The sequence below is a fragment of the Pseudomonas sp. P2S-1 genome (assembly GCF_057197725.1).
This window is the reverse complement of the sequence record NZ_CM170068.1, coordinates 5813385-5871055: the sequence shown is the minus strand read 5'-3', so window position 1 is coordinate 5871055 and position 57671 is coordinate 5813385. Positions and strand designations below refer to the sequence as shown.

Here is a 57671-nt window from a genome sequence, read left to right as displayed (position 1 = left end):
GCGTGTAGACCACACCTTTCCGACTCCCCAAGTCAGAAAAATCCCTTGAACATCCCCTGCAACCGCCGATTCCCCGAATCCACCAGATGGTTGTCATCAAAGTACAACGCCTTGCCCTCCAACGACCCCATGCACTCCCCGTTCGGACATAACCACGGCGCCGGATCCAGCACCTGCACCTGACACCGCTGCGCCGCGAAATCGATCGCTTCATTGGCCCGACGGTTGCGCTCGCGATAAGCCTCCACCGGCACCGAAATATCCGACTTGCTCCCCAGAATCCGCGCCTGCAGGTTCAGCCCCTTGTAGACACTGAACGGCATCTCGGGAATCGGCCGCACGATATACACCGGCCGCTGTTCGGCCAGGGTGCACACGGTACGGGCATATTCGGCATCGAAGTCACGGGCGAACGCCGCGGACTCCTGATGACGCTGACCGTTGAAGTAGACGCGGAAGCGGTTTTCCCGGCGGTCATCGGAATACAGCGCCGCACGGCTGAGCAGGACCACCGGCACGCCGGGATACTCGTGCTCCAGCAGATCGAAACGGCGCTGGTTGAACACGTGGCATTTGCTCTCCAGTTCGCGATCCTGCATCTGGAAATCCAGCAAGGTCGGGCAGCCGCCCCGGGACCAGGACAGCGCCGCACTCGGGTTGACGCCCTGCACCGCCGCCGCCGTCGACTCGGCATGGCTGTCACCAAACAGGATCACCCGCACCTCGCCCTCGCCCAGCCGGCAATCCACCACATCGCGGTCATCGGCGTCCGGGTAGCACTCGCGCTCGTACAGCTTGCTGGCATAGACCGGCCGCTCATGTTCTTCGAAGGCAAAACGCAACTCCGGGTGCTTCTTCACCAGCGAGCCCCCGGCCGAGGCGACCACCACCAGCACCAGCGCCACCCCGCAATGCTTGAGCAGCGCCCGCGACGGCAGGCGGATTTTCCCGACGCTGGACTCGATCCAGCGATACGACAGGTAGCCGAGGGCAAAGGTGATCAGCAGCGCGACGAACACGTGGGGCGGGCTGTCGAGCAGCCCGCAGATGTACAGGAACACCACCAGCGGCCAGTGCCAGAGATAGACCGAGTAGGAGATCCGCCCAACGAACTGCATCGGCGCGACCCGGCTGAACAGCGAGTTGCTGTTGGCCAGGATCACCAGCGCGGCACCGACCGCAGGCACCAGCGCGAGGTAGCCGGGCCAAGGGTCACGGCCGGTGAACAGGGTCACCGCGAGCAGGATCATCATCAGGCCGGCGCCTTCGAACAGGCCGCGACCGATCCGCGAGAGCCCCAGGGGGAAGAGGAACACCAACCCGCCGAGGATCATCTCCCAGGCCCGGGTCGGCAGCAGGTAGAACGCCGCCACCGGATGGCTTTCGGTCAACACCACCGACGCCGCCAGCGAGGTCCCGCCCAGCAGCGCCAGCACCCAGACCATGCCGCGCTCGCCGAGCAAGCGCAACAGCAGCGGCAGCAACAGCGGATAGAAGAGGTAGAACTGCATTTCCACCGACAGCGACCAGGTGTGCAGCAGCCAGTTCTCGTGGAGCGGCGCCGAGAAGTAGTCGCCGTCACCGGCGAAACGCAGGTTGGAGGTGAACAGCAAGCTGTCCTTGGTCGTGCGCAGCAGCTCGCGGTAGTCATCCAGCGGCAGGTAGACGAAGCCGAAGATCATCAGCGCCAGGCACAGTACCGCCAGCGCGGGAATGATCCGCCGTGCCCGGGACGCATAGAAACCGAGCAGGGAAAAACCGTCCCGACGCAGGCCATCGACGATGATCCCGGTCATCAGGAAGCCGGAAATCACGAAGAACACATCGACGCCGACAAAGCCGCCCTCGAAGCCAGGCACATGGAAGTGGTAGAGCACCACGGCGATCACGGCGAGCGCGCGCAGGGCGTTGATGTTGTTGCGAAAAAGCATCGGGGAATATCCGTTTTCTTTTTTTTATGAGCCCGTCAGTGGGCCGCTGTCGGTGAAGCCAGTCCCCACCATAGCCGCTTGGGCAGCAGCGTGCAGCAATCGTTCTGCCCGCTTACCTATCGAAAAAAAAGATATAGACTGGCTGGCATCCATAAAAACCAATAAAAGCCCCGCCCCCATGATGACCCTCCGCCAGATCCGCCACTTCATCGCCGTCGCGGAAACCGGTTCCATCTCCGCCGCCGCCCAGGCCGTGTTCATTTCCCAATCGACCCTGACCCTGGCGATCCAGCAACTGGAGCAGGAGATCGGAGTCAGCCTGTTCAACCGCCACGCCAAGGGCATGACCCTGACCCACCAGGGTCATCAGTTCCTGCGTCAGGCGCACCTGATCCTGGCCACCGTGGACAACGCCAAGCGCAGCCTGCAGCAGAGCACCGACCAGGTCGCCGGGCAGCTCACCATCGGCGTGACCAGCCTGGTGGCCGGTTATTACCTGGCGGACCTGCTTACCCGTTTCCAGCGCGCCTACCCCAATGTGCAAATCCGCGTGACCGAGGACGAACGCCCCTATATCGAGCACCTGCTGGTGGCCGGCGAAATCGATGTGGGGGTGCTGATCCTGTCCAACCTGGAAGACCGCCTGGCCTTGCAAACCGAGGTGCTGACCCACTCGCCCCATCGCCTCTGGCTGCCCGCCCAGCATTCGTTGCTGGAACGCGACAGCATCAGCCTCGCCGATGTGGCCAACGAGCCGCTGATCCAGCTGAACGTCGATGAAATGGAGCACAACGCCCGGCGCATGTGGGCCGGCGCGGGGTTGCAGGCGCAGATCAGCCTGCGCACGGCATCCACCGAGGCGGTGCGTAGCCTGGTCGCGGCGGGCCTGGGCGTGTCGATCCAGCCGGACATGACCTACCGCCCCTGGTCCCTGGAAGGCGACATCATCGAGGCCCGCCCCCTGGCGGACCTGAGCCAGACCCTAGATATCGGCCTGGCCTGGCGCCGCGGCACGGCACGCCCGGCATTGGTCGATCCGTTCCTGACCGTGGCCCGGGAACCCGGCTCCGGACGCAAGCCTTCGATTTAATCGAACGGCCCCTTCAATATTTAGAATTTGTCGACCTGCGCGGTCCGCTCTAGGCTCTGTAAGAAATATCGCCCACCCACGTCGGGCGACAGTTCATAAAAACAGAACAACAGAGAACTTCCACGATGTCCGGCGCGCACCCGAGCTTCTCCACCGCATTGCTGATCGACGGCGAACTGGTCGCCGGCGAGGGGCTGGCCGAGCCGATCTTCAACCCGGCCACGGGCGAAGTCCTGACCCGTATCGCCGAGGCCAGCCACGAGCAGGCCGAAACCGCGATCCAGGCCGCGCACCGCGCCTTCTCAAGCTGGTCGCGGACTACCCCGCAACAGCGCTCCAACATCCTGCTGAACATTGCCGATGCCTTGCAGCGCCAGGCCGATGAACTGGCCCGCCTGGAAGCCCTGAACTGCGGCAAGCCGCTGCACCTGGCACGCCAGGACGACCTGCCGGCAGCCATCGACGTGTTCCGCTTCTTCGCCGGTGCCGTGCGTTGCCAGACCGGGCAACTGGCCGGCGAGTACGTGCCGGGCTACACCAGCATGGTCCGCCGCGACCCGCTGGGCGTGGTCGCCTCCATCGCACCGTGGAACTACCCGATCATGATGGCGGCCTGGAAGATCGCCCCGGCCCTGGCCGCCGGCAACACCCTGGTGTTCAAACCGTCGGAACATACCCCGCTGTCGATCCTGGCCCTGGCGCCCGCGCTGGCCGAGCTGTTGCCGCCCGGTGTGCTTAATATCGTCTGCGGCGGCGGCGAGAGCGTCGGCAGCCATCTGGTCAGCCATGCCCGGGTGCGCATGGTCTCGCTGACCGGCGATATCGTCACCGGACAGAAAATCCTCCAGGCTGCCTCCAGAACCGTCAAGCGCACCCACCTGGAGCTCGGCGGCAAGGCCCCGGTGATCGTCTGCAACGACGCCGACCTCAAGGCCGTGGTCGAGGGCGTGCGCACCTACGGCTACTACAACGCCGGCCAGGACTGCACCGCCGCCTGCCGCATCTACGCCCAGGCCGGTATCCACGACAAGCTGGTTGCCGAACTCGGCTGGGCGGTCAGCAGCCTGCGCTTCGCCAGCAAGCGCGATGCCGACAACGAGATCGGCCCGCTGATCAGCACCCGCCAGCGCGACCGCGTGGCGAGCTTCGTCGAGCGCGCCCTGAGCCAGCCGCATATCGAACGGGTCACCGGCGCCGCCGTGCATTCGGGCCCTGGCTACTATTACCAGCCGACCCTCCTGGCCGGGTGCCAGCAGCGCGACGAGATCGTCCAGCGCGAAGTGTTCGGCCCGGTGGTCACGGTGACGCGTTTCGACGAGCTGTCCCAGGCCGTGGACTGGGCCAACGACTCCGAGTACGGCCTGGCCTCCTCGGTATGGACCCGCGACCTGGACAAGGCCATGCAGATCGCCGCGCGCCTGCAGTACGGCTGCACCTGGATCAACAGCCATTTCATGCTGGTCAGCGAGATGCCCCACGGCGGGCTCAAGCGCTCCGGCTACGGCAAGGACCTGTCCAGCGATTCGCTGCAGGACTACAGCGTGGTCCGCCACATCATGGCGCGCCATGGCGAGCACCTGACCTGAACGACGTTCGCACTACCCTAATAAAACGCTGGATCGCTGCACCGTTTGCCAATCTGCCCCGACAACTATATGAACAAGAGGGAACACCATGTTCGCGCACAAGACCGCATTGCTCAGCGCCCTGAGCACCGCCCTGCTGGCCAGCGCCAGCCTGCAGGCCGCCGAACCGCTGAAGGCCGTGGGTGCCGGCGAAGGCCAGCTGGATATCGTCGCCTGGCCGGGCTATATCGAGCGCGGCGACAGCGACAAGGCCTATGACTGGGTCACCGGCTTCGAGAAGGAAACCGGCTGCAAGGTCAGCGTGAAGACCGCCGCCACCTCCGATGAAATGGTCAGCCTGATGGCCAAGGGCGGTTATGACCTGGTCACCGCGTCGGGCGACGCCTCGCTGCGCCTGATCGTCGGCAAGCGGGTGCAGCCGATCAATACGTCGCTGATCCCCAACTGGAAGAACATCGACCCGCGCCTGCAGGACGGGCCGTGGTACGTGGTCAACAAGCAGGTCTACGGCACGCCGTACCAGTGGGGGCCGAACGTGCTGATGTACAACACCAACGTGTTCCCGCAGGCGCCGGACAGCTGGAAGGTGGTGTTCGAGCCGCAGAACTTCCCCGATGGCAAGCCGAACAAGGGCCGGGTGCAGGCCTATGACGGCCCGATCTATATCGCCGATGCGGCGCTGTACCTGAAGACGGCCAAGCCGGAACTGGGGATCAAGAACCCCTACGAGCTGAATGAAGAGCAGTACAAGGCCGTGCTCGACCTGCTGCGCCAGCAACAGCCGCTGATCCACCGCTACTGGCATGACGCGACGGTGCAGATGAGCGACGTGAAGAACGAAGGCGTGGCTGCGTCCAGTTCCTGGGGCTACATGGTCAATGGCCTGAAGGCCGACAACCAGCCGGTGGCGTCGGTGATTCCGAAGGAAGGCGCGACCGGCTGGGCCGACACCACCATGCTGCATGCCGAGGCCAAGCACCCGAACTGTGCGTACAAGTGGATGGACTGGTCGCTGCAGCCGAAGGTCCAGGGCGATGTGGCGGCGTGGTTCGGATCGTTGCCGGCGGTCCCGGCGGCCTGCACCGGCAGCGAACTGCTTGGGGCTGAAGGCTGCAAGACCAACGGCTTCGACCAGTTCGACAAGATCGCCTTCTGGAAAACCCCGCAGGCTGAAGGCGGCAAGTTCGTGCCGTACAGCCGCTGGACCCAGGACTACATTGCGATCATGGGTGGGCGGTAAGCCTTAGCCCTGGGTTGCTTTCGAGGGCCTCATCGCTGGCAAGCCAGCTCCCACAGGTTCTGTGTGCGCCGCGATCCCTGTGGGAGCTGGCTTGCCAGCGATAGGGCCCGAGAGGGCAACCCAAAAACCCCCTGCAAAAACACGCACCACCGTCGTCAGTCGTCCAGGCCTGGGCCGCTGCACACACCCACGCCTATCCGGAGCACCGCACCATGACCCTTGCAGTCCAGTTCACCCAGGTTTCCCGCTTATTCGGCGAGGTGAAAGCCGTCGACCGGGTATCCATCGATATCCAGGACGGCGAGTTCTTTTCCATGCTCGGCCCCTCGGGCTCGGGCAAGACCACCTGCCTGCGCCTGATCGCCGGCTTCGAACAACCCAGCGCCGGCTCGATCCGCATCCACGGCGCCGAAGCCGCCGGCCTGCCGCCCTACCAGCGCGACGTCAATACGGTGTTCCAGGACTACGCCCTGTTCCCCCATATGAGCGTGCTGGACAACGTCGCCTACGGCCTCAAGGTCAAGGGCGTGAGCAAACAGGAACGCCATGCCCGCGCCGAAGAGGCCCTGGCGATGGTCGCCCTCGGCGGCTACGGCAGCCGCAAGCCGGTACAACTGTCCGGCGGCCAGCGCCAGCGCGTGGCCCTGGCCCGTGCCCTGGTCAACCGCCCCCGGGTGCTGCTGCTCGACGAACCCCTCGGCGCCCTCGACCTGAAGCTGCGCGAACAGATGCAGACCGAACTGAAGAAGCTCCAGCGCCAGCTGGGCATCACTTTCATCTTCGTCACCCACGACCAGACCGAGGCGCTGTCCATGTCCGACCGCGTCGCCGTGTTCAACCGCGGGCGCATCGAGCAGGTGGACACTCCGCGCAACCTCTACATGAAGCCGGCCACCACCTTCGTCGCCGAGTTCGTCGGCACCTCCAACGTGATCCGCGACGACCTCGCCAGCCAGTTGAACGGCAGCACCCAGCCCTTCTCGATCCGCCCGGAACATATCCGCCTGGGCGACTCCGCCGTGAGTGGCCAGGTCCAGGTCAGCGGCGTGCTCCACGATATCCAGTACCAGGGCAGCGCCACCCGCTTCGAGCTGAAACTGGACAACGGCCAGTTGCTCAATGTCAGCCAGGCCAACACCCAGTGGCAGGCCGACGCCGCCCAGTTGCAACCAGGTCAGCGCCTGGCCGCGCACTGGGCCCGCGAGGCGATGACGCCGCTGCAGGAAACCGTTCTGGGCGAGGGCCGCTGAGATGAGCCTGGCCCTGACCCAAGCCTCGGGATCGCCCATGCGGCGCTTCTCCAACCTGCTCTACCGCAAGCCCAACCTGTACCTGGCGCTGCTGCTGATCCCGCCGCTGATCTGGTTCGGCGCGATCTACCTCGGCTCGCTGCTGGGCTTGCTGTGGCAAGGCTTCTACACCTTCGACGACTTCACCATGGCGGTGACGCCGGACCTGACCCTGGCCAACTTCGCCGCGCTGTTCAACCCGGCGAACTTCGACATCATCGTGCGCACCCTGACCATGGCCATCGCCGTGTCCATCGCCAGTGCCGCCCTGGCCTTCCCCATCGCCTACTACATGGCGCGCTACACCACGGGCAAGACCAAGGCGTTCTTCTATATCGCGGTGATGATGCCGATGTGGGCCAGCTACATCGTCAAGGCCTACGCCTGGACCCTGCTGCTGGCCAAGGGCGGCGTGGCCCAGTGGTTCGTGCAGTTGCTGCACCTGGAACCGGTGCTGCAATTCCTCCTCGGCATCCCCGGGGTCGGCGGCAGCACCCTGTCGACCTCGCACCTGGGGCGCTTCCTGGTCTTCGTGTACATCTGGCTGCCGTTCATGATCCTGCCGATCCAGGCCTCCCTCGAACGCCTGCCGCCGTCGCTGCTGCACGCTTCGGCGGACCTTGGCGCGACGCCACGGCAGACCTTCATGCAGGTGATCCTGCCGCTGTCGGTGCCGGGCATCGCGGCCGGTTCGATCTTCACCTTCTCCCTGACCCTCGGCGACTTCATCGTTCCGCAACTGGTGGGCCCGCCCGGCTACTTCATCGGCGGCATGGTCTACGCCCAGCAGGGCGCGATCGGCAACATGCCGATGGCCGCCGCCTTCACCCTGGTGCCGATCGTGCTGATCGCCCTCTACCTGTCCATCGTCAAACGCCTGGGGGCCTTCGATGCACTCTGAAAAAGCTTCGCTGGGCCTGCGCATTGCGGCCTGGGGCGGGCTGGTGTTCCTGCACTTCCCGATCCTGATCATCTTCCTCTACGCCTTCAACACCGAAGACGCGGCGTTCAGCTTCCCGCCCCAGGGCTTTACCCTGAAGTGGTTCAGCGTGGCCTTCTCGCGGCCGGACGTGCTGGAGTCGATCAAGCTGTCGTTGCAGGTCGCCTGCCTGGCCACGCTGATCGCCCTGGTGCTCGGCACCCTGGCCTCGGCGGCGCTGTACCGGCGCAGTTTCTTCGGCAAGGAAGGCATCTCGCTGATGCTGATCCTGCCGATCGCCCTGCCCGGGATCATCACCGGTATCGCCCTGCTCTCGGCGTTCAAGGCCCTGGGCATCGAGCCGGGGATCTTCACCATCGTGGTCGGCCACGCGACCTTCTGCGTGGTGATCGTCTACAACAACGTGATCGCCCGCCTGCGCCGCACCTCGCAGAGCCTGATCGAGGCCTCCATGGACCTCGGCGCCGACGGCTGGCAGACCTTCCGCTACATCATCCTGCCGAACCTCGGCTCGGCGCTGCTGGCCGGCGGCATGCTGGCCTTCGCCCTGTCGTTCGACGAGATCATCGTCACCACCTTCACCGCCGGGCACGAACGCACCCTGCCGATCTGGCTGCTCAACCAGCTCAGCCGGCCGCGCGACGTACCGGTGACCAACGTGGTCGCCATGCTGGTGATGATGGTGACCATGCTGCCGATCCTTGGCGCCTACTACCTGACCCGCGGCGGCGAAAGCGTTGCCGGCAGCGGCAAATAACCCCGACATGCTGACGAGGACTGACTCATGCAAACCCAACTGCTGATCAACGGCCAACTGCTGGAAGGCGAAGGCCCGAGCCATGACGTACTCAACCCGTCGCTGGGGACCACCCTGGTGAGCATCAAGGAAGCCAGCGCGGCCCAGGTCGACGCCGCCGTGCGCGCTGCCGACAACGCCTTCGACGCCTGGTCGCAGACCGCGCCGAAAGACCGCTCCGGCCTGCTGCTGAAACTGGCCGATGCCATCGAGGCCCACGGCGAAGAGCTCGCCAGGCTGGAATCGGACAACTGCGGCAAGCCCTACAGCGCCGCGCTGAACGACGAGATCCCGGCCATCGCCGACGTGTTCCGCTTCTTCGCCGGCGCCAGCCGCTGCCTCAATGGCTCCGCTGCGGGCGAGTACCTGCCGGGCCATACTTCGATGATCCGCCGTGATCCGGTGGGCGTGATCGCCTCCATCGCGCCGTGGAACTACCCGCTGATGATGGTCGCCTGGAAGATCGCCCCGGCCCTTGCTGCCGGCAATACCGTGGTGCTCAAACCGTCCGAACAGACCCCGCTGACCGCCCTGCGCCTGGCCCAGCTGGCTAACGACATCTTCCCGGCCGGCGTGCTCAATATCGTCTTCGGCAAGGGCCCGAGCGTTGGCGCGCCACTGGTCACTCACCCCAAGGTGCGCATGGTCTCGCTGACCGGCTCCATCGCCACCGGCTCGAACATCATCTCCAGCACCGCCGACAGCGTGAAGCGCATGCACATGGAGCTGGGCGGCAAGGCGCCGGTGATCATCTTCGACGATGCCGATATCGATGCGGCGGTTGAAGGCATCCGTACCTTCGGCTTTTACAACGCCGGCCAGGACTGCACCGCCGCCTGCCGTATCTATGCGCAGAGCGGCATCTACGAGAAGTTCGTCGAGAAGCTCGGCGCCGCGGTATCGACCATCAAGTACGGCCTGCAGAACGACCCGGAAACCGAGCTCGGCCCGCTGATCACCGCCCAGCACCGCGACCGCGTGGCCGGCTTCGTCGAGCGCGCCATTGCCCAGCCGCATATCCGCCTGGTGACCGGTGGCAAAGCCGTGCCGGGTGATGGCTTCTTCTTCGAACCGACCGTGCTCGCCGACGCCCAGCAGGACGACGAGATCGTCCGTCGCGAGGTGTTCGGGCCGGTGGTCTCGGTGACCCGCTTCGACGATGAAGCGCAGGTGCTGGAATGGGCCAACGAGTCCGACTACGGCCTGGCCTCGTCGCTGTGGACTGCCGACGTCGGCCGTGCCCACCGGGTTTCGGCGCGTCTGCAATACGGCTGCACCTGGGTCAACACGCACTTCATGCTGGTCAGCGAAATGCCCCACGGCGGGCAGAAGCTCTCCGGCTATGGCAAGGACATGTCCATGTATGGCCTGGAAGACTACACCTGCATCCGCCATGTGATGTTCAAGCACTAAGGACCCTTCATGCAGATCACACGACGTGATTTCCTCAACGGCGTCGCTATCGGCATCGCGGCGGGGCTGACGCCGCTGCAGATCCTCCAGGCCGCACCGGACGGGCGCTACTACCCGCCGTCCCTGACCGGCCTGCGCGGCAGCCATCCAGGCGCCTTCGAAGTGGCGCACCAGATGGGCTGGGAGAAAAAGACCTTCGACACCGACGCCCTGCCGATCGCCGAGCACTACGACCTGGTGGTGGTCGGTGGCGGCATCAGTGGGCTGTCGGCGGCCTGGTTCTACCGGCAGAAACATCCGCAGGCGCGGATCCTGGTGATCGAGAACCATGACGACTTCGGCGGCCACGCCAAGCGCAACGAGTTCAGCGCCGACGGGCGGATGATCATCGGCTACGGCGGCAGCGAGGCGTTCCAGTCGCCGAACCACCTGTACAGCAAAGAGGTGAACGGGCTGCTCAGGGCGCTGGGGGTGGAGATCAAGCGCTTCGAAACGGCGTTCGAGCGCAACTTCTACCCGGACCTGAAGTTGTCCCGCGCGGTGTTCTTCGACAAGGAGACCTTTGGCGAGGACAAGCTGGTCACGGGCGATCCGACGCCGATGGTGGCCGACGATATCGCTCCGGACCGGCTCAACGCCCGCTCGGTCCGCGACTTCATCAACGACTTCCCGTTGCCGGAAGCGGATCGCACGGCGCTGATCGACCTGCACGAAGCGCCTCGGGATTACCTTGCCGGCAAGAGCCTCGAAGAGAAGACCCAACACCTGGAAACCACCAGCTACCGTGACTTCCTGCTCAAGGATGTCGGGCTGTCACCGGTCGCAGTGGCCTACTTCCAGGGCCGCACCAATGACTTCATGGCCTTGAGCATCGACGCGGTGGCGGCCTATGACGCCTACAACGTCGGCTTCCCCGGCTTTGCCGCGATGAACCTGGAGCCGATCAGCGAGGAAGCCCGGGCGGAGATGGAAGAGCCGTACATCTACCACTTCCCCGACGGCAACGCCTCGGTGGCGCGCCTGCTGGTGCGCGACCTGATTCCCCAGGTGGCGCCGGGCAAGGGCATGGAAGATATCGTCCTGGCGAAGTTCGACTACAGCCAGTTGGATCAGGCGGCGCACCCGGTGCGCATTCGCCTGAACAGCACGGCAGTGAGCGTGCGCAATGTGCAGGGCGGAGTGAATATCGGCTACAGCCGTGGCGGGCAACTGGCGCAGGTGCGCGCGAAGCACTGCGTGATGGCCTGCTACAACATGATGATCCCGTATTTGCTGCGTGATCTGCCGGAAGCGCAGGCCCATGCCCTGAGCCAGAACGTCAAGTTCCCGCTGGTGTACACCAAGGTGGTGGTGCGCAACTGGCAGGCGTTCCACAAACTCGGGGTGCATGAAATCTATGCCGCGACCCAGCCGTACAGCCGGATCAAGCTGGACTATCCGGTGAGCATGGGGGGTTATGAGCATCCACGGGATCCGGCCAGGGCTATCGGCTTGCATATGGTCTATGTGCCGACCACGCCGAATGTCGGGATGAATGCCCGGGACCAGGCGCGGACCGGGCGGGCGAAGCTGTATGCGCAGAGTTTCGATCAGCTTGAAGCGCAGTTGCGCGAGCAGTTGCAGCGGATGCTCGGGCCGGGTGGGTTCGATCACCAGAAGGACATCCTGGCGATCACGGTCAATCGTTGGTCACACGGCTATGCGTGCTTCACCAACAGCCTGTATGACGATGCCGCGCAGACCGAGCAATGGATGGAAACGGCGCGCAAGCCGCTGGGCAATGTGAGCATCGCCAACTCGGATGCGGGGTGGAGTGCTTATGCGCATGCGGCGATTGATGAGGCGTGGAGAGCGGTTGGGGAATTGACCTGACTCCAGAGGACAACATCAAACCCTGTGGGAGCTGGCTTGCCAGCGATTGGGCCCGGCCTGACAACATCACTGCCCAGGCCGGCCTCATCGCTGGCAAGCCAGCTCCCACAGGGTTATGTGTCGGGCACAAACCCCACGGCTGGCTCAGGACCTTCTGGGAGCTGGCTTGCCAGCGATTGGGCCCGACCTGGCAACATGATTGCTCAAGCCGGCCTCATCGCTGGCAAGCCAGCTCCCACAGGGATAGATGCATGCCTTCGAACAAGGCATCAATCCCTCAAATCAGACTCATGAATCGGCTGCTCCCGACTCGTAGCCCGCTGATACTGCGCCGGCCATGTCGCCTTGTTGCCGCCCAGGTCATCATCGGCATGCAGCGGCCAGTACGGATCGCGCAGCAGCTCCCGGGCAAGGAAGATCAGGTCGGCCTGCCCGGTCCGCAGAATATGCTCGGCCTGCGCCGGCTCGGTGATCATGCCGACAGTGCCCGTGGCAATCCCCGACTCCTTGCGCACCTTCTCCGCGAAGCGTGTCTGGTAGCCAGGGCCGGTAGGAATCTCGGCATGCATCGAAGTACCCCCGGACGACACATCGATCAGGTCAGCGCCCAACGTCTTCAAGCGCTTCGCCAACTCCACCGTCTCATCCGGATTCCAGCCATCCTCTACCCAGTCCGTCGCCGATACCCGCACGAACAGCGGCAGCGACTCCGGCCATACCTCCCGCACCGCCTCGGTCACCTGCAAGGTCAAACGGATACGGTTTTCAAAGCAGCTGCCATAACTGTCACGCCGCTGATTGCTCAACGGCGAAAGGAATTGATGCAGCAGATACCCATGCGCCGCATGAATCTCCACCACCTTGAACCCCGCCTCCAGCGCCCGTTTGGCCGCTGCGACGAAGTCGTCGATGATGTCGCGGATCTGCTCCTCATTCAGCTCGCTGGGCGGGGTGTGCTGCGGGTCGAAGGCGATTTTCGACGGGCCGACCGGGGTCCAGCCACCCTCCTCCGGCTTGACGCTGCCATGCTTGCCGATCCACGGCCGATGGGTGCTGGCCTTGCGCCCGGCATGGGCCAGCTGGATGCCCGGGACAGAGCCCTGGGCCACGATAAACCGGGTGATGCGTTGCAGTGGCGGGATCTGCGCGTCGTCCCACAGGCCCAGGTCCTGGGCGGTGATGCGACCGTCGGCGGTGACCGCCACGGCTTCGGTGATGACCAGCCCGGCACCGCCGACCGCACGGCTGCCGAGATGCACCAGGTGCCAGTCGTTGGCCAGGCCGTCGACACTGGAGTACTGGCACATGGGGGATACGGCGATGCGGTTCGGCAGGGTCAACTGACGCAGGGTGTAAGGCTCAAGTAACAGGCTCATGAGGGCACCTCTCCAGGACTCCGAATGGTGGACCGAACCGAGCGCTCGTTCTTCCCTTTGGCTCAGTGCCGGTCCTACAAAGCCTAGACCAGTTTCCTACCCCCAGATTCAGCGCGGCTCCATATGCGCGATCATCAGTTGCACCGTTTCCTGCCCGCGGAACTCGTTGACGTCGAGCTTGTAGGCCAGCTCGACCCAGCGCACCGTGGGGTTTGGCCAGACTTCGCGGTCAATGCCGAAGGCGATGCCGTCCAGCTTCACCGCGCCGCATTCGCTCTTGAGCACCACCTTCAGGTGGCGTTCGCCGACCACACGCTGCTCCACCAACTGGAACACACCGTGGAACAGCGGCTCGGGGAAGTGCTGGCCCCAGGGCCCAGCGTTGCGCAGGGCGCGGGCCAGTTCGAGGTGAAACTCCTGAACCTCCAGGGTGCCATCAGACAGCAGCCGACCGGTCAGATCTTCTTCGCGCAGTTGCCGGCGCACTTCTTCATCGAAGGCTTCGGCAAACGCAGGGAAGTTCTCCGCCGGGAGCGACAGGCCGGCCGCCATGGCATGGCCGCCGAATTTGCTGATCAGTTGCGGATGCCGCGCCGCCACCGCATCCAGGGCATCGCGGATATGGAAACCCGGCACCGAGCGGGCCGAGCCCTTGAGCATGCCCTCGCCGGCATCGGCAAAGGCGATGGTCGGCCGGTGATAGCGCTCTTTCAGGCGCGAGGCGAGGATACCGATTACGCCCTGGTGCCAATCGGCCTCGAACAGGCACAGGCCGAACGGCATCGATTCCACCGGCAGGTCCTTGAGCTGGGCCAGGGCCTCGCGCTGCATGCCCTGCTCGATGGACTTGCGGTCCTGGTTGAGTTCGTCCAGTTGCACCGCCATGTCCCGAGCCAGGGTCTCGTCGTCGCTGAGCAGGCATTCGATGCCCAGGCTCATGTCGTCGAGGCGACCGGCGGCGTTCAGGCGCGGGCCGAGGATGAAACCGAGGTCGGTGGAAGTGATACGGCGGTGATCACGGCGGGCGACTTCGAGGATCGCCTTGAGCCCAGGGCGGGCACGGCCGGCACGGATCCGCTCCAGGCCCTGATGCACGAGGATGCGGTTGTTGGCATCCAGCGGTACCACGTCGGCGACGCTGCCGAGGGCGACCAGGTCAAGCAGTTCACCCAGATTCGGCTGCGGTTTGCTGTCGTAATGCCCCAAACCACGCAAACGCGTGCGCAAGGCCATCAGCACATAGAAGATCACCCCGACCCCGGCCAGCGACTTGCTCGGGAATTCGCAGCCCGGCTGGTTGGGGTTGACGATGGCATCGGCCAGGGGCAGTTCATGGCCGGGCAGGTGGTGGTCGGTGACCAGCACCTTGAGCCCCGCCGCCTTCGCCGCCGCCACGCCATCGACGCTGGAGATGCCGTTGTCCACGGTGATCAGCAGGTCCGGCGAGCGCTGTAGGGCCACGGCGACGATTTCCGGGGTCAGGCCGTAGCCGTATTCGAAGCGGTTCGGCACCAGGTAGTCGACATGCGCCGCGCCCATCAGGCGCAGGCCCAGCAGGCCGACGCTGCTGGCGGTGGCACCGTCGGCGTCGAAGTCGCCGACGATGAGGATGCGCTGGCGCTTGGCCAGGGCGTCCACCAGCAGGTCCACCGCCGCGTCGATGCCCTTGAGCAGGGTGAACGGCAGCAGGCGCGCCAGGCTCTTGTCCAGCTCCTCCGCGCTTTGCACGCCGCGAGCGGCGTAGAGGCGGGTCAGCAGGGGCGGCAGGTCGCCGAGAAATGGCAGGGTCGGCGGCAGTGAACGGGGCTCGATACGCATGGGCTCAGCTCAACCACGCTCGCCTTGCAGCCATTCCAGCTGCACTTCGTGCTGGCCACGGTCGTCGGTGACGAAGACGCTGCCGTCGCTGATCATCACGTCCCATTTGATGGCCCGAGGCATATCGGTGGCGAGGACTTCCAGCACTTCCTGGGGAACTGCTGCGATATTCAGGTTTTTCAGGCCCTTCACCGCCGGCAGCACCTTGCTTTGCCAGACCCGCAGGCTGCCGTAGGCCAGCAGGCTGGTGCGCTCGGTGCGACGCGAGCACCAGGTCAGGCGGTCGGCGTCCGGCTGGCCGACTTCGATCCAGTGCAGGATGCGGTCATCCAGGCTCTTTTCCCACAGCGCGGCTTCATCGACATCCGACAGACCACGGCCGAACGACAGTTGCTCGTTGTACCAGAGGGCGTAGGCCAGCAGGCGCACAGCCATGCGTTCTTCGGTTTCCGAAGGATGGCGGGCGATGGTCTGCTTGACGCTCTGGTAGACGTTGCGGTCGAGGTCGGTGAGGTTCAGTTCGAACTTGTACGTGGTGGACGGCTGGGCCATGGGGGCGGGCTTCTGGTAACGGGGAAAGTCGACCAGTCTAACCGATGCGACGGCAATCGACGACGCGCTGCCACAATCCTGAGCTACAACAGTATCTGCGCCTGTCGCCCTGTGATAAAAACGAGCGCACTGCCCATTGCCACGGATGCCTTATGTCGTTGCCCAGCAAACCCCTCGCCGGTCTGAAAGTCGTCGAACTCGGCACCCTGATCGCCGGCCCCTTCGCCTCGCGCATCTGCGCCGAATTCGGTGCCCAGGTGGTCAAGGTCGAGTCGCCGGACGGCGGCGATCCGCTGCGCAAGTGGCGCAAGCTGTATGAGGGCACCTCGCTGTGGTGGTTCGTCCAGGCGCGCAACAAGCAGTCGCTGACCCTCAACCTCAAGCATCCCGAAGGCATGGCGATCCTCAAGCGCCTGCTGGCCGACGCCGACATCCTGATCGAGAACTTCCGCCCCGGCGTGCTGGAAAAGCTCGGCCTCGGTTGGGAGGTGCTCAAGGCGCTGAACCCGAAGCTGGTGATGGTCCGTCTGTCGGGTTTCGGCCAGACCGGACCGATGAAGGACCAGCCGGGCTTCGGCGCGGTGGGCGAATCCATGGGCGGGCTGCGCTATATCACCGGTTTCGACGACCGCCCGCCGGTACGCACGGGGATTTCCATCGGTGACTCCATCGCCGCCCTGTGGGGTGTGATCGGTGCGCTGATGGCCCTGCGGCACCGCGAAGTGAACGGCGGCGAGGGCCAGGTGGTGGATGTGGCGCTGTACGAAGCCATCTTCGCCATGATGGAGAGCATGGTCCCGGAGTTCGACGTGTTCGGCTTCATCCGCGAGCGCACCGGCAACATCATGCCCGGCATCACGCCCTCCTCCATTCATACCAGCGCCGACGGCAAGCATGTGCAGATCGGCGCCAACGGTGATGCCATCTTCAAGCGCTTCATGCTCGCCATCGGTCGCACCGACCTGGCCGAGGACCCGAGCCTGGCCAGCAACGATGGCCGCGATGCGCGGCGCGACGAGCTGTACGGGGTGATCGACCGCTGGGCCAATAGCGTACCGCTGGACCAACTCATGCTGACCCTCAATGACGCGCAAGTACCGGCCAGCCGCATCTATTCAGCCGAAGACATGTTCAGCGATCCGCAGTACCTGGCCCGGGAGATGTTCCTCCAGGCCAGGCTACCGGATGGCAAGCCGTTCAAGATGCCGGGCATCGTGCCCAAGCTTTCCGAAACCCCCGGCTCTACCGAGTGGGTCGGGCCGAAGCTGGGCGAGCACACCGACGCCTTGCTCGCCGAACTGGGCTATGACCCGGCTGCCATCGGCGCATTGCGCGAACAGGGTGCCATCTGAAAAAGCTGCTCCGCGGCACCGGCCTGGGCCTGCTGCTCGGCGTATCGCTGAGTATTTCCGGAATGGCCGTGGCCAAGGAGCGACTGACCTGGCTGCTGCGGGATCTGCCGCCGCTGACCATCTTCGAAGGTTCGCGCAAGGGCCAGGGCGCGGTTGACCAGTTGCTCGCGCAACTGATCGAGCAACTGCCCGAGTACGACCACAGCATCCTGCGGGTCAACCGCGCCCGGGCCATGCAGATGCTGGCCGAACCCAGCTTCACCTGCGACCCGACCCTGCTGTGGACCCCGGAACGGGCGAAATTCATCCATTTCTCGGTGCCGAGCATGGGCACCCTGAGCAACGGCCTGATCGTGCGCAAGCAGGATGCGGCGATGGTCGAGCCGTTCCTGGTGGACGGCAAGGTCGATCTCAAGGCCTTGCTGGCGAGCCATACCTCGCGCCTGGGGATGGTCGCCGAGCGTAGCTACAGTACGCCGGTGGACATCCTGCTCAAGGCCACCCCGCCCGACACCCTGACCCCGCACTACGGCAATGATGCGGTACGCAGCCTGTTGCAGATGCAGAACCTGGGGCGTTTGAAGTGGCTGCTGGGATACTGGCCGGAAGTGCGCTACCTGGCCGGGGAGCTGGGCCAGCCGCTGGATGCCCTGACCTTCTATCCGATCCAGGGCATGGCGCCGTACCAGTTCATCCATGTCGGCTGCTCCGACACCCCGCAAGGGCGCGAGGCGGTCAGCCATATCGATGAACTGCTGCTGAAGATGCGCGATGCCCACCTGCCGCAGTTGTACGCTGAATGGCTGGATGAGCAGACCCGCGAGACCTATCTGCTGGATGCCCAACGCTTCTTCGTCGAAGACCATCCTTGAGCTTCAAGCCTCAAGCTTCAAGCCGTAAGAAAAAAGCCAGCCCGCGCCGCGCTCGCTTTCTCTTACGGCTTGAGGCTTGAAGCTTGCAGCTCGAAAAAAAGAAACCCCGAACGGTGGGGAGCCCGATCGGGGTTAAACGAAGGCCCTTGGATGGCCTTTCGTGGAGGCGGTCAAAGCGCATCGGAGCAAAATGCCGTCTGGCCGCCTGTATCCTTTCTGAGTACCTTGACCCGCAAAGGTTCCCTCACAAGGTAGCCGATAAGTTGCGACCCTGCCGGGCATGTTGCCAGGCCGCGATCACACAGGGTTGCAGGCGCCCTTCGGCGATGCGCAGATCGCGTTGCACGCCGTCCACCAGGTCCACCAGCAGGCGCAGGTCCTGCAACTGGCTGGCCGGGGTGGTGCGTTGCAACACTTCAAAACCGTTCTCGTCACGCAGCGACAGCGTGAACGTGCCCGTCCCCAAGGGCTCCAGGGTGACCTGATAAGGTGCCAATGCTTCATTGAGCAACAAGCTGACAGATTCCATCTTGTTCATTTTCACCTCGTTAGAACCAAGTGGTCTTTGACTGACCCCGCCAATCTCGAAAAAGTTCGACACCACGGGGCTTTCACCAGGGGATTCACCCGAGCATGCCCGGGAAAGATGACAGATTGACTCTGCCCTCCCTTGCAGCAATATCAAAAAGCCACCAATGGTTCAAGCCACGCCTTGTTGGCCATTGGTCGAAGGCTCGCGGGCGTTGATCCACTTGAGCAGTTCGCCGCCGGACATCGGCCAGGCAATGAAGCCGCCCTGCACCCGGACATGACCCAGGCCCTGCACGGCCTGCCAGTCGGCCAGTGTATCGACGTCCTCGACCACTACGTCGAGCTCGCCGCGTCGCGCCAGGATCAACGCCGAGGCCACGATTGCCGCCTTCTTGCCGTCCTCGGTCATGCCACGGACGAATTCACCGGGGAGCTTCAGCTCGCTCAGGGGCAGGTCAAAGAGTTGCCGGAGATTGGCAGCGCCGCGGCCGAAGCCGTCCAGGCACAGGTGGCAGCCCAGTTTGCGCAGGTTGGCCAGGCGTTGCAGTTGGACGTTGTCCAGTTGAGCGCAGTGGCACTCGGAGAATTCGAGGGTCAGGGCGCTGGCGGGGAGTCGGTGCTGGATCAGCAGTTCACCGAGGCGATCGACGAAGCCTTCGTCGAGCAGGATCGCCGGAGGTACGTTCACCGCCACCGGCAGAGGGCGCTGGTCTTCCAGGCGAATCGCCTCGCTGACGGCCACGGCTTTTTCCAGCACGTGCCAGGTCAGCATTTCAAGCAGCGCGGCGCCTTGCTGCGGGATGAAGAACGCTCCCGGAGCCAGTAATCCCAGGGTCGGGTGTTGCCAGCGGACCGCGGCTTCGACGCCGATCAGGGTGCCATTGGCGTCGATCTTGGGCTGGTAGCTGACTTTCCACTGGTTGCGGGAATGGGCCAGTTGTTCGGGGGATAGACGGGCCAGTTCGAGGATTTGCGCAGTGGCCTTGGGTGCCGGAGCACTGTCCTGGTAATCGCTGAGCAGGCGATGCAGCAGCGCGCCGCTGGCAGGCTTCTGCACGCAGCCGAGCAAGCGCAGGCCGAGTTGCGGGGTGAGTTCGGCGATAGTCTCGAGCAATGCCGGCTCGGCATCGCTGAGCACGATCAGGCCCGACGCCAGGCGATGCTGGGCCAGGTGCCGGATCATCGCCAGGCCGTCCGGGCCGTCCATGTAGAGATCGCAGATCGCCACATCCACCGGTCCGCGGCGCTCCAGCATCTGCATGGCAACCGGCACCGATTCGGCGGTGAGTACGTCGAACACGCCGTTGGCATTGAGCATCTGGTGCAAGGCCATCAGCTGAAAGGGGTGGTCTTCGAGGATCAGGACCTTGAGCGAGTGCATGGGAGCAGGTCTCCGTGGTGGCACGAAGGGGCGACTCTAGGGAAATTGTGCGGGGGGACCTATAGGACAAATCCGAAAGAAAGGTGAATGTTTCCGACGGGGGATCTGACGGTAGATCAGGAAATGGCTGCCTTGGCTTTTGAGGTCTGTGCCAGCAGGATTGTTGGTGAACTCAGCTCAAGGAGTCTTTCAATGTCGATCAATCCAATCCGTAACGATGACGAGTTGCGCGCGGCATTGGAACGGCTTGAAGCCATCTATCAGGCAGAGCGTGAAACGCCCGAAGCCATTGAGATGGAGGCGTTGGTGGCTGCAATCAGCGCGTATGAAAGTGAGCACTACCCACTGACCGATCACAAGATTACGTAGGAGCGTGGCTTGCCCGCGATGGAGCGCGTAGCGGTCCCAAATTGGCACTGGCAACACCAATTTTGGGAGCGCTTCGCACTCCTTCGCGGGCAAGCCACGCTCCTACAGGGAAATAGGCGTCAGGCATGAAAAAGCCCGTCACTGAGGACGGGCTTTCTTCACCACGAACCGCTTACAACGGCTTGCCACGGTTGCCATGCTGGCTGACGAACGCCTGAACCTGGCTCAGGTCATTGGCCAACACGGTGCACTTCTCTTCCCGCGAGAACAGGTCGGTCAGGTGCGCCGGCAGTTCCAGGGCCTTGCCGACACCAGCCTTTTCCACCGCATCCGGGAACTTGACCGGGTGCGCAGTACCCAGTACGACCATCGGGGTGTCCAGGCTGCGACGGCATTCGCGGGCAGCCTTGACGCCAATGGCGGTGTGCGGGTCGAGTACTTCGCCAGTCTGGGCGAAGACTTCAGCGATGGTTTCGCAGGTTTGCGCGTCATCCACGGCCAGCGAGTCGAACAGCTTGCGCGCTTCGGTCCAGCGGTCCTGCTCGACGCTGAAGCCGCCACCTTGCTTGAAGCTGGCCATCAGCTCGGCGATCGCCGCGCCATTGCGACCGTGCAGGTCGAACAGCAGGCGCTCGAAGTTCGACGACACCATGATGTCCATCGACGGCGACAGGGTCGCGTGCAGGGTTTCCTTGACGTACTGGTTGCCGCTCATGAAGCGGTGCAGGATGTCGTTGCGGTTGGTGGCGACGATCAGTTGGCTGATCGGCAGGCCCATGTTGCGCGCCAGGTAGCCGGCGAAGATGTCGCCGAAGTTGCCGGTAGGCACCGAGAACGCCACGGAACGGGCCGGGCCACCGAGCTGCAGGGCGGCGTGGAAGTAGTAGACGATCTGGGCCATGATCCGCGCCCAGTTGATCGAGTTGACCGCAACCAGGCGGGTACCCTTGAGGAAGCCCTGGTCGGCGAAGCTGGCCTTGACCATTTCCTGGCAGTCGTCGAAGTTGCCTTCGATGGCGATGTTGTGGATGTTCTCGCCCATGATGGTGGTCATCTGGCGACGCTGCACTTCCGACACGCGCTGGTGCGGGTGCAGGATGAAGATGTCGACGTTGTCGCAACGACGGCAGCCTTCGATCGCGGCGGAACCGGTGTCACCGCTGGTGGCGCCGATGATCACCACGCGCTCGCCGCGCTTGGCCAGGACGTGGTCCAGCAGGCGGCCGAGCAGTTGCAGGGCGAAGTCCTTGAACGCCAGGGTCGGGCCGTGGAACAGCTCGAGTACCCACTCGTTGCTGTTCAACTGGCGCAGCGGCGCGACCGCTGCGTGGGCGAACTCGCCGTAGGTTTCCTCGAGGATCTTCTTGAAGTCGGCATCGGCGATGCTGCCGGTGACGAACGGACGCATCACCCGGAACGCCAGCTCGTGGTACGGCAGGCCGGCCCAGGAAGCGATCTCTTCCTGGGTGAAGCGCGGCAGGTTTTCCGGAACGTAGAGGCCACCGTCACTGGCGAGGCCCGCCAGCAGGACGTCTTCGAAATTCAGGGCAGGAGCCTGGCCACGGGTACTGATATAGCGCATTTGGGCAAACCTTCTTGGGAGCTGCAAGCTTTAAGCTGAAAGCTGCAAGAGGGGCAGTGGCGCCTGCTCTTGCAGCTTATGGCTTGTCGCTTGAAGCTGGAATTAATTGAGCTGTTCGACGCGGATCCGCACGACCTTGCCGACCACATCCTGCAGGGCTTCCAGGGCGACGATGGCGTCGTTCATGCGCTGTTCCTGCACCTCGTGGGTGAGCAGGATCATCGGTACCAGGCCGTCCTGTTCCTCGACGTCCTTTTGCATGATCGATTCGATGTTGATGCCACGCTCGGAGAGGATGCTCGCCACCTGGGCCAGTACGCCCGGGTGGTCCTTGGCCTGGATGCGCAGGTAGTACGCGGTTTCGCAGGCTTCGATCGGCAGGATCGGGTGGGCGGACAGCGCGTCCGGCTGGAAGGCCAGGTGCGGTACGCGGTTTTCCGGGTCGGAGGTCATGGCGCGCACCACGTCCACCAGGTCGGCGACCACGGAAGAAGCGGTCGGCTCCATGCCGGCGCCGGCGCCGTAGAACAGGGTCGAACCGGCAGCGTCGCCGTTGACCATCACGGCGTTCATCACGCCGTTGACGTTGGCGATCAGCCGGTCGGCCGGGATCAGGGTCGGGTGCACCCGCAGCTCGATGCCGGCCGCGGTGCTGCGCGCCACGCCGAGGTGCTTGATGCGGTAGCCCAGGGCTTCGGCGTAGTTCACGTCAGCGGTGGTCAGCTGGGTGATGCCTTCGGTGTAGGCCTTGTCGAACTGCAGCGGGATGCCGAAGGCGATGGACGCGAGGATGGTCAGCTTGTGCGCGGCATCGATGCCTTCGACGTCGAAGGTCGGGTCGGCTTCGGCGTAACCCAGGGCCTGGGCTTCGGCCAGCACGTCAGGGAAGGTACGGCCCTTCTCGCGCATCTCGGTGAGGATGAAGTTGCCGGTGCCGTTGATGATGCCGGCGACCCAGTTGATGCGGTTGGCCGACAGGCCTTCGCGGATCGCCTTGATCACCGGGATGCCGCCGGCCACCGCCGCTTCGAAGGCGACGATGACGCCCTTCTCGCGGGCGCGGGCGAAGATCTCGTTGCCGTGCACGGCAATCAGCGCCTTGTTCGCGGTGACCACGTGCTTGCCGTTGTCGATGGCCTTGAGGACCAGGTCGCGGGCCACGGTGTAGCCGCCAATCAGTTCAATGACAATATCGATATCGGGGTTGCTCGCCACCTCGAACACGTCAGCGGTAATGGGGGTACCGGTAATCTGGCAGTTCGGGTTGGGCGTACGCATGGCAATCTGTGCCACTTCGATTCCACGCCCGGCGCGGCGGGCGATTTCCTCGGCGTTACGCTTAAGTACATTGAAGGTTCCGCCACCGACGGTCCCCAACCCACAGATGCCTACTTTGACCGGTTTCACTGTGAACTCCCCATTGAACGGCCAGCCCCTCGGCCAGCCGTGAAAAAAGCCGTCTCCCCATGAAGACGGCTCGCTGATTGATTAGCTTACTTGGCGCCGGCCAGGGCCAGTGCGGCCACTTGCTTGGCCGGCTGGTAGCCCGGGATCACCTGGCCGTCCTCGAGGACGATGGCCGGGGTGCCGTTGACACCGATCGACTGGCCCATGGCGAACTGCTTGCTCACCGGGTTCTCGCACTTGGCGGCCTTGATTTCCTTGCCACCGATCATGTTGTCCAGGGCCGAGTTGCGGTCCTTGGAGCACCAGACCGCCTGCAACTGCTCATCACCCGGCGAGCCGAGGCCCTGGCGCGGGAAGGCGACGTAGCGCACTTCGACACCCAGCTTGTTCAGCTCGGCGACTTCTTCATGCAGCTTGTGGCAGTACGGGCAGGTGGTGTCGGTGAACACGGTGATATGCGACTTGGCCTGGCCCTTGGCCGGGTAGACCACCATCTCCGAGGTCGGGATGCTGTTGATGGTCTTGGCGATGCCTTGGCGCTCGGCCTTCTCGGTGAGGTTGACCGGCTTGCCGTTCTCCAGTTGGTACATGTTGCCCTGCAGCACGAATTGGCCGTCGGCACTGGCATACAGGACACGACCGCCCTGCAGCTTGACTTCGTAGAGGCTGGAGAGCGGGCTCTTTCCGATACTCTCGACCGGGATTTCGGAGTCCAGTGTTTTCAATGTATCGCGGATTGCCTTTTCGGCATCGTCAGCCACGGCAAACGGAGTGACCAGGGCCAGGGCGGCGGCCGCAAGGGTCTGGATCAAACGCATGGGGGGTAACTCCTTACATAGGACCGGAATAGGGACGCCCGTGCTGAAAACGCGGGGATTTCGCCGGCCCAGGACGTGAACATTGAAAGACTAACACATTCATTGCCCAGTACACGGGCCGTCTAGAAGCCAAATAACGGCTAACCGCGCGGATGATGACGAGCGTGCAGTTCCTGCAGGCGGGCCTTGGCCACATGGGTGTAGATCTGGGTGGTGGAGAGGTCGCTGTGACCCAGAAGCATCTGCACCACCCGCAGGTCGGCGCCATGGTTGAGCAGGTGGGTGGCGAAGGCGTGGCGCAGGGTGTGCGGCGACAGCGCCTTGCCGATACCGGCGACTTGCGCGTGGTGCTTGATGCGGTGCCAGAAGGTCTGCCGGGTCATCTGCTCGCCGCGCAGGCTGGGAAACAGCACATCGCTGGGGCGGCCGTTGAGCAGGTCGGCGCGGCCATCACGCAGGTAGCGCTCGATCCACAGCACCGCCTCCTCGCCCATGGGCACCAGGCGCTCCTTGCTGCCCTTGCCCATCACCCTCAGCACGCCCTGGCGCAGGTTGATCTGGTCAAGGGTCAGGCTGACCAGTTCGGTCACCCTCAGGCCGCAGGCGTAGAGCACTTCGAGCATGGCGCGGTCACGCTGGCCGATGGCTTCGCTGAGGTCCGGGGCATGCAGCAAGGCCTCGACATCGGCTTCGGACAGGGACTTGGGCAGCGGCCGCCCCAGTTGTGGCATTTCCACTTGCAGGGTCGGATCGACGCCGATCAGTTTCTCGCGCAGCAGATAGCGATAGAACCCTCGCGCGCCGGACAGAAAGCGCGCGGTGGAGCGCGGTTTGTAGGCTTGATCCATACGCCAGCCAAGGTGATCGAGGATCAGCTCGCGACCGGCGTTCGGCAGGTCGACGCCCTTCTCCTGCAACCAGCCGTTGAACAGGGCCAGGTCGCTGCGATAGGAGGCACGGGTATTGTCGGAAAGGCCCTTTTCCAGCCACAGGGCATCGAGAAACTGGTCGATCAGGGGATGGTCGATGGCGGGCATGGCAACTCGGAAAACACAGGATGAAAACGCCGAAAGACCGCTAGTCTTCCATAACCATGCCGGGAGAGGGAAATCCGAATGAACGAGCAACAGATCCTGCTGGCGTTTGGCGGTATCGGGCTGGCGGCGCTGGGTTGCCAGTGGCTGGCCTGGCGCTTGAAACTGCCGGCGATCCTCTTTCTCCTGCTCAGCGGCATCCTTGTCGGCCCGGTGCTGGGCTGGCTGGATCCGCAGGCGATGTTCGGCCCGTTGCTGATGCCGCTGGTCTCCCTGGCGGTGGCACTGATCCTGTTCGAGGGCAGCCTGACCCTGCACCTCTCGCAATGGCGCGAAATCGGCAGCGTGGTGCGGCGCATGGTCACCCTCGGAGCGCTGGCCACCTGGATCCTCATCGCCCTGGCAACCCACTGGCTGCTGGGCTTCGACTGGCCCCTGGCGGTGCTGTTCGGCACCCTCACCCTGGTCACCGGCCCGACCGTGATCGTCCCCATGCTGCGGGTGGTCCGCCCCAAGGCAACCATCGCCAACATCCTGCGCTGGGAAGGCATCGTCATCGATCCGATCGGCGCACTGCTGGCCGTGGTGGTGTACAGCTTCATCATCGCCAGCGCTGCCGATGACGGCCTGAGCCAGAGCCTGAAGACCTTCGCCGGCGTGCTGGCCTGCGGTTGCGCCTTCGGTGCGGCGGGTGGCTGGCTGCTTGGCCAGGTGATGCGCGAGCAGTGGCTGCCGGAATACCTGCACAACCTGGCTTCGCTGGCGGCGGTGCTGGGCATCTTCGTGGCCGCCAACCAGGTCATGGCCGAGTCCGGGCTGCTGGCGGTCACGGTCATGGGCATGTGGCTGGCCAATATGAAAGGCGTGGATGTGCGGCAGATCCTGCATTTCAAGGAAAACCTCAGCGTGCTGCTGATTTCCGGCCTGTTCATCCTGCTGGCGGCACGCCTCGACCTGAATGCCCTGCTCGGTCTTGGTCCGGCGGTGCTGGCGCTGCTGCTGGTGATCCAGTTGATCGCCCGGCCGCTGAACGTCGCCCTGTCGACCTGGGGCTCGGCGCTGACCTGGCGAGAGCGGGCCTTGCTGGCCTGGGTCGCACCACGAGGCATCGTCGCCGCCGCGGTATCGGCGATCTTCGCCATCCGCCTGGATGAAGCCGGACATGAAGGCGCCCTGCTGCTGGTGCCGCTGACTTTCGCCGTGATCATCGGCACCGTGGTCCTGCAAAGCGCGACGGCGCGGCCGTTGGCGCGCTTGCTGAAAGTCGCGGACCCGGCCCCCAGCGGCTTTCTCATCGTCGGCGCCAACCCACCGGCGCGGGCCATCGGCAAGGCGCTGCAGGCGATGGGCAGCCGGGTACTGCTGACCGATTCCAGTTGGGAGAACATCTGCGCGGCACGCATGGACGGGCTGCCGACCTACTTCGGCAACCCGGCGTCGCAGCACGCCGAGGTGCACCTGGACCTGGTCGGCCTCGGGCACCTGCTCGGGCTGTCCCCCGCCGGCGAACTGAATGCGCTGGCGTGCATGCGCTTTCGCCATGACTTCGGCCCACAGCGCCTGTTTGCCCTGGCCAGCGGCCTGGAGGTCAGGCGCAGCGACAAACACCGCGCCAGTCAAGAACACCGGGGTGAAGCCCTGGGCAGCCAGGCGCTGACCTATGTGCAACTGGCCAACCAGCTGCATCAGGGCGCCGAGCTCTACAGCACGCACCTGACCGAAGCCTTCGGCTGGGAGGCCTATCGGGAACTGCATGGCGAGCGGGCGACCTTGTTGTTCGCCCGGGATGCCCATGGCTGGGTGCATGTGTTCGGGCCGGACAGCCCGCTCACACCGGGCGCGGGCTGGACCCTGCTGGCGTTGATCCAGCGCGAGGCCTGAGCGGACTCAGAAGCCCGGCAATACCGGCACCGGACGCTTGTCCTCATCGATGGCGACGAAGCTGAACAGGCCGTGGATGGCCTTTTCGCGGCTGTCGCAGCTCATGCTCTCGACGAACACTTCGACTTCCACTTTCAGGCTGGTATTGCCGACTTTCACCACACGGCCGACCAGCTCGACGATGGAGCCGGCGGCGATCGGGTGCTTGAAGTCGATGCGGTCGGTGGACACGGTCACCAGCGGCAGGCGGCAGAAGCGCGTGGCGGCGATGAACGAGACTTCGTCCATCCAGGCCAGGGCGGTACCGCCGAACAGGGTGTTGTGGTGGTTGGTGGTGGACGGGAAGACGGCCTTGGTCACGCGGGTCACCGACAGGTCGGTGCGGCGCTGGATTTCCTGGTCTCGGGTGGTCATGGGGTCACTTGAACTTGTAAGGCAGTTGCAAGCTTCAAGCTGCAAGCCATAAGGAAAAGCAACTGCGGTGTCATCTGCTTTTTCTTATGGCTTGCAGCTTGAAACTTGAAGCTCGAAAAGCAAAAAGGGCAGCCCGAGGGCTGCCCTTTCTTTCGCAAAGGTCGGACTGGACTCAGGCCAGTTTTTCCTTGATGCGAGCTGCTTTACCGGACAGGTCACGCAGGTAGTACAGCTTGGCTTTACGCACGTCACCACGACGTTTCACGGCCAGGCTGTCGATTTGCGGGCTGTAGGTCTGGAAAGTACGCTCAACGCCAACACCGTTGGAGATTTTGCGAACGGTGAATGCGCTGTTCAGACCGCGGTTGCGCTTGGCGATTACAACGCCTTCGAACGCCTGCAGACGGGAACGATCGCCTTCCTTCACTTTCACCTGAACGACTACGGTGTCGCCCGGGGCAAAGGTAGGGATCTCTTTGCTCATCTGTTCAGCTTCGATCTGCTGAATGATTTTGTTGGTCATCTTGTGCTCCTAAGGCAAATCACGGATTTACCATCGATACGTTAACTATCGTCCCGCTCGCGGATGTATTCCTCGAGCAGCTTCTTCTCTTCTCCAGAAAGTGAGCGACTTTCCAGAAGATCGGCACGTCGTTCCCAGGTCCGACCAAGGGACTGCTGCAAACGCCAGCGCCGGATGTGTGCATGGTTGCCACTTAGCAACACGTCGGGTACACGCTGATCCGCATACACCTCAGGTCGGGTGTAGTGCGGGCAATCCAGCAGACCATCGGTGAAGGAGTCTTCCTCCGCCGAGTCCACATGCCCCAAAGCTCCGGGCAGCAGCCGTGTAACCGCATCGATCAGGACCATCGCCGGCAGCTCGCCGCCAGACAGTACATAGTCGCCAATCGACCACTCTTCATCGACATGAGCCTCGATAAAACGCTCGTCGACGCCTTCATAACGACCGGCTATCAGAATCAACGACTCATGCTTCGCCAGGTCCTTGACCGCCGACTGTGTCAGCTTGCGGCCTTGTGGCGAGAGGTAGATCACCTTCGCCGTTCCTCCGGTTGCCTGCCTGGCCTCGACCAGGGCGTCTTCCAGAGGCTTGATCTTCATCACCATGCCCGGACCACCGCCAAAAGGCCGATCATCCACCGTGTGGTGACGATCCGTGGTGTAGTCCCGCGGGTTCCAGCAGGTCAGTTGCAACAACCCCTGTTTCACCGCGCGGCTGGTAATGCCGTACTCACTGATGGCCGAGAACATCTCGGGGAACAACGTAATGACTTCTACGCGCAGGCTGGCCATTGCTTAGAAATCCGCATCCCATTCGACCCTCATCTCACTCGCTGCCAGGTCGATTGCCAACACGCACTGCCGGGTATAAGGCAGTAGCCGTTCACGATCATCCAGGCTGCCAGCACAGGGCTTGACCACCATTACATCGTTCGCGCCGGTCTCCAACAGGTGATCAACCTTGCCGAACAGTTGTCCGTCCTGGTTGATGACACTCAGGCCCACGAGCTGGTACCAGTAGTACTCGTCGTTGGCCAGGTTGGGCAAAAGGCTTCTCGAGATGCAAATCTCGAAACCGCTCAGAAGACGTGCTTCGTCGCGATCGTCCAGCCCCTTGAGCTTGGCGACCAGATCCTTTTGACCGGATCGGCCTTTGACCAGCTCGACCTGCTTGACCACACCCTCGCGCCGAAGCGTCCAGTGGCGGTACTGCAACAGGTTGTCGATCGGATCGGTAAAGGAAAACACCTTCACCTCGCCGCGAACGCCGTGTACCGAAAAAATCTTGCCGACGACGATCAGGTCGTCCGCACTTTCTGGCGTCGCGTTCATATTGCTCAGGCAGCGGCCTTGGCAGCTTCCTTCAGCAGCTGAGCAACGCGCTCAGACGGCTGGGCACCTTGAGACAGCCAGTAGGTGGCACGCTCTTGGTTTACGGACAGTTTGACTTCTGCGCCCGAAGCAATCGGGTTGAAGAAGCCGATACGCTCAACGAAACGACCATCGCGCGCATTGCGGCTGTTGGTCACGGTGAGGTGGTAGAATGGGCGCTTTTTGGAGCCGCCACGGGCAAGACGGATGGTTACCATGTGAACATCGTTCCTGTAGTCGGTGCTGCAAATCTATAGGCCAAACGGGTACGGGTACCCGAAAGGCCGCATATTCTCAAGGAATACACGGGCTTTTGCAAATGCCTTTTTTCTGGCAAGCGCCTGTCTGTCATACAGATCTGCAATGAAGCCACTCTTCATAGAGATGGCCATGTCCCCGCCGCGAGGCGGGTTCCGGGTGCGGCCCCGATAATCAGGGCCGCACCGCGAATCGGGTTTACAGCTTGGGCATGCCGCCGCCGGGCATCATGCCGCCCAGGCCGCGCATCATCTTGGCCATGCCGCCCTTGGCAGAAAACTTCTTCATCATCTTCTGCATCTGCTTGTGCTGCTTGATCAGGCGGCCGATGTCCTGCACCTGGGTGCCGGAGCCGATGGCGATCCGGCGCTTGCGCGAACCACTGATCAGGTCAGGGTCGCGGCGCTCGGCCGGGGTCATCGAGTTGATGATCGCTTCCATCTGCTTGAACTGCTTCTCGGCCGCGCCCTGGGCGTTGCCCATCTGCGACAGGTTGACCCCGCCGATGCTCGGCAGCTTGTCCATCAGGCCGCCGAGGCCGCCCATGTTCTTCATCTGTTGCAACTGGTCGCGGAAGTCCTCGAGGTCGAAGCCCTTGCCCTTCTTGAGCTTCTTGGCCAGCTTGTCGGCCTTGGCCTTGTCGATGTTCTGCTCGGCCTGCTCGATCAGGCTGAGCACGTCGCCCATGCCGAGGATGCGCGAAGCGATACGGTCCGGGTGGAACGGCTCCAGGGCTTCGGTCTTCTCGCCCATGCCGATGAACTTGATCGGCTTGCCGGTGATGGCGCGCACCGACAGGGCGGCACCGCCACGGGCATCACCGTCGACCTTGGTCAGCACCACGCCGGTCAGCGGCAGGGCATCGCCGAAGGCCTTGGCGGTGTTGGCGGCGTCCTGGCCGGTCATGGCGTCGACCACGAACAGCGTCTCGACCGGCTTGACCGCGGCGTGCAGGTCCTTGATCTCGGTCATCATGTCGGCGTCGATGTGCAGACGACCGGCGGTGTCGACGATGACCACGTCGATGAATTTCAGCTTGGCTTCACGGATCGCCGCTTCGGCGATGGCCACCGGCTTCTGGCTGATATCGGACGGGAAGAAGGTCACGCCGATGTCGTTGGCCAGGGTTTCCAGCTGCTTGATCGCCGCCGGGCGGTAGACGTCGGCGGAGACGACCATGACGGTCTTCTTCTTGCGCTCTTTCAGGAAGCGCGCCAGCTTGCCGGCGGTGGTGGTCTTGCCCGCACCCTGCAGACCGGCCATCAGCACCACGGCAGGCGGTGCGGCATTCAGGCTCAGGTCTTCGTTGGCGGCGCCCATCAGCTCTTCGAGCTCGGCCTGGACGATCTTCACGAAGGCCTGGCCCGGGGTCAGGCTGCGGGAAACCTCGGTACCGACCGCACGTTCCTTGACCTTGTTGACGAAGTCCTTGACCACCGGCAGGGCGACGTCGGCTTCGAGCAACGCCATGCGCACTTCGCGCAGGGTGTCTTTGATGTTGTCTTCATTCAGCTTGGCCTTGCCGGTGACATGGCGCAGCGTCTGTGACAGACGATCGGTCAGGTTTTCAAACATGGGGATCCTTTCAGGCTCTGTGGAACCGGGGTTTAGCCAGCCGTGGGCACGGGCAGGGGCGCGATTATAGCGAAGACTGGCGCCAGCGCACACCATGGTGCAGGGCTTGTAGGAGCGTGGCTTGCCCGCGAAGGACCGCGGAGCGGTTCCAAAACCTGCCAAACCGCCCGTCGACAGCCATGCTTCCTAGGGGGCAGCGTTCTATGCCAAACTCGGCGACTTTCGGGCTTGCCTAACAGGACTTATGCTCCCCTTGTCACCCAGCTTGCTACCCAACCTGATCGCCGCCTGCCTCTACGCCGCCGCGATCATCCTCCAAGGCACCGGCCTTGCCCGTGGCGTCAAGGCCGACAAACGGCTGCTCGGCCTGCTCGGTGCCCTGGCCGTGATTGCCCAGGGCAGCGCGCTGTTCTGGCAACTGCTCACGCCCCTGGGCCTGAGCCTGGACTTCTTCAGCGCCGCCAGCCTGATCGCCACCGCCGTGATCGCCATCACCCTGATCGCCTGCCTGAGCATCCCGGTGGAAAACCTGCTCCTGCTGCTCTTCCCCCTCGGCCTGCTGACCGCGCTGATCGCCCAGTTCGCGCCGTCCGGCACGGTGCCGCTGATCAATGAAGAGCCCGGCATCCTCGCCCATATCCTGCTGTCGATCCTGGCCTATGGCCTGTTCACCATCGCGGTGTTCCAGGCGTTGCTGCTGCTGGTGCAGGATCACCAGCTCAAGCACAAGCACACCTCCGGCCTGATCCGCAATTTCCCGCCGCTGCAGACCATGGAAAGCCTGCTGTTCGGTTTCCTCTGGGCGGGCTGGGGCCTGCTCTCGCTGTCGCTGGTTTCCGGCTGGCTGTTCCTCGACAACCTGTTCGCCCAGCACCTGGTGCACAAGACCCTGCTGTCCTGCGTCGCCTGGGTGGTGTTCGGCGTGCTGCTGTGGGGCCGCACCCGTCTCGGCTGGCGCGGGCACAAGGCGATCCGCTGGACCCTGGCCGGTTTCTGCCTGCTGATGCTGGCCTACTTCGGCAGCAAGCTGGTACGCGAATTCATCCTGCATATCTGACGAGCGATCGATGGACACTCTGCCGCTGGCTCCGCTGCTCGGGCTACTGGCCCTGGCCTTGTTGTGGTCGGCACTGTTCACTGCGGTGGATAGCGCACGCCAGCGCCTGATCAATCATCCGCGCCTCGAAGGCATTCCGGCCCAGGCCCTGGTGCTCGGCTCGACCCTTGGCAAGCTGCTGGTGTTCGCCCTCGCCGCCCTCACCGGCTTGCGCTGCCAGGGCGAAAGCGGCTTCTGGCTGGGCTGCCTGGGCGCCGCCCTGCTCCTGCTGGTCTGCGCCGAGTACCTGCCCCGGCAACTGGCCCGGCGCAACCCGGAAGCCTTTATCGGCCTCGGCATCATCCTGCGTTTCCCGCTCTACCTGCTGCAGCCGCTGGCCTGCCTGCTGGACGGCATCGCCCGCCTGATCGTGCGGCCTTTCGCGGTCAAGCCGGCGGTGGTCAACCACCACGAGCACGACGACAGCCAGGTGGACGATACCGACGAGGACAGCGAGAAAACCGGCGTCCACCCCTTCCCCGCCAGCCTGCTGGCCCTGGAAAAGATCACCGTCAACCACATCCTCGTGCCGCGCAGCGAAGTGGACGGGGTCAACCTCGACGATACGATCGAAGACATCACCGCCCAGCTGATCGCCTGCAAGCACACGCGCCTGCCGGTGTTCCATAGCGATATCAACCAGGTCCAGGCGGTGCTGAATATCCGCCATATCGCCCACCTGCTGCCAACCGCCGAACTGACCTTCGAAAGCCTGCTGGGCGCCTGCTACGAGCCTTACTTCGTTCCTGAAAGCACTCCACTGCAGCTGCAACTGCTGAATTTCCACAAGCAGCAGCGACGCATGGGCATCGTCGTCGACGAATACGGCGAGGTGCAGGGGATCGTCACCCTGGAAGACATCCTCGAAGAGATCGTCGGCGAGTTCGAAGAACAGGACAACCACGACAACCCGCATATCCACCCCATGCCGGACGGGCGCTACGTGATCGAAGGCGCCATCGCCATTCGCGAGCTGAACCGTTGCCTGGGCTGGCACCTGCCCAGCGACGGCCCGAAAACCCTCAACGGCCTGGTCACCGAGGCGCTGGAAAGCATCCCCGACAGTGCCGTGTGCCTGAAGATCGGCCGCTATCGCCTGGAAATCCTGCAGACCGAGGACAACCGCGCCAGCCGCATCCTGGTCTGGACCGTAGCCCGCTCGCCGGTTGCCTGATTCATTACAGGCGGAACGCTCGGGATAGACACATCCGGTATCGAATCTGGCTATACTCGGCCTACGCTTACCCAGCCCTGCCGTCGCGCCCGCTACCCGCACCCGGCGCTTTCCGGCCAGTCCGCACCGCCTGCATCGCGCGCTTTTACCGGTACTGCTTCACACCCCGAACAGTGCCCGCGCCCGCCTCCATCCCCACGGGGCGTATGCTCGGCCATGCGAGCCATACCTATAAATACGCTCCGGCCCCTCGCTGCCAACCGTGCGTGGTCGCCAGAAGAGCACTCGACTGTCAGGGGTTCTCCAGATGACATCCAGCAGCACCTACAACGACACGGACGCCGTGCCGTCCGGCAACTCGCCCGCCCGCGTCGCCACCGCCAGTTTTATCGGCACCGCCATCGAGTTCTACGATTTCTACGTCTACGCCACTGCCGCCGCATTGGTGATCGGCCCGGTGTTCTTCCCGCAGACCTCCGGCACCGCGCAGATGCTCTCGGCGTTCCTTACCTTCGGTATCGCCTTCCTTGCCCGGCCGCTGGGTTCGGCGCTGTTCGGCCACTTTGGCGACCGGATCGGCCGCAAATCGACCCTGGTCGCCTCGCTGCTGCTGATGGGCGTGTGTACCACCCTGATCGGCGTGCTGCCGGGGCATGACAGCATCGGCATCTGGGCGCCGATCCTGCTCTGCGTGCTGCGCTTCGGCCAGGGCCTGGGCCTTGGCGGCGAATGGGGTGGCGCGGCGCTGCTGGCCACGGAGAACGCGCCGAAAGACAAGCGCGCCTGGTTCGGCATGTTCCCGCAACTGGGCCCGTCCATCGGCTTCCTCGCCGCAAACGGCCTGTTCCTGGCCCTGGCCATGCTCCTCAGCGACGAGGACTTCCGTGCCTGGGGCTGGCGCATTCCGTTCCTGCTCAGCGCTGCGCTGGTCATCGTCGGCCTGTATGTGCGCCTGAAGCTGGAAGAAACGCCGATCTTCGCCAAGGCCATCGCCCGTCATGAGCGGGTGAAGCTGCCGGTGGTCGAGCTGTTCGCCCAGTACTGGCTGCCGGTGCTGCTCGGCGCCCTGGCCATGGTGGTGTGCTACGCGCTGTTCTACATCTCCACGGTGTTTTCCCTGAGCTATGGGGTCTCGACCCTGGGCTACACGCGGGAAACCTTCCTCGGCCTGCTGTGCTTCGCCGTGCTGTTCATGGCCCTGGCCACGCCGCTGTCGGCCTGGCTCAGTGATCGCTACGGACGCAAGCCGGTACTGATCGTCGGCGCCCTGCTGGCCATCGCCTCGGGCTTCCTCATGGAGCCCCTGCTGACCTCGGGCTCGACCACCGGGGTGGCGCTGTTCCTGGCCATCGAGCTGTTCCTGATGGGGGTGACCTTCGCGCCGATGGGTGCTCTGCTGCCGGAGCTGTTCCCGACCCACGTGCGCTACACCGGTGCTTCGGCGGCGTACAACCTGGGTGGCATCGTCGGTGCGTCCGCTGCACCGTTCTTCGCGCAGAAGCTGGTGGTGATGGGGGGCTTGAGCTGGGTGGGGGGTTATGTCTCGGCTGCGGCCCTGCTGAGCCTGATTGCCGTGCTGTGCCTGAAGGAAACCCGGCACTCGGATCTGTAACGAAAAACGGGGCTGCCTGGCAGCCCCGTTGTCTTGAGCCTTACAGCTCGACCTTCACCGCTTGCGAAGCACGGGTCGCCTTGGCCCGGGCCGCTTCGATCGACTCGTCACGGGCCAGGCACACGCCCATGCGCCGCTGACCATTGACTTCCGGCTTGCCGAACAGGCGCAGCGCGGTGTCCGGCTCGGCCAGGGCGGCGCCGAGGTTGTCGAAGGCGGTCTGTTCGGACTTGCCTTCCACCAGTATCACCGCCGAGGCCGAAGGGCCGAACTGACGGATCACCGGGATCGGCAGGCCGAGGATCGCCCGCGCGTGCAGGGCGAACTGCGGCAGGTCCTGGGAGATCAGGGTGACCAGGCCGGTGTCGTGCGGACGCGGCGACACTTCGCTGAACCAGACCTGGTCGCCCTTGACGAACAGTTCCACGCCGAACAGGCCACGGCCACCCAGGGCCTCGGTGACCGCCTTGGCCACGCGCTCGGACTCGGCCAGGGCCACCGGGCTCATCGCCTGTGGCTGCCAGGATTCCTGGTAGTCGCCCTTCTCCTGGCGGTGACCGACCGGCGCACAGAACGTGGTGCCGCCGATATGACGAACGGTCAGCAGGGTGATTTCGTAGTCGAAGTCGATGAAGCCTTCGATGATCACCCGGCCCTTGCCGGCGCGGCCGCCTTCCTGGGCGTAGTCCCAGGCCTGCTGCAGGTCGTCGGCGCTTTTCAGCAGGCTCTGGCCCTTGCCCGACGAGCTCATCACCGGCTTGACCACGCACGGGAAGCCCAGGTCCAGGGCTGCGGCCTTGTAGTCTTCGAAAGTGTCGGCGAAGTGGTATGGCGAGGTCGGCAGGTCCAGCTCTTCGGCGGCCAGGCGACGGATGCCTTCGCGGTTCATGGTCAGTTGCGCGGCGCGGGCGGTCGGCACCACGGTGAAGCCTTCGGCTTCCAGCTCGACCAGGGTGGCGGTGGCGATGGCTTCGATTTCCGGCACGATGTAGTGCGGCTTCTCGGCCTCGATCACCGCGCGCAGGGCGGCGCCGTCGAGCATGTTGATCACGTGGCTGCGGTGCGCAACCTGCATCGCCGGGGCGTTGGCGTAGCGGTCCACGGCAATCACTTCAACGCCCAGGCGTTGCAGCTCGATCACCACTTCCTTGCCCAGCTCGCCGCAGCCGCAGAGCAGTACACGGGTCGCGGTGGGCGACAATGGAGTTCCGATACGAGTCATCACAGGTCCTCAGGGGGAGAAATCCAGGACCGCCCCAGCACGGTGCGGGCCAGCGAAAGGGGCGTATTTTACATGAGCCCACCCTCTTTGGGGCGACGCCGGCCCTGTGGGAGCTGGCTTGCCAGCGATGAGGCCGGCACAAGCAGAGAGGTTGTCAGGACTGGCCAAATCGCTGCGGTGCGGCGGTCCGACAAGCCAGCTACCACAGGGTTCGGTGCAAGCCGTCAGTTGGCGACAGCGTTCTTGCGAACCCGCCAGGCCATGGCAAGCCATACGGCGGTGACACCCGCAAACTTCGAAGCCAGCGCCGTCCCCACCACCGCCGGCGTCAGCGCGCCGATCATGCCGAAGAAGATGAAGGTGTCGATGGGAATGCTCAGCGCCGAGCTGATCCACAGGCGGTCATGCAGCGGCCGCTTGGTAATGCTGAACACCAGCCAGTCGATCAGCTCGGACACGGCGAAGGCCGTGGCGCTGGCCAGGGCGATGGCCGGCTCCGAGGTGATATAGGACAGCACCAGCGCCGCCAGCATGGCCGCCAGGGCACCATGGCCGAAACGGGTCTGGACCATGTCGCGCAGGACGAACACCAACCCGCCCCAGGCGGACCAGATGACATCCAGATGCGGCGCACTGGAGAAGGCGTAGTTGATCAGCACCACGCTGCTGATATAGGCGATGAGAAAGAACATGAGAGGTGACCTGCAGACAAGCCGCACAGGGTACTTGAGCAGCCCCGTGCGGCCAAGCCCCGGATCAGCCGGCCTTGGCCGGTTGCCCGAAGATCAGGCCCGCCGCCAGGGCCCGCTCGTGACACAGGACCAGCACCTGGCGGCGCTCGTCGTTGTCCATCCGGCCCCAGCGGGTGATTTCCATGGCGGTGCGCTGGCAACCGGTGCAGATATCGTGGTCATCCAGCGCGCAGATGCTGACGCAGGGCGAGGCCACGGGTTTTTCGGCTGTGCTGCTCATCAATCCTCCTGCGGCGCCAGGTCGCGGGCATAACGCTGGGCGTTGTGCACGTAGTGGGCAGCGCTGGCTTCCAGCATCTTCTTCTGCGCATCGGTCAGTTCGCGGACGATCTTGCCCGGCGAGCCCATGACCAGCGAACCATCGGGAATTTCCTTGCCTTCGGGAATCAGCGCATTGGCGCCGATGATGCAGTGCTTGCCGATCTTCGCGCCGTTGAGGATCACCGCGTTGATGCCGATCAGGCTGAAATCGTCCACCGAGCAGCCATGGAGCATGGCGTTGTGACCAATGGTCACGCCCTTGCCGAGGGTCAGCGGCGAGCCCATGTCGGTGTGCATCACCGTGCCGTCCTGGACGTTGCTGTTCTCGCCGATATCGATCAGTTCGTTGTCGCCACGCAGCACCGCGTTGAACCAGACGCTGGCCCCCGCCTGCAGGCGGATCTTGCCGATCAGCGTGGCATTGGGCGCCACCCAGCTTTGCGGATGGGTTTCGACCCGCAGGTCGCCCAGACGGTATTTCATGCGTGGATCCTCACGGTGGATGCGCGGCGGGTGGTCCCGCTCGTCAGATTGGAGTGAAGCGTTCGGGCGGCTGGTGCAGGCTGATCTGCGTGTCGTAGAGCAGGTTGACCAGCTCGACGATCATGATCGCCGACAGGCCCCAGATCTTGTATTCGCCGTAGCGGTAGCTGGGCACGTACCAACTGCGGCCCTGGTAGTCGATCCGGTGGGTGTGGTCGCGCGGGTCCTGGCGGAAGAACTCCAGGGGTACGGTGAATACTGCGGCGATCTCGGCATCGTTGGGCTGGTATTCGACGTAGTCGGGGATCAGCCCGACATAAGGCGTGACCTTCAGGCCATGCAGGGACACCAGCGGGCTCAGCGGCCCGACGATTTCCACCAGCCCCGGCGGCAGGCCGATTTCTTCTTCCGCCTCGCGCAACGCGGTGAACACCAGGTCGGGGTCTTCCGGATCGCGACGCCCGCCCGGGAAGGCCACCTCGCCACCGTGGGTGGACAGGCCCTTGGCGCGCAGGGTCAGGACCAGCTCCGGCTCTTCGCTGCGGGTGATGGGCAATAACACCGCGGCCTCGGGAAAACGTCGATCGGTTTCCAAAGTGCCCGGGGTGTGACTGCTCACACGGCGAAGTAGCTCGTCCAGCATGGTCTCTCTCGTTCCAATAGCGTTCTGCATCATGCACCAAAGCCGCCCCGCGCCCAAGCCCCACCGACGATCGCCCTTGCCGGGCACGGCAGCGGGGCGCGAAGATAGCCGCAACTCACAGGAAGATAAGCATGAAATACTGCAGTGCGTGCGGCAAGCCGGTCACCCAGCGCATTCCCGATGGCGATTCGCGCCTGCGTTATGTCTGCGACCACTGCCAGACTATCCATTACCAGAACCCCAATATCGTCGCCGGCGTGCTGCCCAACCATGGCAGCCAGGTGCTGCTCTGTCGCCGCGCGATCGAACCGCGCAAAGGCTACTGGACCCTGCCCGCCGGTTTCATGGAGAACGGCGAGACCATGGAACAGGCCGCACGTCGGGAAACCGTCGAGGAAGCCTGCGCCCGGGTCGGCGACCTGAGCCTTTATCACCTCTACGATCTGCCGCATATCAACCAGGTGCATGTGTTCTTCCGCGGCGAACTGGCCGACCTGGACTTCGCGGTCGGGGTCGAGAGCCTGGAAGTGCGGCTGTTCGAGGAACACGAGATCCCGTGGGACGAGCTGGCTTTCCGCACCGTGCGCGTCACACTAGAATGCTACTATCGGGACCGCGAAAAGCAGCACTATCCGGTGCGCAACGACAGCCTGCCGCCCTCTTTCGCCCCGCCACCCATACTCGAACAATGAAAGCGATTTCCCGGGGATACCGTTCAATGCGCTGGTTGCTTGCCCTTTTCTGCCTGAGTGTTGCGTCGCTGTCCCAGGCGGCCTACACCGAGACCATCATCAGGAAGCCGGTCACCGAGGTCGCACCGCTGGCCTCTCCCGCTACCGTCAACACGGCCGGGCGCATCGACAAGGTGCTGGTGATCAAGTCGCAGCGGCGTCTGGAACTGATCAGCAATGGCCAGCCGCTGAAGACCTACCGCATCTCCCTCGGCAAGAAACCCCTCGGCGCCAAGGAGCGCGAGGGCGACAAGCGCACGCCTGAAGGCTTCTACTGGCTGGACTGGCGCAAGGTCTCGGACCGCTACAACCTGGCGATCCACGTGTCGTATCCGAACATCACCGACTCGGCCAGGGCCCGGCGTGACGGCGTGCCGCCGGGCGGCATGATCATGATCCATGGCACCCCGGACAGCGAGGAATACCCGGAACAGGTGTTCCACACCCTCGACTGGACCGAGGGCTGCATTGCCATGCGCAACATGGACATGCGCGAGGTGTGGAACCTGGTCCAGGACGGGACCATGATCGAGATCCGGCCCTGAGGCTGGAACAGCCTCCGACAAACAGTAGATTTCTGCTGTTGCTGATGGCCTCATCGCCGGCAACGCCGGCTCCCACAGGGTTCTGAGTCAACCGCAGAATTCGTGTCCGGCGCAAAACCTGTGGGAGCTGGCGTTGCCAGCGATTGGCCAGACCAGACACCATCATTGCCTTGTACTGATCCACTCCCTCAGAAATTTCCTCAGTAAACCCCGCCTTTTTCCCACCCAAGCTCGCGCATTTCCCCAGCATCCAGACGGATGCCCCGTGCCCTAGATTCCTTTCCCTCATAACGACTCTCCGTCCTAGAACAACAATATAGGGACGTGCCATGCCGTGTTTATTCGGACGCAGATGCTTGCTGGCGTCCGCGATCCTTGTCGCCCTGCTGCCAAGCCCCGCCACTGCCCAGGTCAACCCGGGGCTGCCGCTGTTGCGCGAACAGGAGCGGGAAACCCGCGAGCTCAAGCGCGAGCAGCAGTTGCGTCGACTGAACTCGCCAGCGATCAGCACCCAGGACGAGACCAACCCGACAATTTCCGGAAACGCCCACTGCTGGCCGATCCGTACGGTGAATCTGGTCGGCAGTACCCTGCTGAGCAGCCGAACCCTGCGCGCCCGTCTCGACACCTTGTTGCATCGCTGCATGACCGAGGCGCAGATCAACGAACTGCTCAAGGGGATTACCCTGCTTTACCTGGAGCAGGGTTACCTGGCCAGCCGGCCTTACCTGGCAAGTCCGCTACAAGACGGCAGGCTCGAGATCCTCGTCGCCGAAGGCTTCGTCGAGTCGGTGGAGCTCGATGATCCGGACCTGCCCCTGTCACTGTCCCGCGCCTTTCCCGACCTGCTCGGCAAACCGTTGAAACTCGGTGATCTGGAGCAGGGACTCTGGCAAATGAACCGCCTGCAGAGCGTCGATCTACAGGCCGACCTGGAGCCTGGCACGATGCCAGGGGGAACGCGCGTGGTAATCCGCTCCCAGCGTCCCCGCACCTCACGCTTGCGTCTGCTGGGCAGCCTGGACAACTACGGCAATGCGCTGGTGGGTCGCGGTCAGCACGGACTGCAACTGGGCATCGACAGCCCCCTGGAGCAGAACGATTTTTTCGCGCTGTACAGCACGAGCAGCCTGCCAGGCAGCCCCGGCAACAGTCATAGGCTTGGCATGAGCTACAGCATTCCACAGGGTCCCTGGACCTTCAGCCTGAACGCAGCTCGCCTCCACTACCGAGCACCACTCCCCGCCTCGCATCGAGTCACCGAGGGCCGCATTGACCTGTACAGCGTCAAGCTGGAGAACACCTTCCGCTACCTGAACGCCCTGCAATTCGATTACAGCCTTCAACTGGGGCAAAAGCGCTCGGACACCCGACTTTCCCATAGCAGGATCAAGTTCCAGAGCCCCACCGTCACGACCCTCGATGCCGACATCAACCTCAGCTGGCGCGACGATGCCGTCTGGAGTATTGGCCTCGGCTACAGCCAGGGCCTGACCTGGTTCGGCGCCGATACGCACAGGTTCAACCCACGCGCACCCGAGCCGCAGTTCCACAAATACCGCGCCAGCCTCTGGCAACGCCGCGAAAGCACCAATCCCCGACTGCGCTGGCGCTGGGACAGCGAACTGGCCCTGCAATTCAGCCCTGATCCCCTCACAGCCCTGGAGCACATTGCCATCGGTGACGCTTCTGCGGTCCGAGGTTTCCGCGACAGCGGGGTGTCCGATTCCAGCGGCGCGGTCTGGCGCAACACCTTCAGCCTGCCCCTGAACACCTCGCTCCCCCTGGAAATCCGCCCATCCCTCGGACTCGACGCCGGCTGGAGCCGCTTCGATCACGGCGCACCCTCGCAGCGCCTGCTGGGCCTATCCGCCGGCCTCGAATTCAGCCGCCCCGACGCGCGCCTGAAGCTCGACTACCAGCGCCCCTTGCACAACGACAGCACTCCCCGCCATGCCCTCGAACCCGGGCACTGGCGCGCGCAACTGACCCTGGTTTTCTGACTCATCATCGAGAGAGACCGCACCGTGAAAAAAAGCCAACCCTGCTTCACCCCCAACCTGCTGCGCCTGGCCATCGCCGCCAGCCTGCTGACCCCGGCCGGCGCCCTCGCCAACCCGGCCCTGCAACCCGCCAGCAGCCCCGCGGGCACCCCGACGATCAACCCGCACAACGGCGTGCCGGTGATCGATATCGTCGCGCCGTCGGCCAGCGGCCTGTCGCACAACCAGTTCCTCGACTACAACGTCGGCCAGCCCGGCGTGGTGCTGAACAACGCCCTTGAAGCCGGTCAGTCGCAGCTCGCCGGAAAACTGGGGGCCAACCCGCAGTTCCAGGGCCAGGCCGCCTCGACCATCCTCAACGAGGTGATCAGCCGCAAGTCCTCGGTAATCGAAGGCCCCCAGGAAATCTTCGGCCGCCCCGCCGACTACATCCTCGCCAACCCCAACGGCATCACCATCAACGGCGGCAGCTTCATCAACACCACCAGGGCGGCGCAACTGGTGGGCCGGCCGGTGATCGAGGACGGGCGCCTGATCGAGCTCGACACCCGTACCGCCACCGGCGAGCTGAACGTCGGGGCCAACGGTGCGAGCAACGTCGAAGGCGCGCTGGCCCTGATCGCCCCGCGCATCGAGAGCGCCGGGCTGCTGGATGCCAAGGGTGACCTTGACGTCATCGCCGGGCGCAACCGTATCGATCACGCCAGCGGGCAGGTCGTCGAGCACCTCCCGGGCACACCGGGGAGCATCGACGCCAACCTGTTCGGCGCCATGAACGCCGGACGCATCCGCATCATCAGCACCGCCGAAGGCGCCGGGGTGCGTATCGCCGCGCCGTCGCTCACCGCCCGCGACGGCATCAGCGTAAAGTCGGCCGGCGACCTCGACATCAGCGGCAACGCCCGCCGGCAGAGCCGCCTGGATGCCGGCAAGGGCAAACTGCAACTCGATGCCGCGGACGACCTGCGCCTGAGCGCCATCGACGCCAGCGCGACCAGGGTCGAAGGCCGTGCCGGCAAGCGCCTGGTCCTCGACAGCAAGACCCGCGAGAAGATCAAGCGGGAAAACGAGCAACACGAGAAGAAGTGGTGGTTCGTCACTACCGAGACCTACGAGCGCAAGCGCACCACCACGACGCACAAGGACCTCGGCAGCCAGTTGGCCTCCAGCGGCGGCATCGACCTGCAGGCCGGCACTGATCTGCAAATGCGTAACGCCAAGGTCAAGGCCGGTGGCGATCTCGACGTGCGCAGCGGCGGCCGGCTGGATATCGGAGCGGGGCTGGAAAGCGTGCGCGTCGACGAAACCGTCCGCCACCGCAAGCACCTCTGGCGCGGCGACAAGGACAGCCGCAGCTACAGCGAGACGGCCCTGCCCAGCGAGCTGTCCGGACGCAAGGTGAAGCTGCAGGCCGGCGATGAAATGCGCGTGGCCGGCAGCACCTTGCGCAGCGGCAAGGACATGACCCTGCAAGCGCCGCAGCTGGACATTACCACCGCGCACCAGGACCGCAGCGAAAGCAGTAAGCAATACCGCGGCGACCTGGTCTCCGGCAGCTTCTTCGGCAAGCGCGACAACGGCCAGGGCGGCGACACCCGCCACCTCGGCAGCCAGGTGGTGTCCGGCGGCGCGCTGACCGTGGTCGCCGACAAGGTCCAGGTCACAGGCAGCCGCATCGCCAGCAAGGACGACGCCCTGCTGGTCAGCCAGAAGGCGGCGCTCAACGTCGAACCTGCCTATGACACCTCGGCGCGCAACACCCAGCACAGCGACAGCAAGGTCTTCGGTCTGATCAGGAACGGCAGCGAGCGCCAGCAGAGTGGCAACTCGGTGCTGGTCAGCGACGTCGCCTCCGACAGCAACCTGCGCCTGGCCAGCGCCGATGAACTGAAGGTGATCGGCGCAAAACTGCAGGCCGGCGGCGAGCTGAAACTGGAGGCAGCGAAGGACGTGAGTGTCAGCGCCGCCAGCGAAACCCGCCTCGACACCCGCCAGGAATCGGCGCGTGGTTTCTACGCCAATGCCGGCGAGACCCAGCAGGCCGCGGATGGCAAACCAGGGTCGAAACAGTACCGGGCGGCGGCTGGCTACCAACTGACCCAACAGGACAGCAGCGACAGCACCACCACCCTGACGCCCAGCCAGCTGAACGCCGGCACCATCGCGATCGACGGCAAAGCCTCGGTGACCATCGACAGTTCGAAGCTCGCGGCCAACCAGGGCGCCATCGTGATCGATGGCCAACAGGTCAGCCTTGGCGCGCAGAGCAACCAGCAGACCCGCAAGAACAGCGACACGCGCTTTGGCGGCGGCATCGGCGTGACCGGCGGCATGGACCGCATCGGCAGCGGCCCCGAGGGCTTCCATCACCGGCAGACCCGCGAGGAAATCAATCTGGACCCGGTCGCCACCGAGCTGAAGGCTCCGGGCGATATCCGCATCAAGACGCCGGCGCTGGTCAATGAGGCGGCCAAGGTCGAGGCCGGTGGCACGCTGCTGGTGGACGCCCAGCAGGTGGAGAACCGCGCGACCGCCAAGGTTCACGAGGTGCGTGAAGGCAACCAGGACTGGAGCGGCCGCGCCGGCCTGAGCCTGGAGGTCCGCGACCTGACCCGGCCGATCGAGAACCTGGTGACCGGCAATGAGGCCGCGCGCTTCCAGCAAGGCTCGGTGGAAGATGCCCTGGCCCCGCCGACCCTGGGCGTGGACGTGTCGCTGGACCACCTCAACCGCCAGCAAACCCGCCGCACGGAAACGGCCATGGTCAGCGAACTGGGCGCCGGCGCCATCCAGGTCAAGGCCGACACCCTGAACGACACCGGCACCCGGTACAACGCCAGCAACGGCCAGGTGCGGATCGATGCGCAGGACCATCAATTCGCGGCGGCCCAGGACAGCACGCGGGAAACGGTCAAGCGCCTGGATGTCAGCGGCGCTACGCGGGTGGAAACCGCCACCGGCAAGGACATCACCGTACGCCTGTCCGGCAAGGGCGGCGCCCTCGACAGCACCCGGGAAAGCATCACCGCGCGCCCCGGCAGCCTCTATGGCCAGCAAGGCATCCAGGTTCAACTGGGCAGCGACGGGGCCTATGAAGGCACCGCGTTCAATGGCGGCAAGGGCGCGGTAACCGTCGACGCCGGTGGCGACCTGACCTTCGCCCAGGCCAATGACCGTCAGTCCCACAGCCTGCGCCAGACCGACGGCAGCGGCTGGGTCAAGGCCGGCAACACACCGGGCGGCAGCGCCCTGGAGCTGCGTGGCTATCTAGACCACCAGCAGCTCGACAGCAGCGACAGCCAGGCGCGGGTCGGCAGTATCGATGCGCAGGGCGTGGTGCAGTTGAAATCCGCGGGCGAGATGACCCTGGTCGGTACGCGCATTGGCGATCCGAAGGCCAAACCGGCGGACATCATCCTTGATGCCCAAGGCCCACTGAAGGTGCTGGCCGCCACGGACACCCATCGGGCGACCGGCAGCAATATCGGTGGCGGCGGCGAAGTGCAGGTCAAGAAAGCCGACCCCGGCCACGGTGGCGGGCTGGGCGGGCACTTCGAGACGGGGCGGGTGGATGAAACCAGCAGCACCGCCACCGGGGCAGTCCTGACTGCAGAAAACACCCTGATCTTGAAAAGCCAGGACAGCAGCGAGCAGGCCATTCACCTGCAAGGTGTCAAGGCCTCGGCCAAGGAGATCATCGTCTCGGCGGAGAACGGCGGGGTCCTGGTCGAGTCGGGGCAGAACCTCGAGAAACGCGACAATCTCAAGCTCACGGTCGGCGCCGGGTTCTCCAGGACGCCGGCCGAGGTCAAGGCCGACAACAAGCAGGCCCTGCATGGCCGGGCACAGGTCGCCCTGGACCAACTGGACAGCCTGCGCCATCTCAACAGCGAGCTGACCGGGCAACGGCTCAGCCTCGACAGCCTCAACGATATGCAGCTCAAGGGCGTGCGCGTGAACGCCGGGCGCATCGACGGCCAGATCGGCGGCGACCTGCTGGTGGCGAGCCAGATGGATAGGGTCAACGGCCTGAAAATCGATGTGGATGCGCGGCTGAGCCAGGAGAAGAATCCCCAGGGCTATCTCAATGCGGTGAAGTCGTTCAGCGGGCCGCTGGGCGCCAAGGCAGAGAAGAGCGTCGGGTCGGCGGTGCAGAAGGTCGATCCGGGCTTTTCACCGACCCTGGACCTGAAGGTGGACCATCGCAAGCTCGACAGCGTTGCCGAGCCGAGCCGGCTGGTCGGCCGGGACGGCATCGATCTGGAGGTCGCCGGTGATGTGCGCCTGAAAGGTGCGGATCTGCGGGCGCCGAAGGGCGAGGTCGAACTGGGCAGCGGGCAAGTCAGCAAGGAAACCCTGAGCGGGCGGGATTACCGGCGGGTGGTGGGGACCAATCTGTCCAATGCCCCGGTGGAGCTGGGGGAGGATCTGGTGAAGACCTACAAGGAAAGTGCGATGGGGCTGGAGGATGGAGATGCTTCGGTGGACCTGGGGCTGTTCAGGACCGGGGGGCATGATCGGGAGGTTAGCGTAGGTTCGAATGTAATCAGCCAGAAGGAACAACACTAAACCCTGTGGGAGCTGGCTTGCCAGCGATAGCTATGGTGAATTCACTAAAGCTATCGCTGGCAAGCCAGCTCCCACAGGTTCGGTGTTCAGGTTCTAGATATCGGCGAGCTTCCAGGCCTCATACGCCGGGGTTTCATAGGGATGGCTCTGCTTCAGCGCCGCAACGACCTGATGAATCAGTTCGTCCGCCACCACCAGCTCCACCCGCCATTCCTCCACCGACTCGACCACCCCGCTCTGCCCGATAAACGGCGTTGCGCCGTCCAGCGGGCGGAACTGGCCCTGGCCCAGCACCTGCCAGGCACAGGAGTCGTAGTCGCCGATCCGCCCGCCGCCCGCCTCGAACACGGCCTGCTTGACCGTGTCGAGGTGGCTCGGCGGGACGAAGAACGCGAGTTTGTACAAACTCAGTTCACCCAGGCCCGCGCGTTGCGGAACATGCGCATCCAGCCGGCATCTTCGTTCCAGTCGTCAGGACGCCAGGAGTTCTGCACGGCACGGAAGACCCGCTCAGGGTGCGGCATCATGATGGTGACGCGACCGTCGCGGCTGGTGAGGCCGGTGATCCCGCGCGGCGAGCCGTTCGGGTTGGCCGGGTAGCTCTCGGTGACCTTGCCGTGGTTGTCGACGAAGCGCAGCGCCACGCAACCGGACAGGTCGGCTTCGAGCAGGGCTTCCTCGCTGGAGAACTCGGCATGGCCTTCGCCGTGGGCGATGGCGATCGGCATGCGCGAACCGGCCATGCCCTGCAGGAAGATCGAGTTGGACTCCTGGACCTGGACCATCGCCACCCGCGCCTCGAACTGCTCGGAGCGGTTGCGCACGAAGTGCGGCCAGTATTCGGTACCCGGGATCAGCTCGTGCAGGTTGGACATCATCTGGCAACCATTGCACACGCCGAGGGCGAAGCTGTCGGCACGCTCGAAGAAGCCCTGGAAGGCGTCGCGGGCACGGGCGTTGAACAACGCCGACTTGGCCCAGCCTTCACCGGCGCCGAGGACGTCACCGTAGGAGAAGCCACCGCAGGCCACCAGGCCCTTGAACTCGTTGAGGTCGACGCGGCCGGCGAGGATATCGCTCATGTGCACGTCGATGGCGTTGAAACCGGCACGGTCGAAGGCCGCCGCCATTTCCACCTGGCCGTTGACGCCCTGCTCGCGCAGTACGGCAACCTGTGGACGCACGCCCTTCTTGATGTAAGGCGCGGCGATGTCCTGGTTGACGTCGAAGCCCAGCTTGACGCTCAGGCCCGGGTTGTCCTCTTCCAGCAGCAGGTCGAATTCCTGGTCGGCACACTGGGCGTTGTCGCGCAGGCGCTGGATCTGGTAGCTGGTCTCGGCCCAGACGCGTTGCAGCAGGCGGCGGTCGCCGTCGAAGAGCATCTCGCCGTTGAGGCTGATGGCCACTTCGCCGTTGTTGACCGGCTTGCCGATCACCGCGACGCAGTCGCCCAGGCCGGCGGCGCTGAATTGCGCCAGCACGTCCGGAGTAGCGTCCTGGCGAACCTGGATCACCGCGCCCAGCTCTTCGTTGAACAGCACCGCAGCGACTTCCTCACGGCTGTCAGCCAGGGTGTCGAGGGTCAGGTTCAGACCGCAGTGGCCGGCGAAGGCCATCTCCAGGGCGCTGACCAGCAGGCCGCCGTCGGAACGGTCGTGGTAGGCCAGCAGGTGACCGTCGGCGTTGAGGCCCTGGATCACTGCGAAGAAGGCTTTCAGGTCTTCGGCGTCGTCGACGTCCGGGGCCTGGGCGCCCAGCTTGCCGTGGGTCTGGGCGAGGATCGAGGCGCCCATGCGGTTCTGCCCGCGACCCAGGTCGATCAGGATCAGGTCGGTCTCGCCCTTGTCCATGCGCAGCTCTGGGGTCAGGGTCTTGCGGATGTCGGTGACCGGGGCGAAGCCGGTGACGATCAGCGACAGCGGCGAGGTAACGGTCTTCTCCGCGCCTTCGTCGCTCCAGCGGGTCTTCATGGACATGGAGTCCTTGCCCACCGGAATGGTCAGGCCCAGCTCAGGGCAGAGTTCCATGCCCACGGCCTTGACGGTGTCGTACAGGCGGGCGTCTTCACCCGGGTGGCCGGCAGCGGACATCCAGTTGGCCGACAGCTTGATGTCGGACAGCTTCTCGATGCGCGAGGCGGCCATGTTGGTCAGGGTCTCGCCGATCGCCATGCGGCCGGAGGCCGGGGCGTCCAGCAGGGCCAGCGGGGTGCGCTCGCCCATCGCCATGGATTCGCCGGTGTAGACGTCGAAGCTGGTGGCGGTGACGGCGCAGTCGGCGACCGGGACCTGCCATGGGCCGACCATCTGGTCACGGGCGACCAGGCCGGTGATGGTGCGGTCGCCGATGGTGATCAGGAAGCTCTTGCTGGCGACAGCCGGGTGACGCAGGACGCGCTCGATGGAGTCGGCCAGTTCCAGCTTCGACGGGTCGAAATCATCGCCCTGCTCGGCTTCGCGGGTGACCGAACGGTGCATGCGCGGCGGCTTGCCCAGCAGCACTTCCAGCGGCATGTCCACCGGGGTGTTGCCGAAGTGGCTGTCGGTCACGGTCAGTTGCGGCTCTGCGGTGGCTTCGCCGACGACCGCGAACGGGCAGCGCTCGCGCTCGCAGATGGCCTGGAAGCGCTCGAAGTCGACCGCGCTGACGGCCAGCACGTAACGCTCCTGGGACTCGTTGCTCCAGATTTCGTGCGGGGCCATGCCCGGCTCGTCGTTCGGCACGTTGCGCAGTTCGAAGCGACCGCCACGGCCGCCGTCGTTGACCAGTTCCGGGAAGGCGTTGGAGATACCGCCGGCGCCGACGTCATGGATGAAGGCGATCGGGTTCTTGTCGCCCAGCTGCCAGCAGCGGTCGATGACCTCCTGGCAGCGGCGTTCCATTTCCGGGTTTTCCCGCTGTACGGAAGCGAAGTCCAGGTCGGCGGAGCTGGCGCCGGTGGCCATGGACGATGCTGCGCCGCCGCCCAGGCCGATCAGCATGGCCGGGCCGCCGAGGACGATCAGCTTGGCGCCGACGGTGATTTCACCTTTCTGCACGTGCTCTTCGCGGATGTTGCCCATGCCGCCGGCGAGCATGATCGGCTTGTGGTAGCCGCGCACTTCGTCGCCGTGAGGGGTGCTGATGGACTGTTCGAAGGTACGGAAGTAGCCGGTCAGGGCCGGACGGCCGAATTCGTTGTTGAACGCGGCGCCGCCCAGCGGGCCTTCGATCATGATGTCCAGCGCGTCGACGATGCGCTCGGGCTTGCCGTACGGTTTCTCCCACGGCTGTTCGAAGCCCGGGATACGCAGGTTGGACACGGTGAAGCCGGTCAGGCCGGCTTTCGGCTTGGCGCCGCGACCGGTGGCGCCTTCGTCGCGGATCTCACCGCCGGAGCCGGTGGAGGCCCCCGGGAATGGCGCGATGGCGGTCGGGTGGTTGTGGGTCTCGACCTTCATCAGGATGTGCACCGGCTCCTGCACCGCGCCGTACTGGCGGGTATCAGGGTTCGGGAAGAAGCGCCCGGCCACGGAACCGACGATCACCGAGGCGTTGTCCTTGTACGCGGACAGGACGCCTTCGCTGTGCATCTGGTAGGTGTTCTTGATCATGCCAAACAGGCTTTTTTCCTGGCTCTGGCCGTCGATATCCCAACTGGCGTTGAAGATCTTGTGGCGGCAGTGCTCGGAGTTGGCCTGGGCGAACATCATCAGTTCGATGTCGTGCGGGTTGCGCTTGAGGCCCTGGAAGGCGTTGACCAGGTAGTCGATCTCGTCTTCGGCCAGGGCCAGGCCCAGCTCGACGTTGGCCGTTTCCAGCGCGGCGCGGCCGCCACCGAGGATGTCCACGGCGGTCAGCGGCTTGGGCTCGGCGTGGCTGAACAGGCCGGCGGCCTCTTCCAGCTTGCCCAGCACGATCTGGGTCATGCGGTCGTGCAGCAGCTCGGCGACGCTGGCGGCGTCGGCGTCGCTCAGTTCACCGGCGACGTAGTAGGCGATGCCGCGCTCCAGGCGACGAACGACTTCCAGGCCGCAGTTATGGGCGATGTCGCTGGCCTTGCTCGACCAGGGCGAGATGGTGCCGAAACGCGGCATGACCAGGAACAGGCGACCAGCTGGCTCCTGCACCGGGACGCTCGGGCCGTACTTGAGCAGGCGCGCGAGCACTTGCTGTTGCTCGGCGGTCAGATCGCCATCAACTTCGGCGAAATGAGCGAATTCAGCGTACAAACCATTAACAGCGGGGACTTTCTGGCTCAGTTGCTCGAGTAATTTACCGTGGCGAAAGGCAGAAAGGGCAGGAGCGCCGCGCAGGATCAACATCGTCGGGACAGCCTCAAGAAGGGGGTGTGCTTGGAGGCCGTGCATTCTAGCCTAAACCGTTGCGCGAGGCACCCGAAACGCTGCATCGGCAGCCGTCCGCATGTCGGCAGGTGCATTCCAGGGGTGTCGGAGCTTTCATATAAGGGTCGAAGTGCGCTGAAAAGTCGCAAGCACAACGCCGCGATAGCAGACAAGCCAGCAGTTGTCGAGATATGGCACGGCAGGCCCTTTGCGTATACTGCACCTTATGTCTGCCCACTCTGTTCTGCGCCAGCGGTGCGCCCAATGGCTCATCGCACTAGGACTCTTCCTGATGCTCGGTGCCTGCGTTGAAAAACCCAGCACCCTTGAACGCATCAAGGAGGATGGCGTATTGCGGGTGATAACCCGCAACAGCCCGGCCACCTACTTCCAGGACCGCAACGGCGAAACCGGCTTCGAATACGAGCTGGTCAAGCGTTTCGCCGACGATCTCGGGGTCAAGCTGCAGATCGAGACCGCCGACAACCTCGACGATATCTTCAGCCAGCTTGGCCAGCCCAACGGCCCGGTACTGGCCGCCGCCGGCCTGGTCAGCAGCGAGCAGCGCAAGGCCCAGGCGCGCTTCTCCCATCCGTATCTGGAAGTCACCCCGCAGATCATCTATCGCAACGGCAAGACCCGGCCGACCAATGCCGCCGGTCTGGTCGGCAAGCGCATCCTGGTGCTCAAGGGCAGCAGCCACGCCGAGCAGTTGGCCGAGCTGAAGAAGCAGTATCCCGGCCTGGAATACGAAGAATCCGACCAGGTGGAAGTGGTCGACCTGCTGCGCATGGTCGACGAAGGCCAGATCGACCTGACCCTGGTGGACTCCAACGAACTGGCGATGAACCAGGTGTACTTCCCCAACGTGCGCGTCGCCTTCGACCTCGGCGATGCCCGCGACCAGCGCTGGGCCGTGGCCGCCGGCGAAGACAACAGCCTGCTCAACGAGATCAACGCCTTCCTCGACAAGGTCGAGAAGAACGGCACCCTGCAACGCCTGAAGGACCGCTACTACGGGCATGTCGACGTACTCGGCTACGTCGGCGCCTATACCTTCGCCCAGCACCTGCAGGAACGCCTGCCACGCTTCGAGAAGCACTTCCGCACCTACGCCAAGCAGGAACAGGTGGACTGGCGCCTGCTGGCCGCCATCGGCTACCAGGAATCCATGTGGCAACCGGAAGTCACCTCCAAGACCGGCGTGCGCGGCCTGATGATGCTGACCCAGCGCACCGCCCAGGCCATGGGTGTATCCAACCGGCTTGACCCGGTGCAGAGCATCCGCGGCGGCGCCAAGTACTTCATGTACGTGAAGGAGCAGCTGGACGACTCGATCAAGGAGCCGGACCGCACCTGGTTCGCCCTGGCCGCCTATAACGTCGGCGGCGGGCACCTGGACGACGCGCGCAAGCTGGCCGAACGCGAGGGCCTGAACCCGAACAAGTGGCTGGACGTGAAGAAGATGCTGCCGCGGCTGGCGCAGAAGAAGTGGTACAGCAAGACCAAATACGGCTACGCCCGCGGCGGCGAGCCGGTGCATTTCGTCGCCAACATCCGCCGCTACTACGACATCCTCACCTGGGTGACCCAGCCACAGCTGGAAGGCCAGGTCGCCGAGGGCAACCTGCATGTGCCGGGGGTCAACAAGGACAAGCCAGCTGACCAGGCACCCCAGCCATAGTCAGACCTTCGCCCGGCGCGCCTTGAAGAACTCGCTGAGGATCGCCCCGCACTCCTCCGCCAATACCCCGCCTTCATAGATCACCCGATGGTTGAGAAAACCCTGGGTAAAGAACTGTCCCTGGCTCTGCACGATCCCCGCCTTTGGCTCCAGCGCGCCGTAGACCACGCGGTTGACCCGCGAATGGACGATCAGCCCGGCGCACATGCTGCAGGGTTCGAGGGTGACGTACAGGGTGCTGCCCGGCAGGCGGTAGTTGCTCGCGGCCTTGGCGGCGGCACGAATGGCGACCATTTCCGCGTGCGCGCTGGGATCGCTGTCGGTGATCGGCCGGTTGAAGCCCTGGCCCAGGACCTGGCCGTGCTGCACCAGCACCGCGCCCACCGGCACTTCGCCCAGGGCCGCGCCTTGCGCCGCCAGTTCCAGGGCCAGGCGCATGAATTCCTGATCGCGGCTGCGATCGATGATCTGCGGGCGCATCAGACCACCGCGATCGCGGCCATCAGGCCGGTTTCCATATGGTCGATGACGTGGCAGTGGAACATCCAGGTGCCCGGGTTATCCGCCACCAGCGCCACCTGGGCGCGTTCGTTCTTGCCCAGCAGGTAGGTGTCGGTGAACCAGGGTTCGACGATCTCCCGGCGGTTCGAGGCGATCACCTTGAAGCTCATGCCGTGCAGGTGGATCGGGTGCTGGTACTGGGTCATGTTCTTCAGCTCGAAGATATAGCTCTTGCCCTTCTGCAACGTGGCGATGGGGCGGTCGGCGCAGGTCTTGTCGGTGATGTCCCAAGCCTGGCCGTTGATCTGCCAGAGGCTGGGCGGCCGGCCATTCTCGGTATCCACCGAGACCTTGCCGGCCCACTCGAAATTGAAGTTGAGCTTCTCGGCTTTCTCCAGGTCCGGCTCGGCGATCGGGTTGGCCGGCAGGGCTGACGGCCAGTCGCCCGGTTTGTCGGCGCTGGCCACGGAACGAAGGGTGCCGAGGCGGACGAAGCCGTCGCGCAGGGAAATCTCTTCACCGGCCTCCGGGATACGGATCGCCAGGCAGATGCGCATGCCAGGGCCGAGCCAATAGTCCTCATCCAACGGCCGAGGCGTGACCGGGTTGCCGTCGAGGGCGTAGATCATCGCCTCGCAGTTGCCTTTAAGGTTGAGGCGGTAGGTCCAGGTGTTGTCGAGGTTGAGCAGGCGCACCCGCACCACCTGGCCGGCCGGCAGCTCGGTGACCTGGTTGGCCTGGCCGTTGATGGTGATCAGGCGCCCGGCTGTGCCGTTGCGCGCCGCCTCGCGGGGAATGCTGAAGGGCATGAAGGCGCCCTGCTCGTCCACGTGCCAGGTCTTCAGGCTCAGGGTGCGCTCGTGCTTGAAGCCGGTGGGCTCGCGTTCCTCGACGATCAGCGGGCCGACCAGGCCGCGGCCCAGTTCCTCGCTGCTGCTGACGTGGGGGTGATACCAGAAGCTGCCGGCATCGTGGACGCGGAACTTGTAGTCGAAGAATTCGCCCGGCTTGACCGGCAGTTGCGAAACGTAGGGCACGCCGTCCATTTCCAGGGGCAGGCGAATGCCGTGCCAGTGGATGGTGGTTTCCACCGGCAGGTGGTTGATGAAGCGCACCCGCAGCCAGGTGCCCTGGCGGACCCGCAGCTCGGTGCCGGGGGCCGACGGGCCGAAGGCCCAGGCCTCGGTCTTGAAGCCGGGGACCAGTTCCACATCGAGGGGGGCGGCGATCAGCTCGTAGTCGTGCCCGGCGTTCTCGTCCTCGACCTTGCCCAGCCAGTAACGGGCCGCACCACCGGCACCAAGACCAACCACCACCAGGCCGGTCAGGCCCTTGAGCATTTGTCGACGGGTAAAGGACATCGGAACAGGCACCTCGGTTTCGCGAAAACAGCAACTGGCCATCAGGGGCCAGCATGAAGGGCGAATACGATACACCCGCATTTGCGAAAATTTAAGTGAAGACTTGTCGCAGGAAGGTGTGGTGTTGCTGATGGCCTCATCGCTGGCAAGCCAGCTCCCACAGGGTTTTGTGCTGGCCACAGGATCTGCGGTCGACGCGGACACTGTGGGAGCTGGCTTGCCAGCGATAGGGCCATCAGCAACACCACAAAGCTCTCAGTGGGACATCCCCTCGATCACCCGATGCAACGACGCCGGCAGCATCGGCCCATGGTTCAGCCCTTCGAAGCGCTGATAACGCACCTCCAGCCCCGGCACCTGCTGCAACTGCGCCACCAGCGCCCGCGCAGGCCCTTCGTTGTCCCCGCCACTCGGCCCACGCGGCTGTGCCGGTTCGGCAGTCCCGCGCATCAGCAACAACTTCGGCCGGGCCTCACCCAGACGCCCCGCCAAACCCTCAGCCTCGGCCACGATGGCCCCGTCCCGCCACCACAACGACGGACTCGCCGCCGCGTAGTCACTGAACGCCCCCGGCCGGGTAAACAGCGCATGCAACACCGCCACCCCACCATAGGAATGCCCCCATAGGATCTGGCGGTTGCCGTCGATGGGCGCGACCTGCGCCACCATCGGCCGCATGCGCCCGATCAGCAGATCGAGAAACGCATCCACCCCGCCACTGGGCTGCCCGGTCAGCGGATCGACCTGGGCCTCCAGCCCCGGCACCACCGGCGTGTAGTCCCGGGTCCGGCCATTACGGTCGATACGCTGCTCAGTCCGGTACCCCACCGCCACCAGCAACGGGGCCTGCCCACCTGCCAGCTTCTCCAGCTCGGCAGGCTCCAGCGCACTCAACGCGGCATTGCCATCGAGCATCCACAACACCGGATACCCGGCCGCAGGCGCCGGCCGGGCCGGCTTGCCGACCCACAACCGGTAATGCCGCTGGCCATCCACAGAGTCCAGATCCAGGGTGCTGAAGCCGTAGGCCGCGTCCTGCGCCTGCAACACCGCAGCCTGCATCTTCTGCTCCGGCTCCGGCTGTGCCATCGCACAGCCGGTCACCAGCAGCAAACCCAGAAACAACGGCGACAGCTTCATCAGAACGACGCAGTCAGGCTGGTGTAGAAGGTCCGGCCCGGCTCGTTGTAGGTCGCCGCACCCGCACCATCGATATTGTTCACGCCCTGGGCATTGCCCTCACGGAACAGGCGCTTGTCGAACAGGTTGTCGACCCCGGTGGTCAGGCTCAGGTTCTTGGTAAAGGCGTAGGTCCCGCTCAGGCCGACCAGCGCATACGGCGACAACTGGTTGTTGGCGCTCCCGGTCACCCGGTCACCGTGGTAGTCATATTTCTTCGGCGTCTGCTTGCCGTACCAGGCGACGCTGGCCTGCAGCGACAGGTCCTGGGTGGCCTGCCAGTCGAGCATCGAGTTGAGGGTGTACTTCGGCGTCACCGAGAGGGTCTCGCCGGTTTCCTTGTTCTTCGATTGCAGCATCCAGGTGAAGTTGTTGTTCCACTTCAGTTGCTCGGTCAGCGGGATGGTCAGGGTGCCTTCCAGACCCTCGACCAGCGCCTTCGGCACGTTCTCCCACTGGTAGATCGCCGCATTGGCATAGCTGCCGCTGCCACCGGTGGCGCGACCGATCGGGCTCATGCCGGACTCGATCTTGTTCTTGTAGTCGTTGCGGAAGTAGGTCAGACCCGCGACCCAGCCATCCTGCTGGAACTCGATCCCCAGTTCCTTGTTGACGCTGGTCTCGGCCTTGAGGTCGTCGTTGCCTTGCAGGTAGCAGCTGGTGCTCTGGCCATAGCAGCCCTGGCCGCGGCTATATAGCAGGTAGTCGGAATTCAGCTGGTACAGGTTCGGCGCCTTGTAGGCCCGGGCGATACCGGCTTTCAGGGTGATGGTGTCGGTCAGCGCGTGGGACAGGTTGAGCGACGGGCTCCAGTTATCGCCGACCACGCTGTGATGGTCGAAGCGCAGCGCCGGGGTCAGCATGGTGCCCGGCATCAGTTCGATATTGTCCTCGGCGAACAGCGAGAAGATCTGCGCCTGGGAACCGGTGTCCCGACCCGTACCACTCAGCCCGCTGACCGCACCGCCTTCGGTGGTGGTCTGGGTGTTGGCGCTCGGGTCGTCGAGTTTCTGCTGGCTCCACTCGCTGCCCAGGGTCAGGGTCTGGTCGCGCAGGGCATGCAGCGGCAGGTTGACTTCGCCGTGGGCGGTCAGGTCGCGCAGGGTCGAGGTGTAGAAGTCGGTGTTGCTGAAAATGCCTTCGGTACCGCCGGCCAGGCCTTCGTTGATCCGCTGGTTGCGGGTCTTTTCGTATTGCAGGTAGGCCATGGTGCTGCCGAAGTCCCAGTCGCCGCGATGGGTCAGCGCATAGTTCTCGCGGTAGAGGATGTTGGTCTCGTGACCGAGCATGCTCTTCACGTTGGCATTGGAGTTGGTGTTCTGGGTGTCGCCGGTATAGATGTTGCCCTGGCGGCTGAAGCCCGCTTCCAGTTCAAGGGTCTGTTCCGGGGTCAGGTGCCAGCTCAGCTGGCCGTTGACGTCCTTGTTGCGCACGCCCTCGCGACCTGCCGGCAGGGTGCCGACCTGGTTGCCGCTGCGGGTGGATTCATGCCCGGCGTTGATGTCCCAGTCGTCAGCATCGGTCTTGGCCACATTGCCGTAGACCCGGTAGCTCAGGGTGTCGGTCAGCGGGCCGTTGAGGCCGAAGGTCATGCGCTTGCTGGTGCCTTCGTCGCTGTGGGTCGGGAAGTTCTGGTACACGGTCATGTTGCCGTGGGTCTCGGCCCCGGCCTGCTTGGTGATGATGTTCACCACCCCGCCCATGGCCCCGGAACCGTAGCGCGCGGCCGCCGGACCACGGATGACTTCGATGCGCTCGACCTGGTCGGCCGGCACCCAGTTGGTATCGCCACGGGAATCCCGCTCGCCACGCCAGCCGTAGCGCACCGAGCTGCGGCTGCTGACCGGCTTGCCATCGACCAGGATCAGGGTGTTTTCCGGGCCCATGCCACGGATATCGATCTGCCGGTTGTTACCGCGCTGGCCGCTGGTGGAGTTGCCGGTCAGGTTGACTCCCGGCATGGTGCGGATGATCTGCGACAGGTCGGTGGCCGGCGGACGCTTCTTGATGTCTTCGGCAGTGATCACCGAAACCCCGGGGGCCTGCTTGGTTTCTTCCAGTGCGGTGGCGACCACGTTCTGCGGCGCCAGCTCGACCACGTCGGACTCGTTGGCGGCCTGCACGGCGGTGGACAACAGGCAACTGGACAGCAGCAGGAAGGGAATGCGAGGGAAAGCGCGGGGCGACATCATCGATCTCCGGGACGGACGCTGAATGCAAGAGATCACGAATGATAATGACTGCTAATTGAGAGTAA

47 protein-coding genes are annotated in these 57671 nt (G+C 64.4%); 20 read left to right on the top strand and 27 right to left on the bottom strand.

From position 1 onward, the window contains the following. Positions 1–32: 32 nt before the first annotated feature. A complete protein-coding gene (locus AC2CQI_RS26325) occupies positions 33–1931 on the bottom strand; it encodes an acyltransferase family protein (RefSeq protein ID WP_484578339.1) in 1899 nt (632 codons plus the stop codon). 178 nt (positions 1932–2109) lie between these two features. Between AC2CQI_RS26325 and AC2CQI_RS26320 the strand changes: the two genes are divergently transcribed. From AC2CQI_RS26320 to AC2CQI_RS26285, 8 genes are all read left to right on the top strand, one after another. Further along, positions 2110–3021 carry a LysR substrate-binding domain-containing protein gene (locus AC2CQI_RS26320; protein WP_484578338.1) on the top strand — a complete coding sequence of 304 codons (912 nt, stop codon included), beginning with the start codon at positions 2110–2112 and terminating at the stop codon, positions 3019–3021. A 125-nt stretch (positions 3022–3146) separates the two neighbouring features. Continuing rightward, positions 3147–4607, top strand: coding sequence for a gamma-aminobutyraldehyde dehydrogenase (locus AC2CQI_RS26315; protein ID WP_484578337.1), 1461 nt, complete (start codon positions 3147–3149; stop codon positions 4605–4607). An 88-nt stretch (positions 4608–4695) separates the two neighbouring features. Beyond that, the gene (gene ydcS, locus AC2CQI_RS26310) at positions 4696–5847 is read left to right on the top strand and encodes a putative ABC transporter substrate-binding protein YdcS (RefSeq protein ID WP_484578336.1); all 1152 of its coding nucleotides are present in this window, start codon (positions 4696–4698) and stop codon (positions 5845–5847) included. A 212-nt stretch (positions 5848–6059) separates the two neighbouring features. Then, entirely contained in the window at positions 6060–7097 is a 1038-nt protein-coding gene (locus tag AC2CQI_RS26305; RefSeq protein ID WP_484578335.1) for an ABC transporter ATP-binding protein, read from the top strand. A gap of 1 nt (position 7098) precedes the next feature. Further along, a complete protein-coding gene (locus AC2CQI_RS26300) occupies positions 7099–8037 on the top strand; it encodes an ABC transporter permease (protein WP_075804551.1) in 939 nt (312 codons plus the stop codon). After that, positions 8027–8833 (top strand): ABC transporter permease, encoded by an 807-nt coding sequence (locus AC2CQI_RS26295; RefSeq protein ID WP_075804550.1) that lies wholly within the window; start codon positions 8027–8029, stop codon positions 8831–8833. Before AC2CQI_RS26300 ends, AC2CQI_RS26295 begins: the two co-directional genes overlap by 11 nt. Before the next feature lie 27 nt (positions 8834–8860). Further along, entirely contained in the window at positions 8861–10285 is a 1425-nt protein-coding gene (locus tag AC2CQI_RS26290; RefSeq protein WP_075804549.1) for a gamma-aminobutyraldehyde dehydrogenase, read from the top strand. A gap of 9 nt (positions 10286–10294) precedes the next feature. Then, positions 10295–12157 carry an FAD-dependent oxidoreductase gene (locus tag AC2CQI_RS26285; RefSeq protein WP_484578334.1) on the top strand — a complete coding sequence of 621 codons (1863 nt, stop codon included), beginning with the start codon at positions 10295–10297 and terminating at the stop codon, positions 12155–12157. Between the two features lie 269 nt (positions 12158–12426). Here the strand turns inward: AC2CQI_RS26285 and AC2CQI_RS26280 are convergent, their stop codons facing one another. The 3 genes from AC2CQI_RS26280 to AC2CQI_RS26270 all read right to left on the bottom strand — a co-directional run bounded on the left by AC2CQI_RS26280 (position 12427) and on the right by AC2CQI_RS26270 (position 15903). Next, the gene (locus AC2CQI_RS26280) at positions 12427–13533 is read right to left on the bottom strand and encodes an NADH:flavin oxidoreductase/NADH oxidase (RefSeq protein ID WP_075804547.1); all 1107 of its coding nucleotides are present in this window, start codon (positions 13531–13533) and stop codon (positions 12427–12429) included. Positions 13534–13641: 108 nt separating this feature from the next. Beyond that, the gene (recJ, locus tag AC2CQI_RS26275) at positions 13642–15351 is read right to left on the bottom strand and encodes a single-stranded-DNA-specific exonuclease RecJ (RefSeq protein ID WP_075804546.1); all 1710 of its coding nucleotides are present in this window, start codon (positions 15349–15351) and stop codon (positions 13642–13644) included. Between the two features lie 9 nt (positions 15352–15360). Continuing rightward, positions 15361–15903: a YaeQ family protein gene (locus AC2CQI_RS26270; RefSeq protein WP_075804545.1), complete on the bottom strand. Its 543-nt coding sequence runs from the start codon at positions 15901–15903 to the stop codon at positions 15361–15363. Between the two features lie 152 nt (positions 15904–16055). Between AC2CQI_RS26270 and AC2CQI_RS26265 the strand changes: the two genes are divergently transcribed. Both AC2CQI_RS26265 and AC2CQI_RS26260 read left to right on the top strand, forming a co-directional pair. Beyond that, on the top strand, positions 16056–17255 hold the full coding sequence (locus AC2CQI_RS26265; protein ID WP_075804544.1) for a CaiB/BaiF CoA transferase family protein: 1200 nt from the start codon (positions 16056–16058) through the stop codon (positions 17253–17255). Positions 17256–17317: 62 nt separating this feature from the next. Beyond that, complete coding sequence (locus AC2CQI_RS26260; protein ID WP_484578333.1) at positions 17318–18127, top strand: TIGR02285 family protein; 810 nt, start codon at positions 17318–17320, stop codon at positions 18125–18127. Positions 18128–18371: 244 nt separating this feature from the next. Here AC2CQI_RS26260 and AC2CQI_RS26255 read toward each other — a convergent pair whose 3' ends face one another. After that, entirely contained in the window at positions 18372–18665 is a 294-nt protein-coding gene (locus AC2CQI_RS26255) for a DUF3509 domain-containing protein (protein ID WP_372239127.1), read from the bottom strand. A 162-nt stretch (positions 18666–18827) separates the two neighbouring features. Beyond that, positions 18828–20039: an EAL domain-containing response regulator gene (locus tag AC2CQI_RS26250; protein ID WP_484578332.1), complete on the bottom strand. Its 1212-nt coding sequence runs from the start codon at positions 20037–20039 to the stop codon at positions 18828–18830. 192 nt (positions 20040–20231) lie between these two features. Between AC2CQI_RS26250 and AC2CQI_RS26245 the strand changes: the two genes are divergently transcribed. Continuing rightward, positions 20232–20408, top strand: coding sequence for a hypothetical protein (locus AC2CQI_RS26245; protein ID WP_178392024.1), 177 nt, complete (start codon positions 20232–20234; stop codon positions 20406–20408). A 172-nt stretch (positions 20409–20580) separates the two neighbouring features. Here the strand turns inward: AC2CQI_RS26245 and thrC are convergent, their stop codons facing one another. The 4 genes from thrC to xerD all read right to left on the bottom strand — a co-directional run bounded on the left by thrC (position 20581) and on the right by xerD (position 25252). Then, positions 20581–21990, bottom strand: a complete 1410-nt coding sequence (thrC, locus tag AC2CQI_RS26240) for a threonine synthase (protein ID WP_075804540.1) — start codon at positions 21988–21990, stop codon at positions 20581–20583. Between the two features lie 102 nt (positions 21991–22092). Continuing rightward, on the bottom strand, positions 22093–23397 hold the full coding sequence (locus AC2CQI_RS26235) for a homoserine dehydrogenase (protein WP_075804539.1): 1305 nt from the start codon (positions 23395–23397) through the stop codon (positions 22093–22095). An 86-nt stretch (positions 23398–23483) separates the two neighbouring features. After that, a complete protein-coding gene (dsbC, locus tag AC2CQI_RS26230; protein WP_075804538.1) occupies positions 23484–24215 on the bottom strand; it encodes a bifunctional protein-disulfide isomerase/oxidoreductase DsbC in 732 nt (243 codons plus the stop codon). Positions 24216–24355: 140 nt separating this feature from the next. After that, on the bottom strand, positions 24356–25252 hold the full coding sequence (gene xerD / locus AC2CQI_RS26225) for a site-specific tyrosine recombinase XerD (RefSeq protein WP_075804537.1): 897 nt from the start codon (positions 25250–25252) through the stop codon (positions 24356–24358). 78 nt (positions 25253–25330) lie between these two features. Between xerD and AC2CQI_RS26220 the strand changes: the two genes are divergently transcribed. After that, complete coding sequence (locus AC2CQI_RS26220) at positions 25331–27130, top strand: cation:proton antiporter (RefSeq protein WP_484578331.1); 1800 nt, start codon at positions 25331–25333, stop codon at positions 27128–27130. A 6-nt stretch (positions 27131–27136) separates the two neighbouring features. Here the strand turns inward: AC2CQI_RS26220 and AC2CQI_RS26215 are convergent, their stop codons facing one another. The 6 genes from AC2CQI_RS26215 to ffh form a co-directional block, all read right to left on the bottom strand. Continuing rightward, positions 27137–27544: an acyl-CoA thioesterase gene (locus tag AC2CQI_RS26215; protein ID WP_075804535.1), complete on the bottom strand. Its 408-nt coding sequence runs from the start codon at positions 27542–27544 to the stop codon at positions 27137–27139. A 172-nt stretch (positions 27545–27716) separates the two neighbouring features. After that, positions 27717–28067: a 50S ribosomal protein L19 gene (gene rplS / locus AC2CQI_RS26210; RefSeq protein WP_042122082.1), complete on the bottom strand. Its 351-nt coding sequence runs from the start codon at positions 28065–28067 to the stop codon at positions 27717–27719. 41 nt (positions 28068–28108) lie between these two features. Next, entirely contained in the window at positions 28109–28861 is a 753-nt protein-coding gene (trmD, locus tag AC2CQI_RS26205; RefSeq protein ID WP_484578330.1) for a tRNA (guanosine(37)-N1)-methyltransferase TrmD, read from the bottom strand. A gap of 3 nt (positions 28862–28864) precedes the next feature. After that, positions 28865–29401, bottom strand: coding sequence for a ribosome maturation factor RimM (gene rimM / locus AC2CQI_RS26200; RefSeq protein ID WP_075804533.1), 537 nt, complete (start codon positions 29399–29401; stop codon positions 28865–28867). A gap of 5 nt (positions 29402–29406) precedes the next feature. Beyond that, positions 29407–29658 (bottom strand): 30S ribosomal protein S16, encoded by a 252-nt coding sequence (gene rpsP / locus AC2CQI_RS26195; RefSeq protein WP_009403592.1) that lies wholly within the window; start codon positions 29656–29658, stop codon positions 29407–29409. A 238-nt stretch (positions 29659–29896) separates the two neighbouring features. Continuing rightward, positions 29897–31273 (bottom strand): signal recognition particle protein, encoded by a 1377-nt coding sequence (gene ffh, locus AC2CQI_RS26190; protein ID WP_484578329.1) that lies wholly within the window; start codon positions 31271–31273, stop codon positions 29897–29899. A 244-nt stretch (positions 31274–31517) separates the two neighbouring features. Between ffh and AC2CQI_RS26185 the strand changes: the two genes are divergently transcribed. The 3 genes from AC2CQI_RS26185 (at position 31518) to AC2CQI_RS26175 (ending at position 35155) form a co-directional block, all read left to right on the top strand. Then, positions 31518–32330 (top strand): cytochrome C assembly family protein, encoded by an 813-nt coding sequence (locus AC2CQI_RS26185; RefSeq protein ID WP_075806714.1) that lies wholly within the window; start codon positions 31518–31520, stop codon positions 32328–32330. Between the two features lie 10 nt (positions 32331–32340). Next, positions 32341–33543, top strand: coding sequence for a transporter associated domain-containing protein (locus AC2CQI_RS26180; protein ID WP_484578328.1), 1203 nt, complete (start codon positions 32341–32343; stop codon positions 33541–33543). Positions 33544–33850: 307 nt separating this feature from the next. Beyond that, positions 33851–35155, top strand: coding sequence for an MFS transporter (locus AC2CQI_RS26175; RefSeq protein ID WP_484578327.1), 1305 nt, complete (start codon positions 33851–33853; stop codon positions 35153–35155). Positions 35156–35195: 40 nt separating this feature from the next. On the opposite strand, the gene purT is transcribed toward AC2CQI_RS26175, so the two are convergent. The 5 genes from purT to AC2CQI_RS26150 all read right to left on the bottom strand — a co-directional run bounded on the left by purT (position 35196) and on the right by AC2CQI_RS26150 (position 38516). Further along, the gene (gene purT / locus AC2CQI_RS26170) at positions 35196–36377 is read right to left on the bottom strand and encodes a formate-dependent phosphoribosylglycinamide formyltransferase (RefSeq protein ID WP_075806711.1); all 1182 of its coding nucleotides are present in this window, start codon (positions 36375–36377) and stop codon (positions 35196–35198) included. Between the two features lie 224 nt (positions 36378–36601). After that, on the bottom strand, positions 36602–37069 hold the full coding sequence (locus tag AC2CQI_RS26165) for a VUT family protein (RefSeq protein ID WP_075806710.1): 468 nt from the start codon (positions 37067–37069) through the stop codon (positions 36602–36604). A 64-nt stretch (positions 37070–37133) separates the two neighbouring features. Beyond that, positions 37134–37349: a DUF1289 domain-containing protein gene (locus AC2CQI_RS26160; protein ID WP_075806709.1), complete on the bottom strand. Its 216-nt coding sequence runs from the start codon at positions 37347–37349 to the stop codon at positions 37134–37136. After that, entirely contained in the window at positions 37349–37873 is a 525-nt protein-coding gene (locus AC2CQI_RS26155; protein ID WP_075806708.1) for a gamma carbonic anhydrase family protein, read from the bottom strand. Before AC2CQI_RS26155 ends, AC2CQI_RS26160 begins: the two co-directional genes overlap by 1 nt. A gap of 43 nt (positions 37874–37916) precedes the next feature. Then, entirely contained in the window at positions 37917–38516 is a 600-nt protein-coding gene (locus tag AC2CQI_RS26150; RefSeq protein WP_075806707.1) for a CoA pyrophosphatase, read from the bottom strand. A 131-nt stretch (positions 38517–38647) separates the two neighbouring features. Between AC2CQI_RS26150 and AC2CQI_RS26145 the strand changes: the two genes are divergently transcribed. The 4 genes from AC2CQI_RS26145 (at position 38648) to AC2CQI_RS26130 (ending at position 46364) form a co-directional block, all read left to right on the top strand. Then, positions 38648–39208 carry an NUDIX hydrolase gene (locus tag AC2CQI_RS26145; protein WP_075806706.1) on the top strand — a complete coding sequence of 187 codons (561 nt, stop codon included), beginning with the start codon at positions 38648–38650 and terminating at the stop codon, positions 39206–39208. Between the two features lie 26 nt (positions 39209–39234). Next, a complete protein-coding gene (locus AC2CQI_RS26140) occupies positions 39235–39792 on the top strand; it encodes a L,D-transpeptidase family protein (protein WP_075806705.1) in 558 nt (185 codons plus the stop codon). A 356-nt stretch (positions 39793–40148) separates the two neighbouring features. After that, complete coding sequence (locus tag AC2CQI_RS26135; protein WP_484578326.1) at positions 40149–41795, top strand: ShlB/FhaC/HecB family hemolysin secretion/activation protein; 1647 nt, start codon at positions 40149–40151, stop codon at positions 41793–41795. A gap of 24 nt (positions 41796–41819) precedes the next feature. Further along, the gene (locus AC2CQI_RS26130) at positions 41820–46364 is read left to right on the top strand and encodes a hemagglutinin repeat-containing protein (RefSeq protein ID WP_484578325.1); all 4545 of its coding nucleotides are present in this window, start codon (positions 41820–41822) and stop codon (positions 46362–46364) included. 93 nt (positions 46365–46457) lie between these two features. Here the strand turns inward: AC2CQI_RS26130 and AC2CQI_RS26125 are convergent, their stop codons facing one another. Together AC2CQI_RS26125 and purL are read right to left on the bottom strand one after the other, a co-directional pair. After that, positions 46458–46769, bottom strand: coding sequence for a YqfO family protein (locus AC2CQI_RS26125; RefSeq protein ID WP_075806702.1), 312 nt, complete (start codon positions 46767–46769; stop codon positions 46458–46460). Between the two features lie 2 nt (positions 46770–46771). Next, positions 46772–50668: a phosphoribosylformylglycinamidine synthase gene (gene purL, locus AC2CQI_RS26120; RefSeq protein WP_484578324.1), complete on the bottom strand. Its 3897-nt coding sequence runs from the start codon at positions 50666–50668 to the stop codon at positions 46772–46774. 247 nt (positions 50669–50915) lie between these two features. Between purL and mltF the strand changes: the two genes are divergently transcribed. Continuing rightward, a complete protein-coding gene (gene mltF, locus AC2CQI_RS26115) occupies positions 50916–52373 on the top strand; it encodes a membrane-bound lytic murein transglycosylase MltF (protein ID WP_075806700.1) in 1458 nt (485 codons plus the stop codon). On the opposite strand, the gene tadA is transcribed toward mltF, so the two are convergent. From tadA to AC2CQI_RS26095, 4 genes are all read right to left on the bottom strand, one after another. After that, the gene (tadA, locus tag AC2CQI_RS26110; protein WP_075806699.1) at positions 52374–52853 is read right to left on the bottom strand and encodes a tRNA adenosine(34) deaminase TadA; all 480 of its coding nucleotides are present in this window, start codon (positions 52851–52853) and stop codon (positions 52374–52376) included. Continuing rightward, on the bottom strand, positions 52853–54235 hold the full coding sequence (locus tag AC2CQI_RS26105) for a multicopper oxidase family protein (protein WP_484578323.1): 1383 nt from the start codon (positions 54233–54235) through the stop codon (positions 52853–52855). The genes tadA and AC2CQI_RS26105 overlap by 1 nt, the downstream gene beginning before the upstream one ends. Before the next feature lie 255 nt (positions 54236–54490). Continuing rightward, entirely contained in the window at positions 54491–55375 is an 885-nt protein-coding gene (locus AC2CQI_RS26100) for an alpha/beta hydrolase (RefSeq protein ID WP_484578322.1), read from the bottom strand. Further along, positions 55375–57603 (bottom strand): TonB-dependent siderophore receptor, encoded by a 2229-nt coding sequence (locus tag AC2CQI_RS26095; RefSeq protein WP_484578321.1) that lies wholly within the window; start codon positions 57601–57603, stop codon positions 55375–55377. The genes AC2CQI_RS26100 and AC2CQI_RS26095 overlap by 1 nt, the downstream gene beginning before the upstream one ends. Positions 57604–57671: the final 68 nt, after the last annotated feature.

Bases quoted from the DNA above. Each gene is read 5' to 3' on its own strand.
- rimM (WP_075804533.1), bottom strand. From the start codon at position 29,401: ATGAACGCGACGCCAGAAAGTGCGGACGACCTGATCGTCGTCGGCAAG.
- AC2CQI_RS26150 (WP_075806707.1), bottom strand. From the start codon at position 38,516: ATGCTGGACGAGCTACTTCGCCGTGTGAGCAGTCACACCCCGGGCACT.
- AC2CQI_RS26180 (WP_484578328.1), top strand. From the start codon at position 32,341: ATGGACACTCTGCCGCTGGCTCCGCTGCTCGGGCTACTGGCCCTGGCC.
- AC2CQI_RS26320 (WP_484578338.1), top strand. From the start codon at position 2,110: ATGATGACCCTCCGCCAGATCCGCCACTTCATCGCCGTCGCGGAAACC.
- AC2CQI_RS26215 (WP_075804535.1), bottom strand. From the start codon at position 27,544: ATGACCACCCGAGACCAGGAAATCCAGCGCCGCACCGACCTGTCGGTG.
- thrC (WP_075804540.1), bottom strand. From the start codon at position 21,990: ATGCGCTATATCAGTACCCGTGGCCAGGCTCCTGCCCTGAATTTCGAA.
- AC2CQI_RS26160 (WP_075806709.1), bottom strand. From the start codon at position 37,349: ATGAGCAGCACAGCCGAAAAACCCGTGGCCTCGCCCTGCGTCAGCATC.
- AC2CQI_RS26245 (WP_178392024.1), top strand. From the start codon at position 20,232: ATGTCGATCAATCCAATCCGTAACGATGACGAGTTGCGCGCGGCATTG.
- mltF (WP_075806700.1), top strand. From the start codon at position 50,916: ATGTCTGCCCACTCTGTTCTGCGCCAGCGGTGCGCCCAATGGCTCATC.
- AC2CQI_RS26255 (WP_372239127.1), bottom strand. From the start codon at position 18,665: ATGAACAAGATGGAATCTGTCAGCTTGTTGCTCAATGAAGCATTGGCA.
- AC2CQI_RS26295 (WP_075804550.1), top strand. From the start codon at position 8,027: ATGCACTCTGAAAAAGCTTCGCTGGGCCTGCGCATTGCGGCCTGGGGC.
- xerD (WP_075804537.1), bottom strand. From the start codon at position 25,252: ATGCCCGCCATCGACCATCCCCTGATCGACCAGTTTCTCGATGCCCTG.
- AC2CQI_RS26155 (WP_075806708.1), bottom strand. From the start codon at position 37,873: ATGAAATACCGTCTGGGCGACCTGCGGGTCGAAACCCATCCGCAAAGC.
- AC2CQI_RS26305 (WP_484578335.1), top strand. From the start codon at position 6,060: ATGACCCTTGCAGTCCAGTTCACCCAGGTTTCCCGCTTATTCGGCGAG.
- purL (WP_484578324.1), bottom strand. From the start codon at position 50,668: ATGTTGATCCTGCGCGGCGCTCCTGCCCTTTCTGCCTTTCGCCACGGT.
- AC2CQI_RS26185 (WP_075806714.1), top strand. From the start codon at position 31,518: ATGCTCCCCTTGTCACCCAGCTTGCTACCCAACCTGATCGCCGCCTGC.
- purT (WP_075806711.1), bottom strand. From the start codon at position 36,377: ATGACTCGTATCGGAACTCCATTGTCGCCCACCGCGACCCGTGTACTG.
- AC2CQI_RS26140 (WP_075806705.1), top strand. From the start codon at position 39,235: ATGCGCTGGTTGCTTGCCCTTTTCTGCCTGAGTGTTGCGTCGCTGTCC.
- AC2CQI_RS26250 (WP_484578332.1), bottom strand. From the start codon at position 20,039: ATGCACTCGCTCAAGGTCCTGATCCTCGAAGACCACCCCTTTCAGCTG.
- AC2CQI_RS26175 (WP_484578327.1), top strand. From the start codon at position 33,851: ATGACATCCAGCAGCACCTACAACGACACGGACGCCGTGCCGTCCGGC.
- AC2CQI_RS26300 (WP_075804551.1), top strand. From the start codon at position 7,099: ATGAGCCTGGCCCTGACCCAAGCCTCGGGATCGCCCATGCGGCGCTTC.
- dsbC (WP_075804538.1), bottom strand. From the start codon at position 24,215: ATGCGTTTGATCCAGACCCTTGCGGCCGCCGCCCTGGCCCTGGTCACT.
- AC2CQI_RS26285 (WP_484578334.1), top strand. From the start codon at position 10,295: ATGCAGATCACACGACGTGATTTCCTCAACGGCGTCGCTATCGGCATC.
- AC2CQI_RS26290 (WP_075804549.1), top strand. From the start codon at position 8,861: ATGCAAACCCAACTGCTGATCAACGGCCAACTGCTGGAAGGCGAAGGC.
- AC2CQI_RS26325 (WP_484578339.1), bottom strand. From the start codon at position 1,931: ATGCTTTTTCGCAACAACATCAACGCCCTGCGCGCGCTCGCCGTGATC.
- AC2CQI_RS26165 (WP_075806710.1), bottom strand. From the start codon at position 37,069: ATGTTCTTTCTCATCGCCTATATCAGCAGCGTGGTGCTGATCAACTAC.
- AC2CQI_RS26145 (WP_075806706.1), top strand. From the start codon at position 38,648: ATGAAATACTGCAGTGCGTGCGGCAAGCCGGTCACCCAGCGCATTCCC.
- AC2CQI_RS26265 (WP_075804544.1), top strand. From the start codon at position 16,056: ATGTCGTTGCCCAGCAAACCCCTCGCCGGTCTGAAAGTCGTCGAACTC.
- ffh (WP_484578329.1), bottom strand. From the start codon at position 31,273: ATGTTTGAAAACCTGACCGATCGTCTGTCACAGACGCTGCGCCATGTC.
- ydcS (WP_484578336.1), top strand. From the start codon at position 4,696: ATGTTCGCGCACAAGACCGCATTGCTCAGCGCCCTGAGCACCGCCCTG.
- AC2CQI_RS26095 (WP_484578321.1), bottom strand. From the start codon at position 57,603: ATGTCGCCCCGCGCTTTCCCTCGCATTCCCTTCCTGCTGCTGTCCAGT.
- trmD (WP_484578330.1), bottom strand. From the start codon at position 28,861: ATGGCCAGCCTGCGCGTAGAAGTCATTACGTTGTTCCCCGAGATGTTC.
- AC2CQI_RS26260 (WP_484578333.1), top strand. From the start codon at position 17,318: ATGGCCGTGGCCAAGGAGCGACTGACCTGGCTGCTGCGGGATCTGCCG.
- rpsP (WP_009403592.1), bottom strand. From the start codon at position 29,658: ATGGTAACCATCCGTCTTGCCCGTGGCGGCTCCAAAAAGCGCCCATTC.
- recJ (WP_075804546.1), bottom strand. From the start codon at position 15,351: ATGCGTATCGAGCCCCGTTCACTGCCGCCGACCCTGCCATTTCTCGGC.
- AC2CQI_RS26220 (WP_484578331.1), top strand. From the start codon at position 25,331: ATGAACGAGCAACAGATCCTGCTGGCGTTTGGCGGTATCGGGCTGGCG.
- AC2CQI_RS26100 (WP_484578322.1), bottom strand. From the start codon at position 55,375: ATGAAGCTGTCGCCGTTGTTTCTGGGTTTGCTGCTGGTGACCGGCTGT.
- AC2CQI_RS26280 (WP_075804547.1), bottom strand. From the start codon at position 13,533: ATGAGCCTGTTACTTGAGCCTTACACCCTGCGTCAGTTGACCCTGCCG.
- AC2CQI_RS26315 (WP_484578337.1), top strand. From the start codon at position 3,147: ATGTCCGGCGCGCACCCGAGCTTCTCCACCGCATTGCTGATCGACGGC.
- rplS (WP_042122082.1), bottom strand. From the start codon at position 28,067: ATGACCAACAAAATCATTCAGCAGATCGAAGCTGAACAGATGAGCAAA.
- AC2CQI_RS26270 (WP_075804545.1), bottom strand. From the start codon at position 15,903: ATGGCCCAGCCGTCCACCACGTACAAGTTCGAACTGAACCTCACCGAC.
- tadA (WP_075806699.1), bottom strand. From the start codon at position 52,853: ATGCGCCCGCAGATCATCGATCGCAGCCGCGATCAGGAATTCATGCGC.
- AC2CQI_RS26105 (WP_484578323.1), bottom strand. From the start codon at position 54,235: ATGTCCTTTACCCGTCGACAAATGCTCAAGGGCCTGACCGGCCTGGTG.